The sequence below is a fragment of the Pseudarthrobacter sp. 01T43 genome (assembly GCF_056398665.1).
The window spans coordinates 1-57,420 of record NZ_JBFTPV010000017.1; the positions used below are offsets into that span (position 1 = coordinate 1).

At 66.1% G+C, this 57,420-nt stretch carries 48 protein-coding genes (1 of these 48 only partly in view); 18 read left to right on the top strand and 30 right to left on the bottom strand.

Annotated elements, in window-relative coordinates; translation table 11 throughout:
• Positions 1 to 245 precede the first annotated feature (245 nt).
• The 4 genes from AC1DIM_RS14620 to AC1DIM_RS14635 all read right to left on the bottom strand — a co-directional run bounded on the left by AC1DIM_RS14620 (position 246) and on the right by AC1DIM_RS14635 (position 4,631).
• A complete protein-coding gene (locus AC1DIM_RS14620) occupies positions 246 to 1,040 on the bottom strand; it encodes a hypothetical protein (RefSeq protein ID WP_477711222.1) in 795 nt (264 codons plus the stop codon).
• 248 nt (positions 1,041 to 1,288) lie between these two features.
• Complete coding sequence (locus tag AC1DIM_RS14625) at positions 1,289 to 2,569, bottom strand: ABC transporter substrate-binding protein (RefSeq protein ID WP_477711223.1); 1,281 nt, start codon at positions 2,567 to 2,569, stop codon at positions 1,289 to 1,291.
• Positions 2,570 to 2,746: 177 nt separating this feature from the next.
• Positions 2,747 to 3,697, bottom strand: coding sequence for a carbohydrate ABC transporter permease (locus AC1DIM_RS14630; protein WP_477711224.1), 951 nt, complete (start codon positions 3,695 to 3,697; stop codon positions 2,747 to 2,749).
• Positions 3,687 to 4,631, bottom strand: coding sequence for a carbohydrate ABC transporter permease (locus AC1DIM_RS14635; protein WP_477711225.1), 945 nt, complete (start codon positions 4,629 to 4,631; stop codon positions 3,687 to 3,689). Before AC1DIM_RS14635 ends, AC1DIM_RS14630 begins: the two co-directional genes overlap by 11 nt.
• Before the next feature lie 650 nt (positions 4,632 to 5,281).
• Here AC1DIM_RS14635 and AC1DIM_RS14640 point away from each other — a divergent pair.
• Together AC1DIM_RS14640 and AC1DIM_RS14645 are read left to right on the top strand one after the other, a co-directional pair.
• Complete coding sequence (locus AC1DIM_RS14640) at positions 5,282 to 7,330, top strand: DUF6807 family protein (protein ID WP_477711226.1); 2,049 nt, start codon at positions 5,282 to 5,284, stop codon at positions 7,328 to 7,330.
• A 23-nt stretch (positions 7,331 to 7,353) separates the two neighbouring features.
• The gene (locus AC1DIM_RS14645; RefSeq protein ID WP_477711227.1) at positions 7,354 to 8,517 is read left to right on the top strand and encodes a M24 family metallopeptidase; all 1,164 of its coding nucleotides are present in this window, start codon (positions 7,354 to 7,356) and stop codon (positions 8,515 to 8,517) included.
• Positions 8,518 to 8,693: 176 nt separating this feature from the next.
• On the opposite strand, the gene AC1DIM_RS14650 is transcribed toward AC1DIM_RS14645, so the two are convergent.
• The 4 genes from AC1DIM_RS14650 to AC1DIM_RS14665 are packed head-to-tail and all read right to left on the bottom strand — an operon-like array spanning position 8,694 to position 13,169.
• The gene (locus tag AC1DIM_RS14650; protein WP_477711228.1) at positions 8,694 to 9,821 is read right to left on the bottom strand and encodes a mandelate racemase/muconate lactonizing enzyme family protein; all 1,128 of its coding nucleotides are present in this window, start codon (positions 9,819 to 9,821) and stop codon (positions 8,694 to 8,696) included.
• A complete protein-coding gene (locus AC1DIM_RS14655; RefSeq protein WP_477711229.1) occupies positions 9,821 to 10,726 on the bottom strand; it encodes a 5-dehydro-4-deoxyglucarate dehydratase in 906 nt (301 codons plus the stop codon). The genes AC1DIM_RS14650 and AC1DIM_RS14655 overlap by 1 nt, the downstream gene beginning before the upstream one ends.
• Positions 10,723 to 11,691, bottom strand: coding sequence for an NAD-dependent epimerase/dehydratase family protein (locus tag AC1DIM_RS14660; RefSeq protein ID WP_477711230.1), 969 nt, complete (start codon positions 11,689 to 11,691; stop codon positions 10,723 to 10,725). The genes AC1DIM_RS14655 and AC1DIM_RS14660 overlap by 4 nt, the downstream gene beginning before the upstream one ends.
• A gap of 44 nt (positions 11,692 to 11,735) precedes the next feature.
• Entirely contained in the window at positions 11,736 to 13,169 is a 1,434-nt protein-coding gene (locus tag AC1DIM_RS14665; protein WP_477711231.1) for a Gfo/Idh/MocA family protein, read from the bottom strand.
• Positions 13,170 to 13,543: 374 nt separating this feature from the next.
• Between AC1DIM_RS14665 and AC1DIM_RS14670 the strand changes: the two genes are divergently transcribed.
• The gene (locus AC1DIM_RS14670; RefSeq protein ID WP_477711232.1) at positions 13,544 to 14,602 is read left to right on the top strand and encodes a LacI family DNA-binding transcriptional regulator; all 1,059 of its coding nucleotides are present in this window, start codon (positions 13,544 to 13,546) and stop codon (positions 14,600 to 14,602) included.
• 220 nt (positions 14,603 to 14,822) lie between these two features.
• On the top strand, positions 14,823 to 16,160 hold the full coding sequence (locus AC1DIM_RS14675; protein WP_477711233.1) for an alpha-hydroxy acid oxidase: 1,338 nt from the start codon (positions 14,823 to 14,825) through the stop codon (positions 16,158 to 16,160).
• A 74-nt stretch (positions 16,161 to 16,234) separates the two neighbouring features.
• Here AC1DIM_RS14675 and AC1DIM_RS14680 read toward each other — a convergent pair whose 3' ends face one another.
• Positions 16,235 to 16,780, bottom strand: coding sequence for an ArsR/SmtB family transcription factor (locus AC1DIM_RS14680; RefSeq protein ID WP_477711234.1), 546 nt, complete (start codon positions 16,778 to 16,780; stop codon positions 16,235 to 16,237).
• Between the two features lie 92 nt (positions 16,781 to 16,872).
• Between AC1DIM_RS14680 and AC1DIM_RS14685 the strand changes: the two genes are divergently transcribed.
• Positions 16,873 to 18,114, top strand: coding sequence for an NAD(P)/FAD-dependent oxidoreductase (locus AC1DIM_RS14685; protein WP_477711235.1), 1,242 nt, complete (start codon positions 16,873 to 16,875; stop codon positions 18,112 to 18,114).
• Between the two features lie 65 nt (positions 18,115 to 18,179).
• On the opposite strand, the gene AC1DIM_RS14690 is transcribed toward AC1DIM_RS14685, so the two are convergent.
• Positions 18,180 to 19,391 carry an acetoin utilization protein AcuC gene (locus AC1DIM_RS14690; protein WP_477711236.1) on the bottom strand — a complete coding sequence of 404 codons (1,212 nt, stop codon included), beginning with the start codon at positions 19,389 to 19,391 and terminating at the stop codon, positions 18,180 to 18,182.
• A gap of 103 nt (positions 19,392 to 19,494) precedes the next feature.
• Here AC1DIM_RS14690 and AC1DIM_RS14695 point away from each other — a divergent pair, with 103 nt between their 5' ends.
• The gene (locus AC1DIM_RS14695; protein WP_477711237.1) at positions 19,495 to 20,928 is read left to right on the top strand and encodes a TrkH family potassium uptake protein; all 1,434 of its coding nucleotides are present in this window, start codon (positions 19,495 to 19,497) and stop codon (positions 20,926 to 20,928) included.
• Positions 20,929 to 20,968: 40 nt separating this feature from the next.
• The gene (locus tag AC1DIM_RS14700; protein ID WP_477711281.1) at positions 20,969 to 21,607 is read left to right on the top strand and encodes a potassium channel family protein; all 639 of its coding nucleotides are present in this window, start codon (positions 20,969 to 20,971) and stop codon (positions 21,605 to 21,607) included.
• 38 nt (positions 21,608 to 21,645) lie between these two features.
• On the opposite strand, the gene proC is transcribed toward AC1DIM_RS14700, so the two are convergent.
• The 6 genes from proC to AC1DIM_RS14730 form a co-directional block, all read right to left on the bottom strand.
• Positions 21,646 to 22,479 carry a pyrroline-5-carboxylate reductase gene (gene proC, locus AC1DIM_RS14705; RefSeq protein ID WP_477711238.1) on the bottom strand — a complete coding sequence of 278 codons (834 nt, stop codon included), beginning with the start codon at positions 22,477 to 22,479 and terminating at the stop codon, positions 21,646 to 21,648.
• 303 nt (positions 22,480 to 22,782) lie between these two features.
• Positions 22,783 to 23,799 (bottom strand): Ppx/GppA phosphatase family protein, encoded by a 1,017-nt coding sequence (locus AC1DIM_RS14710; RefSeq protein WP_477711239.1) that lies wholly within the window; start codon positions 23,797 to 23,799, stop codon positions 22,783 to 22,785.
• A gap of 49 nt (positions 23,800 to 23,848) precedes the next feature.
• On the bottom strand, positions 23,849 to 24,301 hold the full coding sequence (locus AC1DIM_RS14715; protein WP_477711240.1) for an SseB family protein: 453 nt from the start codon (positions 24,299 to 24,301) through the stop codon (positions 23,849 to 23,851).
• Positions 24,302 to 24,440: 139 nt separating this feature from the next.
• Positions 24,441 to 27,170: a type I DNA topoisomerase gene (gene topA / locus AC1DIM_RS14720; protein ID WP_477711241.1), complete on the bottom strand. Its 2,730-nt coding sequence runs from the start codon at positions 27,168 to 27,170 to the stop codon at positions 24,441 to 24,443.
• 160 nt (positions 27,171 to 27,330) lie between these two features.
• On the bottom strand, positions 27,331 to 29,004 hold the full coding sequence (locus tag AC1DIM_RS14725) for a DUF7059 domain-containing protein (protein ID WP_477711242.1): 1,674 nt from the start codon (positions 29,002 to 29,004) through the stop codon (positions 27,331 to 27,333).
• A 37-nt stretch (positions 29,005 to 29,041) separates the two neighbouring features.
• Positions 29,042 to 29,845 (bottom strand): MerR family transcriptional regulator, encoded by an 804-nt coding sequence (locus AC1DIM_RS14730; protein ID WP_477711243.1) that lies wholly within the window; start codon positions 29,843 to 29,845, stop codon positions 29,042 to 29,044.
• A gap of 201 nt (positions 29,846 to 30,046) precedes the next feature.
• Here AC1DIM_RS14730 and AC1DIM_RS14735 point away from each other — a divergent pair, with 201 nt between their 5' ends.
• Positions 30,047 to 30,484 carry a DUF6023 family protein gene (locus AC1DIM_RS14735; protein WP_477711244.1) on the top strand — a complete coding sequence of 146 codons (438 nt, stop codon included), beginning with the start codon at positions 30,047 to 30,049 and terminating at the stop codon, positions 30,482 to 30,484.
• Positions 30,485 to 30,588: 104 nt separating this feature from the next.
• On the opposite strand, the gene trhO is transcribed toward AC1DIM_RS14735, so the two are convergent.
• Positions 30,589 to 31,482, bottom strand: coding sequence for an oxygen-dependent tRNA uridine(34) hydroxylase TrhO (gene trhO / locus AC1DIM_RS14740; RefSeq protein WP_477711245.1), 894 nt, complete (start codon positions 31,480 to 31,482; stop codon positions 30,589 to 30,591).
• 215 nt (positions 31,483 to 31,697) lie between these two features.
• Here trhO and AC1DIM_RS14745 point away from each other — a divergent pair, with 215 nt between their 5' ends.
• Positions 31,698 to 32,390, top strand: a complete 693-nt coding sequence (locus tag AC1DIM_RS14745; protein ID WP_477711246.1) for a GNAT family N-acetyltransferase — start codon at positions 31,698 to 31,700, stop codon at positions 32,388 to 32,390.
• Between the two features lie 27 nt (positions 32,391 to 32,417).
• A complete protein-coding gene (locus tag AC1DIM_RS14750) occupies positions 32,418 to 34,850 on the top strand; it encodes a DEAD/DEAH box helicase (protein WP_477711247.1) in 2,433 nt (810 codons plus the stop codon).
• Here the strand turns inward: AC1DIM_RS14750 and AC1DIM_RS14755 are convergent.
• From AC1DIM_RS14755 to AC1DIM_RS14790, 8 genes are all read right to left on the bottom strand, one after another.
• Entirely contained in the window at positions 34,823 to 35,182 is a 360-nt protein-coding gene (locus AC1DIM_RS14755) for an Rv3654c family TadE-like protein (protein WP_477711248.1), read from the bottom strand. The genes AC1DIM_RS14750 and AC1DIM_RS14755 overlap by 28 nt on opposite strands.
• On the bottom strand, positions 35,179 to 35,694 hold the full coding sequence (locus AC1DIM_RS14760) for a TadE family type IV pilus minor pilin (protein ID WP_477711249.1): 516 nt from the start codon (positions 35,692 to 35,694) through the stop codon (positions 35,179 to 35,181). The genes AC1DIM_RS14755 and AC1DIM_RS14760 overlap by 4 nt, the downstream gene beginning before the upstream one ends.
• 194 nt (positions 35,695 to 35,888) lie before the next feature.
• A complete protein-coding gene (locus AC1DIM_RS14765) occupies positions 35,889 to 36,251 on the bottom strand; it encodes a DUF4244 domain-containing protein (protein ID WP_477711250.1) in 363 nt (120 codons plus the stop codon).
• 205 nt (positions 36,252 to 36,456) lie between these two features.
• Positions 36,457 to 37,080 (bottom strand): type II secretion system F family protein, encoded by a 624-nt coding sequence (locus tag AC1DIM_RS14770; protein WP_477711251.1) that lies wholly within the window; start codon positions 37,078 to 37,080, stop codon positions 36,457 to 36,459.
• The gene (locus AC1DIM_RS14775) at positions 37,077 to 37,961 is read right to left on the bottom strand and encodes a type II secretion system F family protein (RefSeq protein ID WP_477711252.1); all 885 of its coding nucleotides are present in this window, start codon (positions 37,959 to 37,961) and stop codon (positions 37,077 to 37,079) included. The genes AC1DIM_RS14770 and AC1DIM_RS14775 overlap by 4 nt, the downstream gene beginning before the upstream one ends.
• Complete coding sequence (locus AC1DIM_RS14780; RefSeq protein ID WP_477711253.1) at positions 37,958 to 39,202, bottom strand: TadA family conjugal transfer-associated ATPase; 1,245 nt, start codon at positions 39,200 to 39,202, stop codon at positions 37,958 to 37,960. Before AC1DIM_RS14780 ends, AC1DIM_RS14775 begins: the two co-directional genes overlap by 4 nt.
• Positions 39,203 to 39,234: 32 nt before the next feature.
• Positions 39,235 to 40,446 (bottom strand): septum site-determining protein Ssd, encoded by a 1,212-nt coding sequence (gene ssd / locus AC1DIM_RS14785; RefSeq protein WP_477711254.1) that lies wholly within the window; start codon positions 40,444 to 40,446, stop codon positions 39,235 to 39,237.
• A gap of 245 nt (positions 40,447 to 40,691) precedes the next feature.
• The gene (locus AC1DIM_RS14790; protein WP_441872582.1) at positions 40,692 to 40,907 is read right to left on the bottom strand and encodes an AsnC family protein; all 216 of its coding nucleotides are present in this window, start codon (positions 40,905 to 40,907) and stop codon (positions 40,692 to 40,694) included.
• Between the two features lie 109 nt (positions 40,908 to 41,016).
• Here AC1DIM_RS14790 and AC1DIM_RS14795 point away from each other — a divergent pair, with 109 nt between their 5' ends.
• Entirely contained in the window at positions 41,017 to 42,729 is a 1,713-nt protein-coding gene (locus AC1DIM_RS14795) for a bifunctional 3'-5' exonuclease/DNA polymerase (protein ID WP_477711255.1), read from the top strand.
• A gap of 121 nt (positions 42,730 to 42,850) precedes the next feature.
• Positions 42,851 to 43,048 (top strand): YegP family protein, encoded by a 198-nt coding sequence (locus AC1DIM_RS14800; RefSeq protein WP_477711256.1) that lies wholly within the window; start codon positions 42,851 to 42,853, stop codon positions 43,046 to 43,048.
• An 8-nt stretch (positions 43,049 to 43,056) separates the two neighbouring features.
• Here the strand turns inward: AC1DIM_RS14800 and AC1DIM_RS14805 are convergent, their stop codons facing one another.
• From AC1DIM_RS14805 to AC1DIM_RS14815, 3 genes are read right to left on the bottom strand one after another with little or no spacing between them, the layout of a single operon-like run.
• Positions 43,057 to 43,734 (bottom strand): NUDIX hydrolase, encoded by a 678-nt coding sequence (locus tag AC1DIM_RS14805; protein ID WP_477711257.1) that lies wholly within the window; start codon positions 43,732 to 43,734, stop codon positions 43,057 to 43,059.
• Entirely contained in the window at positions 43,731 to 44,570 is an 840-nt protein-coding gene (gene nth, locus AC1DIM_RS14810; protein ID WP_477711258.1) for an endonuclease III, read from the bottom strand. Before nth ends, AC1DIM_RS14805 begins: the two co-directional genes overlap by 4 nt.
• An 8-nt stretch (positions 44,571 to 44,578) precedes the next feature.
• A complete protein-coding gene (locus tag AC1DIM_RS14815) occupies positions 44,579 to 45,934 on the bottom strand; it encodes a hypothetical protein (RefSeq protein ID WP_477711259.1) in 1,356 nt (451 codons plus the stop codon).
• Between the two features lie 407 nt (positions 45,935 to 46,341).
• On the opposite strand from AC1DIM_RS14815, the gene acs reads away from it, so the two are divergent.
• Both acs and AC1DIM_RS14825 read left to right on the top strand, forming a co-directional pair.
• Positions 46,342 to 48,363 (top strand): acetate--CoA ligase, encoded by a 2,022-nt coding sequence (acs, locus tag AC1DIM_RS14820; RefSeq protein ID WP_477711282.1) that lies wholly within the window; start codon positions 46,342 to 46,344, stop codon positions 48,361 to 48,363.
• A gap of 202 nt (positions 48,364 to 48,565) precedes the next feature.
• Positions 48,566 to 49,348 carry a DeoR/GlpR family DNA-binding transcription regulator gene (locus tag AC1DIM_RS14825; RefSeq protein WP_477711260.1) on the top strand — a complete coding sequence of 261 codons (783 nt, stop codon included), beginning with the start codon at positions 48,566 to 48,568 and terminating at the stop codon, positions 49,346 to 49,348.
• A 16-nt stretch (positions 49,349 to 49,364) separates the two neighbouring features.
• On the opposite strand, the gene AC1DIM_RS14830 is transcribed toward AC1DIM_RS14825, so the two are convergent.
• Both AC1DIM_RS14830 and AC1DIM_RS14835 read right to left on the bottom strand, forming a co-directional pair.
• Positions 49,365 to 50,384, bottom strand: a complete 1,020-nt coding sequence (locus AC1DIM_RS14830) for a LacI family DNA-binding transcriptional regulator (protein ID WP_477711261.1) — start codon at positions 50,382 to 50,384, stop codon at positions 49,365 to 49,367.
• A 17-nt stretch (positions 50,385 to 50,401) separates the two neighbouring features.
• Positions 50,402 to 51,601: a Gfo/Idh/MocA family protein gene (locus AC1DIM_RS14835; RefSeq protein ID WP_477711262.1), complete on the bottom strand. Its 1,200-nt coding sequence runs from the start codon at positions 51,599 to 51,601 to the stop codon at positions 50,402 to 50,404.
• A gap of 213 nt (positions 51,602 to 51,814) precedes the next feature.
• Here AC1DIM_RS14835 and AC1DIM_RS14840 point away from each other — a divergent pair, with 213 nt between their 5' ends.
• From AC1DIM_RS14840 to AC1DIM_RS14855, 4 genes are all read left to right on the top strand, one after another.
• A complete protein-coding gene (locus tag AC1DIM_RS14840) occupies positions 51,815 to 52,756 on the top strand; it encodes a carbohydrate ABC transporter permease (RefSeq protein WP_477711263.1) in 942 nt (313 codons plus the stop codon).
• A 10-nt stretch (positions 52,757 to 52,766) separates the two neighbouring features.
• Entirely contained in the window at positions 52,767 to 53,693 is a 927-nt protein-coding gene (locus AC1DIM_RS14845; RefSeq protein WP_477711264.1) for a carbohydrate ABC transporter permease, read from the top strand.
• Positions 53,694 to 53,743: 50 nt separating this feature from the next.
• Positions 53,744 to 55,084 (top strand): ABC transporter substrate-binding protein, encoded by a 1,341-nt coding sequence (locus AC1DIM_RS14850; RefSeq protein WP_477711265.1) that lies wholly within the window; start codon positions 53,744 to 53,746, stop codon positions 55,082 to 55,084.
• A gap of 90 nt (positions 55,085 to 55,174) precedes the next feature.
• On the top strand, positions 55,175 to 57,420 hold the 5' portion of the coding sequence (locus AC1DIM_RS14855; protein ID WP_477711266.1) for an alpha-galactosidase. 31 nt of this gene lie beyond the right edge of the window; only the first 2,246 of its 2,277 coding nucleotides appear in the window; the start codon lies at positions 55,175 to 55,177; its stop codon lies off the right edge, out of view.

Below are 57,420 nucleotides of genomic sequence, written 5' to 3' on the forward strand. Positions count from 1 at the left end.
TCCACAAAGAACAATGGACCATCCACACCCGAAACAACATCCCCTGGTTCACACCCCCACGCCACATCGACCCCACCCAAAAACCCCAACAAAACCACTACTTCAAACCACCCCCACCACCCCAACGCGAATAAACACCAAGGCAGCGCCAAAGAAAGCAACTGGAATGAGGCAGCCCGTCAAGGGCAACGACACTGCACCGCGCGGAATCCGGACGACACCATGAATTCGGGGAGGCAGTCCGACTACTTGACGGCGGCCAGGACAGGACCCGCCCGATCCCCCATGGCACCGTCGGCCGTAAAGCCCAAGACCTCAATCCGGACGTCCTTTTCGCGGTGCACCTCCGTAACGTTCGCGGATCGGGCCGACCCTTCGACCATGCCGGCCGGGAAGCCATCAATAGTCACCCCCCACCTGTAGACCGCCGGATCAGCAGACTCCCAACTCAATTTGACCTCACTGATCCGCCCCACCGTGGAGAGAACCTCGACGCGAACATTTGAAGGAGCCGCCAACCGCGGCTGCGACGGCGCAGTGCTGATGCGAACCGGCGTCTCCAACGTGTCAGTGCCACCGGCGATGCCGGTGACGCGCAGAATCACCACTCCCTCAAACGTCTTAACGTAAGTGTGCTTGAGTATCGGATCATTGGTGGTCCGGTCGTAGCGTCCGTCCCCGTCCACGTCCCATTCATACTTCACAACAACGCCGAGGGACCCTGATGCGTCGTAGGTAATTTCCATACCCGGCCGTGCGAAGTATCCGTTGATCGGCAATCTCGCCTCGACATCGTCAGTCTGTTTGCCCAACGGAATGGTGATCACCTGCACCGGCGCCCCCGACGCCTGCCCCGACGGCGAAGTGGCGTCTGCATGGGCCGACGCCACTTGAGTCTCGGCAGGAGCTGAAAGGACCCAGGTCTGAGGCGTCGCAGTTCCTCCCGGTACGCCCTCTGCGCAACCCGTCGCCAGGAGCGCCAGCGCCAAAAGTATTGACAGCGCCGCGGCGCGTCCGCCCGGGCGGTTGAATGCCTTCACGTTCTCCCCCCATGAATTGAACTGCTCCCAGTGGACCACAAGGACCGGCACCGGTCTACAGATGGCCGCCGGGAAAGCCGCACCTAGTCCACGCACCTTGAGCACCCCAGCCTTGGCCCTTAAATGCCGAAGTCCCGGCTGGAACAAAGGGTTCCAGCCGGGACTGTGGTGACCACTCGCCGTCGTACGCTCCTGCGAGAGGACCGGGTCCCCTCAAGGGGGACCGGACGGATGCATCGGTGTGCTGTCTAGCTGATGGCGGACTTCATCTCGTCCACGGCCTTCTTGCCGGCGTCGTCCGTTGACAGGCGGTTGAAGAGGACCTCGGAGGTGTAGCGCTTGACGATTTCCTGGATCGCGCCCGCGCCCTTCGGCGGCGGAGCCGGAGCCTCGCCGAGCTCATCCTTGATCTGATCAATAAACTTGACCACCTTGATGTCAGCGGGGGTCAGCTTGGGCTCAATGGCTGCCCGGACGTCGGAGTTCGGGTACACGCCGCGGTCCGCCAGCAGTGCCGCGCCGGCCTTTTCGCTGTTGGTCAGGAAGTTGATGAACTTGGCGGTTTCCTCAGGGTGCTTGGTGCGGGACGAAGCGGACCAGAACTGGGACGCCTTGTACCAGAGCTTGGCGTCGGCGGCCTTGCCTGTGGTGGACGGGAACCGGAGGATCTGCAGCTCCGAGCCGGCGGCCTTCTCCAGGGCCGGCAGTTGGTTGGACCACCAGAACGCGAGCCCGTTCTTGCCGGTGGCCAGGCCACTCTGGTCAAGCGGTGCAGCCTCAGCTTCGACTACCTCCGAGGCCGTAGGCACAGCCTTCTTCTCACTAAGGGCCTTCAGGTTAGCCCACCACTCGGCGATGTCGCGCGGCTCGAAGCCCAGCTTGCCGTCGTTGGTGTAGAGGGTTTTGCCATTCTGCCGGAGCCACACTCCCAGCGACGCCTCGTCGGTGCCATAGGCGGCGGCGCCATACGTGCCCTTCGGCGATTTGGCCGTCACCTCGGCAGCGATGCGACCGAAGTCGTCCCAGGTCCAGGTCTTGTCGTCCGGAAGCGCGACTCCGGCGGCTTTGAACACGGCAGGGTTTGCCAGAATCGTGGCGGCATTGATGCCKGCAGCGATACCGGTCAGGCCCTTCTGGCCCTTGCCGGCGTTAAGGGCCGCCTCGTCCAGCTTGGAGGTGTCGATGTTGTACTTCGAAAGATCCAGCAGCGCACCGCGCGTTGAGTACTCGGTGATGTATTTCTCGTCCATCTGGATGATGTCCGGGGCATCATTGGCTGCGACCTGGGTGGCGAGCTTGTCCCAGTATCCGCTCCAGTCGCCGTACTCCGGCTTGATTTTGATGTTGKGGTTCTCAGCTTCAAATGCGGCGATCGCGGCCTGCGTCACCTGCGCCCGCTTATCGCTTCCCCACCAGGAGAAGCGCAGTTCAACGGGTCCGCCGTCGCTCTTAGCGGTGGCTCCCCCACCGCAGGCGCCGAGGGCCATCACGACGGCGGCTGCCGCGGCAATTACACCTGCCTTACGCATGCGGGGCCTTGGGCGGGAGGATGAATCAGCTGCCGAACCGTTCGTGCCAGCAGCGTTAGAGCGAGGGAAAAGCGGCACTGGGTACTCCGATCTTCTTTGATCTATTAAGGGAGGAATTACGTGAGAAAGCGTTTTCTGAACTTAATACTACAAGTCCACTACTTGTATGACAAGGGGTTATTTGATGCCCGTGGTGGCGATGCCCTTGATCAGGAACCGCTGCCCAAAAAGGAACACCAGGAACACCGGAAGCAGCGACACGATAGACATGGCGAACAGCGATCCCCAACTGGTGGCGGACTGCGAATCCACGAAGGCGCGCAGTGCCACCGGAACGGTGAACATGTCCGGGTCCGTCAGGTAAATAAGTGCGCCGAAGAAATCGTTCCAGGTCCAGATGAAGGTGAAAATGGTGGTAGTGGCAAGGGCCGGCACCATGAGCGGCAGGATGACCCGCAGGAAGATGCGCGGGTGGCCGGCGCCGTCGATCCTCGCCGCCTCATCCAGATCCTTGGGGATGCCGCGGATGAACTGGACCATCAGGAAAACAAAGAACGCGTCTGTCGCCAGGAGCTTGGGCACGATGAGCGGCCAGAACGTATTAACCCAGCCGATCTGCGAAAACAGGATGTACTGCGGCACGATCACCACATGGAACGGAAGCATGATGGTCAGCAGCATGATGCCGAAGAACAGCTTCTTGCCGGAGAACTGCAGCCGGGCAAACGCGTAAGCAGCCATGGAGCAGGAGATGAGATTGCCCAGGATGGACCCAATCACCACGATGGCTGAGTTCAGCATGTAATGGCCAAACGGGTGCGTCAGCGCGGACCAGCCGCCGGTGTAGTTGCTCATTTCCAGAGTGCTCAGCCAGAGCCCGGGGTCCTTGAAAATGAGGTCGTTGGGCCGCAGCGACGAAACCACCATCCACAACAAGGGGTAGATCATCAGTCCGCCGGCCAGGATCAGGATGGCGTGCTTGACCAGCGCCTTGGTGCGGGCGGAGCGGCTGAATGCAAGGGTCCCGCGGGATTCCCGGACCTTTTTGGGCTTGCGGTGGTTCGTGGGCGTACCGGCGCCGGCGTTGTTCTTGTCCGGGGCGGGCAGCGTCTCAAGTTTAGTCGTCATAGAAAACCCAATACTTTGCAGCGATGAAGTTGATGGCGGTGAACACACCGATGATGACCAGCAGGAACCACGCCATGGCGGAGGCGTAGCCCATGTCGAACTGGCCGAAGCCCTTCTGGTACAGGTACAGCGTGAAGAACATCGTGGAGTCCGAGGGGCCGCCGTTGCCGCCGGAAACGATGAACGCCTGCGTGAAGGACTGGAAGGATCCGATGATCTGGAGCACCAGGTTGAAGAAAATGATGGGGCTGAGCATCGGAAGCGTGATCCGCCAGAACTGCTGGAGCGTGCTGGCGCCGTCCACCCTTGCGGCCTCGTAATACATCACCGGAATCTGCCGGAGGCCGGCCAGGAAGATGATCATCGGTGCACCGAACGTCCAGACGTGCAGCAGGATGATTGATCCCAACGCCGTGCTCGGATCGGAAATCCAGCCCGGACCCTCGATGCCGAAAAGGGCCAGTGCCTGATTGACCAGGCCGGTGGTGCCGAAGATCTGCTTCCACAGGATGGCAACAGCCACCGAACCACCCAGCAGGGACGGCAGGTAGAACACGGAGCGGTAGAACGGCAGCCCGCGCAGACCCTTGTCCAGCACCAGTGCGATGAGCAACGCCACACCGAGCTGCAGCGGCACACCAACAAAGACGTAGGTGAACGTCACGCCCAGCGAGTTGTGCAGGCGGGCGTCGCCGAACATCCGGACGAAGTTGTCCAGCCCCGTCCATTCCGGCGGTTGCAGCAGGTTGTAGTCCGTGAAGGACAGATACAGCGACATCAGCATCGGTCCGATGGTGATGGCCACTAGGCCTACCAGCCACGGGAGCAGAAAAATGTACGCGGCCTTGTTATCCCTGCCGTTCGCCTTTTTCTCCGCTGCGGACAGCGGGCCCTTGCGCCGTTTGAGCGTGGTCAGTTCGCCGATGGCGCTCATTCCGGCACCCTGCCGTCGCCCCGGGAGTCTGCTGCGAACGTGCCCTCAGGACAAAGCCCCTCGGGACGGCGCCCCTCTGGACGAAAGTCTTCTGGACGAAAGTCTTCTGGACGGAGTCCTTCCGGACCGAGGTCTTCGAAACAGAGCCCTTCCGGGGGCAGCCCCCTGGGAATGGGATTAGCGGCCATGTGGTCTCCTTTGGTCATCGTGGCCCTCCACGTTATGTGTGATCGCTCCGGCGACGTGCATCAGCCGGCATGGATGAGTGCGCAGTCCAGGTGGGCCCGCACATCGGTTGACCGCATAACTGGGCAATCACCCGATGCGATCCAGTGCCATACCGCTTTCGGTGGCAGGCTCAGCCCGGATATGGCTAGTACTCCGACTCCGGATCCGGCCTCCCTCCCGCGGTTGTCGGGAAAGCGGTTACCTACCAAAGTAAACGGTTTCTTGACTGCTGTACAGGCCTTTGCTAATTTTTGAGAAAGCGTTTTCTGTCGAGGCATTCCGAAGACCCTCCCAGGCTCACTTCGCACTCCCTCGCGGGGTTGCTCCGCACTAAATTTGCACTTTGGAGTACACAAGAAAGGAACGCACGACGGCGTCCCCTCCTCCCAGCCCCGCTCACCGCCCAGCCACCAAGGACACTGATGACCCAGCAAACGGCCAGCCCGGCCAGCCGCATCGCCCCGGCGCCCGGCATCCCGGCCACAACGGCCCTCCCCCGCGTCGCGCTGGTAGGCGTGCACGGCTTCGGTGAGCGGCATCTGGCCAACCTTGCGCGCCTCACGGAGGACGGCGTCGTCGAGCTTGTGGCAGTTGCCGACCCCAACCCACCACAGGACGGTGCGCTCGGCGGATCCGTGGCGGTCTTCAGCAGCCTGGAGGAGTTGCTGGCGGCGGGCTCGGCACCTGACGTGGTCATTCTGGCCACGCCCATCCAGACCCACTCACCACTGGCGCTGGCCGCGCTGGCCGCCGGATCCGATGTGTACGTTGAAAAGCCTCCGGTGTCGTCCATGGCGCAGTTCCGTGACCTGCTGGCAGCCGCCGACGCGTCGGGGCGGCTGGTGCAGGTCGGATTCCAGAGCCTTGGATCACACGCGCTGCCCGCGATCCGCAACGCCGTCGAGTCCGGTGAGATCGGCGAGGTCCTCGGCCTCAGCGCCCAAGGAATGTGGGTTCGGTCCAAGGGATACTTCAAACGCTCACGCTGGGCGGGCAAACGCAGCATTGATGGCACCGACGTGGTGGACGGCGTGGCCACCAACGCGCTTGCCCATGCGGTTGCCACCGGGCTGCACGTGGCTGGCGCGCACACCGTGGCCGACGTCGCCTCGGTTGACACCGACCTTTACCGCGCCCACAACACCCAGAGCGACGATACCTCCGTGATCCGCGTCCGCACCGCCGCCGGGCAGACCCTGCTCTGCGCCCTCACATTGTGCGCACCGGAACAGCGGAGCCCCTCCGTGACGGTCCACGGCACCCTGGGCGAGATAAGGTTTTTCTACACCGAGGACGAGGTCGTCACCACCACACCGGACGGCGAGCGCCGTGAAGTCTTCGGCCGGACTGACCTGCTGGAGAACCTGCTCGCGGCACGGCATTCCCGCGCCCGGTTGCTGAGTTCCCTGGCCGATACCGGCGCGTTCACCTCGGTGCTGGAAGCCATCCGCACCGCGCAGGATCCGCAGGAAATCAGTTCCGAGCACGTCACCTGGGAGGGCAGCGGCGACGATGCGCACCCCGTCGTCCACGGCATCCCGGAGCTGATGGACCGCGCAGCCAAGGCGCAGGCCACCTTCGCGGAACTGGGCGTCCCCTGGGCCTCCAGTTTGCCGCCGGCCCGGACGTTCACCGTCGACGGCCGGCCCGTAGCTGAATACCAGGACGGCAGCCGTGTCCGCGCGGCCTCCTCGCCCCGCCCCTATCTCCACCCGGTCCGCACCCTGGCCGGGACAGTTATCACGGACCACCAGCCCCTCGATCACGTCTGGCACCTGGGCGTCGGAGTGGCCCTGCAGGATGTGGACGGCGTCAACTTTTGGGGCGGCCGCACGTACACGCGGGCCGCGGGCGAATACGTCTGGCGGCACGACCACGGCAGCATTGTCCGTACGGGGGAACAGACCGAGCGAGAGGGTCTCCTGGCGGAAACCCTCTCGTGGAACGGGCCCGACGGCGCCCCCGTCCTCACCGAACAGCGCACCTGGACCTGGGCATCAGCAGGCCCCTCCGCCTGGCGTCTCTCACTGGACTTCGCACTTTCGCCCGCTGGCGACCGGCCTGTCAGTTTGGGCAGCCCGGGTTCCAATGGCCGCGCGGGAGGCGGATACGGCGGCTTCTTCTGGCGCCTGCCTGCATGCGCCGAGGCCTCTGTCCGGGCACCCGGCGGGACCGGAGGCGCTCTTCGAGGCGAGTTGGCCGTGCACGGGCAAGTGACCCCGTGGCTCGCCTGGTCCGGCAAGTTCAACGCGAGTGAAAGTCCCGCCACGCTGGTGTTCGTCGCGGCGGAAGGTTCCACGGACCCGTGGTTTGTCCGGGTGGACGGCTACCCAGGTGTTGGCCAGTCGCTGGCGTGGGATGCGCCGGTCGCTGCTGAACCTGCCAAGCCGGTGCGGCGGAGCGTCACGGTGTATATCGCCGACGGATTTTTGAGCACCGAAGACATCCAGACCTTGATAACGAAGCTTTGACCAGACCATTGGGGAACCAGCTTATGAGCCAGACAACAACCGTAGCCACCACTCCGTCGTCGCAGCTGAACGCAGCCGCGGGCCCGGCAGGCAGCACGCGCCGCACGGCGCCCGCCTCCGCCGCGGACCGGGCCATCAAACGGCGAAGGGTCCTGGACATCCTTGACGCCAAGGGCGAGGACTCGTTGCTCCTGACCACGCACACGGCGCTGACCTGGTACCTCGACGGCAGCCGGGTGCACATCAGCCTCGCGGGCGATCCCATTGCCGCGCTGCTTGTGGACCGGGATGGCGACCACCTGGTGACGTTCAACAACGAGGCCGGCAGGGTGGCCGCCGAGGAGCTCCCCGCTGGAGTCTCCCTCCATTCCGTGCCCTGGTACGGGAACCTGCACGAGGCCGCTGCCGCCGTCGGGCGTTCCTCGGTTGCTGGTTCGGGCGTCCCGCTGGCCGAGGCCGCAGTGGCAACCGAACTGAGGGCCGCCCGTCAGCAGCTGCTTCCGGCCGAGAGCGCACGCTACGCCCGCCTCGGTGCGGAACTTGCAGGCATGCTGACCGACGTCCTGTCCAACGCACGGCCGGACACCACCGAATTCGAGCTCGTGTCCGCGCTGGCGGGCAGAGTTGTGGCCGCGGGCGCTGAGCCACTGGTGCTGTTGTGCAACGGCAGCTCCCGCAGCGAGTTCCGCCACCCGCTGGCCACGCACGCTCCGCTGGGCCGCCGCGCCATGGCGGTGGTGTGCGCGCGCCGGGACGGCCTGGTTGCCAACATCACCCGCTGGGTAAGGTTCGACGGCGGGACCCCCGGAGAGCGCGACGCGGAGTCCCGGATCGCTGCCGTTGAGGCGGACATCTTCGACGCGACGGTGCCGGGCGTCCGGCTGGACCACATCTTCGGTGAGCTCAAGGCAGCCTACGTCCGCCACGGTTTCGGCGCGGAACAGTGGGAGCAGCACCACCAGGGCGGGCCTGCCGGCTATGCGGGCCGTGATCCCCGGGTCACCGCAGCGGTCACCGATACCGTGGTGCTGAACCAGCCGTTCACGTGGAACCCGTCGGGCCCCGGGGTGAAGATCGAGGACACGGTGCAGCTCACCGAGTCGGGCGTGAAAGCCCTGACCGTGGACGAGCGCTGGCCGGTCTCGGCCGTGAACGGCCTGCAGCGGCCGGTGACGCTTCAGCTGTAGCTCATCCCTCTACCTGCAGGGGACCTCGGCGAACCCCCACTCACTACCTGCACACCGGGACCAGTGGCCGGGCTTCAACGGGAGCCGAACACGAAGCGCTCCCGCAGTCTGTGACTGCGGGAGCGCTTTTTCGTTGAAGCGGCATCGACTGCGAGAGCGTTTGGCGTACATCGACATTATGTGCGAGAGGGTTTATCCGGGTGGTCGGTAAACCGGAAGCCCAGTCCCGGCTGGTTGGTGACGGTGAGGCGGCTGTTGCTGAAACGGACCGGCGACGGCCCGGCAAGGATGCCGAGTTGTTCGAAGGAGGCATCCTCGACGTCCTCCACCAGGGTGGGCTCGGCCAGGGTGAGCGCCAGCTGGCCGGAAAGCTCCGGCAGCAAATGCGGCATGACCCGGATGCTGTTGGTCCGCGCCAGCTCCACGATCCGCCGGAACGGCGTAATGCCGCCGACCCGGATGATGTTGGGCTGGATGATGTCCACCGCCTCCGCGTCAATGAAATCGCGGAAGCGGTAGATGGTGTGCAGGTTTTCGCCGAGGGCGATGGGCACCGGCGAATGCTTCCGCAACCTGCGGTATGCCCAGAGGTCGTCCGCCCGGATGGGCTCTTCGAGCCACTCCAGTCCGTACTCCCCGAGCACGTCCAGCGCCCTGAAAGTGGTGGGCAGGTCCCAACGCTGGTTGGCGTCGATCATAAGCTTGCCGTCCGGGCCGAGCACTGACCTGACAGCTGCCACCCGCTCCGCGTCCTCGCGGATGTCGGGCCTGCCCACCTTGATCTTGACGGCCCGGTGTCCGGCGACAACCCAGCGTTCGGTCTGGGCCACCAGTTCCGCAAGGGTGTAATGCAGGTTCACACCGGACCCGTACACCTCGGCGGACTCCTGGCGTTGACCCAGCAGGCCGGTGACTGACGTGCCGGCCAGGCGTGCCTGGAGATCCCAGAGGGCCAGGTCGACGCCGGCCATCGCGATGGTGGTCAGTCCCCCGCCGCCGGCCTCATGCAGGCGTTTCCACAACGCATCCCACACCACCTCGGGGTTGGCGGGCAGCCCCATGATGAAAGGTGCGATGTCGTAGTCGAGGAGGGCCTTGACTGCCTGCGGGCCGATGGTGGGCGTCCAGGAAAAACCATGCCCCGCGCCGCCGTCGTCCGTTCTTACCTCCGTGACGAGCACATGGTTTTCCGGTGCCTCCACTCCCCAACTGCGCCGCAGCGGGACGGTCAGCAGCCGGGTGGACAAGCCTGCAATCAGCGGGGCAGTCCGGACGGCTTCCGTGACGGCGACGGGCGCACTCATCAGCGGCCGGCCAGCTCGTAGCCCCTGGCCAGGATGGACTTCAGCTGGACCATCTGGTCATCCGTGGGGTCCGTCAGCGGCGGCCGGACCGAACCAACAGGGAGTCCGCTGAGCCGCAGGCCGGCCTTGACCAGGGAGACGCCGAAGCCCGGCGTCTGGTCGCGCAGCCGCACCAGGGGTGCGTAGAAGCCTTCCAGCAGGGCGTTGCGGCGGTCCTCATCACCGGCGATGTAGGCGTCGTAGTACGCCTTGGCAATTTCCGGGGCCATCGCGAACGCGGCCGAGGAGTAGAGCGGGATGCCCAGTCCACGGTAGGCGCCCTGGGTCAGTTCGGCAGTCAACAGTCCGTTGAAGAAGGCGAAGTCCTCGCGGCCCGTAGCCCGGACAGCGGAGACAATCTCCTGGGCCAGGCCTACATCGCCCAGCCCGTCCTTGAAGCCCACCACCTTGGGGTTTCCGGCGAGCCGGGCCATGGCGGCGGCAGTGAACTTGGCGTTGCCGCGGTGGTACACAATCACCGGGAGGCTGCTGGCGTCCGCCACCGCTTCAACGTAGGCAACCAAACCGTCAGTGGGCCCGGTGACCAGGTACGGCGGCAGGACCAGGAGTGCGTCGGCACCGGCTTCCTCAGCCACCCGGGCGGCAGCGAGCGCGTGGCCCAACGGCCCGCCGGCTCCGGCGACAACCGGCACCGAACCAGCCACAACTTCGACGGCGGCGCTCACGACGGTGCGCACCTCGTCGATGCTGAGGGCGTGGAACTCGCCGGTACCGCAGGCGGGAAACACGCCGCCCGGCCCGAACGGGAGCCTGGAGCTGATGTGCTCCTTGAGGAGCTGCACGTCAACTGCACCTTCCGGCGTGAAAGGGGTGACGGGGAAGAATAAAACGCCGTGGAATTTCATGATGTCTCCTTGGATCCGGCCCCCGCTGTGACCAGCGTGACGGACGTCTCGTCGTTGAGGTTGGTGCCTGTTTTGAGTTCGGTCCGCCAGCTGCGCTGGGGCTCCCAGCCCAGCAGCTCGCGGGCCTTGGCAATCGAGAAGGCGGGGCTGGTGCCGGTCAGGCCGGCGGCCAAGGCTTCGCTTCCGGGCAGGAATTGTGGCATCAGTTCGGCCAAGGGCGCCGTGGCCAGCGCATCCGCCGCCCCGACGAAGAAGGTCTCGCCGTTGGGGATGGAGTCCATCTTCTGCAGGAGCAGGTCCAGGAAGTCGGCCACGTCGCGGGCATCCACGTAATTGAACAGCGCAGGGGCGGACAGTGCGGGGTCGGCCAGGCGTTCGGCGAGGGTATGGCCCTGCTGCGTGGGGGCGCCGTCCCATTCCTCGGGCGAAATGACATAGCAGGGCCGGAACGCGGCGTAGCGGATCTTCCCACCTTGCGATGCGGCGAACATCTGCACGGTCTGCTCGGCGATGAGTTTGGACAGTGCGTAGGCGTTCCAGGGCCTGGGCGTGGTGGACTCATCCAGCGGGAAACTGTCCGGCAGCCAGCCGGCCGGCGAACCGTAACCCAGGACCGTGGGGCTGCTGGCGGTCACGATCTTGCCGATCCCCAGTTCCGTGGCCGCGCTGATGACCGCGTAGGCGAGGCGCGTGTTCGTGGCGAAGATGACCTCCTCCGGCGCGCTGAACGGTACGGCGATCGCGGCGAGGTGGATGACGGCGTCGGGCGCGGTTTTCCGGAGGAGGCGCAGCGCCTCCCCCGGCGCCAGCAGGTCCCCGGTTTCCTGCACCACGCCGGCAGGCAGCTGGTCCGCGGGAAGGGCATCGCGGTCCACCGAAATTACTTCGTGGCCCGCGTCCGCGAGGCCTGCCACAACGCTGCGGCCGAGGCGGCCGGAGCCGCCGGTGACGAATATTTTGCTCATGCTTGGTTTCCTTCAGGTTTTTGGGCGTGCAGCTTTTCGGCGCGCTAAGCCCGGCGGAGGTCCGCGCCGAGGTCCAGGTCCTCGATGCGGACCGGGAGGGAAGATTCGAGCGAGCGGTTGCCGGCAATGCCCACGGACACGGAACGGAGGCCGTCGAGGTAGCCGGACGGGCGGCCCAGCGGGTCCTTGCCCGGCCCGTTGAAGAGGTCGGAGAGGAGCAGCTCGTCGCCGCCGCCGTGGCCGCCTTCACCGTTCACGATGGGAACCTCGTAGGCAGCTTCCCAGTGGCGCTGGACCACCAGCCGTTCGCCGTTCCGGCGCACGGCGTCGTCCTCCTCGATGGGAGTGGCGCTCGGGTCCACAACGGTCTTCTTGTCGGTGCTGCTGACCACGGCGGAGCGTTCCACCACGTCCAGTTCAGCCCGGCCCTCGGTGCCGTTGACGGACACGCGGTAGCCCTCCCACGGGCTGTGGGCGTTCAGGGAGTAGCTCAGCCGCGGACCGCCCTGGTACTCCACCACAAGGGCCAGGTTGTCTTCGATGGTGATGCCGCCGGTGAAGACATCCTGGTCGCGCCGGTAGCCGTCGTAGTGCTCGTTGTCCAGGAACAGGGCTTTGAGCCGCTCATCGTCGCGGAGGTCCAGCGCGAAGGGGTCCTTTTCGGCTGCGTTGTCCCGGGCACCCGGGCTTCCGGCGTCGGGCGTTCCACGCTCCGGACGCGGACCCAGGCCGCGCTCGGCGGCGTTTTTGTCGCCGTAAAACTTCAGCCCGCCCGAGGCGAAGACGCGCTCGGGAACATCGTCGATCCACCAGTTGACCAGATCGAAGTGGTGCGACGCCTTGTGGATCAGCAGGCCGCCGGAGTTCTTCTTGTCGCGGTGCCAGCGGCGGAAGTAGTCGGCGCCGTGGACAGTGTCCAGGACCCAGCTGAAGTCGATGGAGGTCACCTTGCCGATGACGCCACTCTCAATGATCTCTTTGAGGGCGCTGTTGCGGGGTGAGTAACGGTAATTGAAGGTGACCACCACGTTGCGGCCGGTCTCGGCCACGGCTTGGGTGATGCGACGGCAGCCTTCGGCATCGATGGTGAGCGGTTTTTCAACCACAACGTCGGCACCCGCGTTGAGAGCCTCCACGATGTAGTCGGCGTGGGTGTAGTCCGGCGTGGTCACCACCACGCGGTCGATGTCGTTCGCCTGGATGAACGCGGTGAGGTCGGCGGGGTCAAACGAAGCAACGGGAGCCTGCGCCCCGAGTTCCTGGATGAGCTTCTGGTAGTAGCCCACCCGGCCGGGGTTGACGTCAGAGAACGCCACGAGTTCAGCCGTGTCCGCGTGCTTTCCGTAAATCGCGCGGATGTACATTTCGGAGCGTCCACCGGTGCCGATGAGGGCGAAGCGGGCTTTGCTTTCGGCTGCGTTGCCGGTCAGCGGACCGGAGACGGCGATGGCGGTGCTCGATTCGGCTGTGTTGACCATGGGGGGTCCCTTTCGAAAGCTCAATACCGACCGTTGAGCGGCCGTTTGTGGTGGCTCGGTGGACTGCCGTTCGCCAGTGGCTGGAGTCCTTAGTGAGAAAGCGTTTTCTCGGTTCGCTACAGAATTTCTATCAATAGACGCATAGTCCCGTCAACCCTTATCCTTTCTGGGAGAAAACGTTTTCTTTCACTCGGCCGGGTACGGGCACAAGGAAACCCGTTGCGGGCTGAGCGCACGAGTGGAAATCGGTTTCTGAGAGCGATATATGCTGTCTCTCAGCAGGGGCTCCGGACAATGCCTCCGTCACGGGAGCTCACGACACCGGAACTTACGGCACCGGAACTTACGGCACTGGAACTTACGAAAGGCAGGCCATGGTCAGGAGATCGGCAACGGGCAGGATCGGCATCGCGGATGTTGCCGTCAAGGCCGGGGTTTCGCACGCCACGGTCTCGCGCGTGATGAACGGGAACTACACAGTGGACCGGGACATCGCCGCGCGAGTTCGGGCCGCCGCCGCCGAGCTCAAATACCAGCCCAACCCCGTGGGACGCAGCCTCGCCCTGGGAAAGACAGACACCATCGGCATTGTGGTGCCGGATCTGGCCAACCCCACGTTCCAGGCAATCCTCCGCGGCCTGAGCCGGGCCGCCGCCCAGGACGGCTACCGGGTCCTGATCGCCGATTCCTTCGAAGTCTCCAGCGAGGAGGCCATCCTGGCTGGCGAGGCCCGCCGGCGCTGCGACGGACTGGTTCTCTGCGCGCCGCGCATGAGCGACGCCGAGCTTGAGGACATTGCGCCCTCCCTCCACCCGCTGGTGCTGATCAACCGCACGACGACGGCGCCTGGCATTCCCAGCCTGGTGGTGGACTATGGGCAGGGGGTCGAGGCCCTCGCCGAGCACCTTGCGGGGCTCGGCCACACCCGGCTGGCGTTCCTTGCCGGTCCGGCGGGCAGCGCCTCCAACGGCCTTCGGCTCCAAGGACTGGCAGCCTTCAAGGCCAGCCACCAGCAGGTGGAAGTCACCATGCTCGACGGCGGCTCAGACTTTGACACCGGGCATGAGGCCGTGGACGCGGTCCTGGCCAGCGGCGCCACCGGCATCCTCGCCTTCAACGACCTCGTAGCCATGGGCCTGATGAGCGGACTGCACGAACGCGGCGTCAACGTGCCGGGCGACATCTCCGTCACCGGCTTCGACGACATCCCCTTCGCCCGGTACACGACGCCCACCCTGACCACCGCTGCCGTGCCCATTGCCGAACTCGGCGCGAAGGCCTGGCAGCAACTGCGGGCCCTGATCCGCCACGAAGACCACGAAACTCCGGGCAGCCGGTACCAGCCGCGCCTCGAAATCCGGGCCAGCAGCGGCCCCGCCCCCTCGAACCCCGCCCCCGCCCCCTCGAACCCCGCCCCCGCCAGCGCGAGATGACACGCGGCGGCAGCGTTCTTCGCCGGCACCGCCGCCAACTGCAATCCCGACGCACTGTCACCTCGCCGTCGGAGAGCTGCTTTTCGATCCACGCCAGGACACGTTGGTCCGTACGCATACCGCCATAGTGGTTGATGTGGTCGGACCACATAGATTACAGTGTGGTTAGACCACAGGGTGACCTGTGTCCGGCCCAGCCGGCCCATCGACGGAGGAAGCCATGACCCACACGATTCAGCCGAACAATCCCGAGACCACCCCGGCTCCGGATGCCACAGACGTTCCCGCCGCCGAGGCAGCTCCCCGACCCTCGCCGTCGTCGGCTGTACCTGCGGCCCTCAAACGCCGCCTGCCCAAATATTCGGATCTCGCCCCGCTGATGCAGTTCAAGAAGCCGGAGTTCAGCCGCGCCGCCAAGCTCAAGCGGGCCAGCACCATCTGGGAACTGCGCGACATGGCCAAGCGCCGCACACCCCAGGCGCCGTTCGACTACACCGACGGCGCCGCGGAGGAAGAAATCACCCTGCGCCGTGCCCGGGAAGCCTTCCTGGACATCGAGTTCCGGCCCGGCATCCTGCGCAACGTGTCCAAGATCGATCTGGGCACCGAGATCCTCGGCAAGCCCTCCCGGCTGCCCGTGGGCATCGCCCCCACCGGCTTCACCCGGATGATGCAGTCCGAGGGCGAATACGCGGGCTCGCAGGCAGCCGAAGCCGCAGGCATCCCCTACACCCTCTCCACGATGGGGACGGCCTCCATCGAGGACGTGGCCGCGGCCGCGCCCAGCGGCCGCAACTGGTTCCAGCTCTACCTGTGGACGGACCGCGATCGTTCGCTGGAGCTCATTGAGCGTGCAGCCAAGGCCGGCAACGACACCCTGATGGTTACCGTGGACACGGCCGTGGCAGGCGCCCGCCTCCGCGACGTCCGCAACGGCATGACCATCCCGCCGGCGCTGACCATCAAGACCGTGCTGGATGCCTCCTACCGTCCGGCGTGGTGGTTTAACTTCCTCACGCACGAGCCGCTGACGTTCGCCTCGCTCTCGCGCTACACCGGAACCGTGGCCGACCTCATCAACTCCATGTTCGACCCCACTCTCACCTTCGAGGACCTCGATTGGCTGCGTGAAACCTGGAAGGGCAAGCTGGTGGTCAAGGGCATCCAGACCGTGGACGACGCCCGCAAGGTGGTGGACCACGGCGCCGACGGCATTGTGCTCTCCAACCACGGCGGCCGCCAGCTGGACCGCGCGCCCATCCCGTTCCACCTGCTTCCCGAGGTTTCCGCAGCCCTGAAGGCGGACAACTCGGACGCCGCGATCATCCTGGACACCGGCATCATGAGCGGCGCGGACATTGTTGCCGCACTGGCCCTGGGCGCCGATTTTACCCTGGTCGGCCGCGCGTACCTGTACGGCCTCATGGCCGGCGGCCGCGCCGGCGTGGACCGGGCCATCGAGATCCTGGAAAAGGACATGGCCCGCACCATGGCTCTCCTCGGCGTCAGCAGGATCTCTGAACTCACCCCGGACCACGTCCGCCTGCTCAGCAAGTAGCCCCGCCCCCAACCAGGTAGCAGCACATGTCATTTTGAGCGCTCATAACGACATGTGCTGCTACCTAGTTGGGGCTACTTTTTGCGGCCGAATTTGGGGAGGTTGGGCAGGTTCGCCAGCAGATCGGCGGCCTTCGTCGCGGCGCGGCCAACAGTCCGGCCGATCTGCTGCGGCACGGTGTCGTCACTGAGCGGGGCTGCGGTGCCGCCAGGAATGACGACGGCGGGGCTCAGCTCAGCGTCCTCGCGTGCCAGTACGGCGGCCACATCTGCGTCACCAGGGACGTGAATGCCGACGGCACCCCCGCTCCCGGGCTCCTCCGCGGGCACCTCAGGTGACTTGGCGACGGAAGCTGCCGGGCCGACGTCGAACGGTTCCAGCCAACTGACAATGCCCTCCAGCGGTTTGGGGTTCAGGGCGTAATAGCGCTTCTGGCCCTGGGCACGCATGCTGACCAACTGCGCCTCGCGGAGGACTTTCAGGTGCTTGGAGATGGTGGGCTGGCTGGCTGACAACTCCTCTACGAGTTCCCCCACTGCTTTGTCCCCTGCGCGAAGGGATACCAAAATGTCGCGTCGGGTTGCTTCCGCAATGACGGCAAATACGTCGTCTGTCACCATGCCTCCCACCCTAGCGACATATACGCCGCAAGGCATCAACTATTTCCTCCGGGGCCCTGTCGCACCGACCGTAGGAGGAGTAGGTTGCTCGGATGGATGATACATATCAGGTCGTGGTGGTCGGTGCCGGGTTCGCAGGCCTGACAGCCGCCAGGGAACTGGGCCGCAAAGGCATTCGTGTACTGCTGATCGATTCCAACAACTATCACCAGTTCCAGCCGCTCCTGTACCAAGTGGCGACCTCACAGATAGGGGTCTCGGCCATCGCCCGCCCGTTGAGGTCCGTTTTCCGCCGGATCAGGCAGGTGCGGGTGCTCACCGCGCACGTGGCCTCGGTGGATGCAGCCAACCGCACGGTCACCACCACCGACGGCGACACCTTCCGGGCGCAGGTGCTGGTCATCGCGGTGGGCGCCACGCCGAACTATTTCAACACGCCCGGCGCGGAGGAACATGCCTTCCCCTTGTACTCGGTTGTTGATGCGACCCGGCTGGGCGCCCGCTTGACCAGCCTGCTGGATCAGGCCGACCGGGAAGCCGCGGGTTCCGTTGACGTGGTGGTGGTCGGCGGTGGCCCTACGGGTGTGGAGACGGCCGGCGCCATGGCAGAAAACGTCAAGTTCGTGGTGCCGAAGTACTTTTCGCCGGAACTGGCGGCCCGGTGCCGGGTCCATCTGGTGGATATGCTCCCGACAGTGCTGAACGCCTTTTCGGAAAAATCCCAGGACTACACGAAGCAACGCCTCACGAAGATCGGCGTCCAGGTGCACTTGGGTGTGGGCGTCGCCGAGGTCCGCGAAGACGGCGTCACGCTGGTGGACGGAACCACCATCCCCAGCCGGGTCGTGGTGTGGGCCGGAGGCCTGAAAGCAGGCGACATCATTACCGCATCCGGACTGGCGCAGGGCCGGGGAGGGCGGATCGATGTCCACCCTGACCTGACAGCCCAGGATGCCGAGGGCGTGTATGTCCTGGGTGATGCGGCCAACATCACTGACTCCACGGGCGCAAAACTGCCGCAGCTGGGCTCAGTCGCGCAGCAGGCAGGGAAGTGGGCGGCCCGCAATATCCACGCCGACCTCACCGGCGGCACGCGCCAGCCCTTCAAATACGTGGACAAGGGCTACATGGCGATGATCGGCCGGGGCGCGGCGGTGGCCGAGATCGGCCGGCAGCGCATCCAGCTGCAGGGGTCGCTGGCCTTTGTGTCCTGGCTCCTGGTGCACCTTGCCCTGCTGTCGGGATTCCAGCAGAAAGTCCGCGCACTCTTCTCCTGGCTCAACGGATACATCATCCACAGCCCGGCCCAGGTGGTGGTCGGCCGGCCGGAGTGACGGCGGCGGGCTGGAGCGTCGGTCAGCTGGCACCGACTCGTGGCGGGCACCTGTAGCACGCCGGCCTAGTCGAACCAGGGGTCCAGGCCGTGGAAGGGGAAAACAGCTTTGCGGGTGGCCATCACGGTCCGGTCCACGGCGTCGTTGGGGTCGAATCCCACTTCCCAGGACCGCCACCAGAGTTCAACGTCATCGCCCATCAGCTCAGGCGCGTCCCGACCGAATTTCGCGAGCACGTAGGCGCGCCAGTCATTCGGCACCTCGGTGCGCAGCGGGACAGGACGCCCGGCGGCGATGGCGATGAGGTGGCTCCAGGAGCGCGGCACAACGTCCGTGACGCTGTACCCACCACCGCCCGTTGCAATCCACCGTCCCCCGCAGTGCCGGGCGGCAAGATTCCCGACGGCGGTGGCAGCCTCGCGCTGGCCGTCCACACTGATGTTCAGGTGGGCCAGCGGGTCGTGGCGGTGCGAATCGCAGCCGTGCTGACTGACGATGACTTCGGGCTGGAACGCACCCATGAGCTGCGGCACCACGGCGTGAAAGGCACGCAGCCAGCCAGCGTCTCCCGTGCCGGACGGCAAGGCCACGTTGACGGCGCTGCCCTCGGCCTTTGGGCCGCCGGTCTCATTCGCAAAGCCGGTCCCCGGGAAAAGCGTGAGTCCGCTTTCGTGCAGCGAGACGGTGAGCACCCGCGGGTCATCCCAGAAGATGCTCTCCGTTCCGTCCCCGTGGTGGGCGTCGACGTCGATATACGCCACGCGGGCGATGCCGCCGTCGAGCAGTCTCTGGATGGCAACCGCCGAATCGTTGTAGATGCAGAAGCCGCTGGCCCGTTCGCGGGCCGCGTGGTGCATGCCGCCACCGAAGTTCACCGCGTGGAGCGCTGAACCGTCCAAGATGGCGTTGGCTGCGAGAAGCGAGCCGCCCGCCAGCCTCGCGGCGGCCTCGTGCATGCCGGCGAAGGCCGGGTCATCCTCGGTTCCAAGGCCGCGGGCCTCATCGGGCGACGCCGGGTCCTCGCTCACCCGGCGGACCGCCGCCACGAACTCGGGCGAGTGCACAGTCTCCAGTTCGGCGTCCGTGGCCACCTCCGGAGCGGCGACGGAAACGTGTGCCAGGTCCAGCAGGCCGAGGCTCCTGGCGAGCCGGGCCGTCAGGTCCATGCGTTCGGGAGCCATGGGATGGCCGGGACCAAAGTTGTAGGCAGTCATGGCAGGACTCCACACCACCATCGTTGGCGGTGCGGGCTGGCTGAGACCGGGCAGATATGTCATCAATCACAGGCTACCGGAGGTCGCCACCGCTCCGGCCCGGTCATTACGCAGTCATTAGTGGTTTACTACTGAAGGAAACAGTTTCGACCAAGGAAAGCCACCGATGACGGATCGCCAGTCGAGGCCCCGGAACCCGGCCAGCTGGCACCCAGCCGACCCGGCGCGCGAAGGCCTCTGGATTTTCACCCGCCTGCGCGACTTTGTTGACGACATCGCCAATACTTCGCCGGCCCGGCTGGCGCTGACCGCGTTCGCCGTGGTCTGCCTGGTGTTCACCTTCCTCCTCTCGCTGCCTGTCTCGTCCGCGACCGGGACGGTCACCCCCATCCACCAGGCACTGTTCACCGCGGTTTCGGCCGTGTGCGTCACCGGCCTCACAGTCGTTTCGACGGCGGCGTACTGGTCCTTCTTCGGGCAGCTGGTCATCCTGGTGGGCATCTTCGTGGGTGGCTTGGGAACACTGACGCTCGCATCGCTGCTGGCGCTGATGGTAAGCAAGAAACTTGGCGTTCGCGGCAAGCTGATCGCCCAGGAGGCTATGAACAACGCAGGCCGCCTGGGCGAGGTGGGCACACTCCTGCGGATCGTCATCGCCACCTCAGTGGTGATTGAGGGCACCCTGGCGCTGGCGCTGATCCCCCGTTTTATGATCCTCGGGGAACCTTTCTGGCAGTCGGTGTGGCACGGGGTCTTCTACTCGATTTCGTCCTTCAACAACGCCGGGTTCACCCCCCATTCCGACGGCATCGTGCCCTACGAGACCGATCTGTGGATCCTGATCCCGCTGATGCTGGGCGTTTTCCTCGGCAGCCTGGGCTTCCCCGTGGTGATGGTGCTGCAGCAGAACGGGCTCAACTGGAAAAAGTGGAACCTGCACACCAAGCTGACCATCCAGGTGTCCTTCATCCTGCTGGCCGCCGGAGCCGTGCTGTGGGGCCTGATGGAGTGGGACAACGTGCGCACCATCGGGCCCATGGACGTGGGTGACAAGATCACGCACTCCCTGTTTGCCTCCGTCATGACCAGGTCCGGGGGCTTCAACCTGGTGGAGCAAAATCACATGGAGTCCACCACCATGCTGCTCTCGGATGCCCTCATGTTCGCCGGCGGCGGCTCAGCCTCCACGGCCGGCGGCATCAAGGTGACCACCATTGCCGTGATGTTCCTGGCCATCGTGGCCGAGGCCCGCGGCGACGCCGACGTCAAGGTGTACGGCCGCACCATCCCACAGGGCGCCATGCGGGTCGCCATCTCCGTGATCGTGGCCGGCGCCACCCTGGTCTCGGTTTCCGCGTTCCTGCTCCTACAGATCAGCGGTGCGTCCCTGGACCGTGTGCTGTTTGAAACCATCTCAGCCTTCGCTACCGTCGGACTGAGCACCAACCTCAGTGCCGAGCTGCCGCCGGCGGGCGTCTACGTCCTGACCGCGCTGATGTTCGCGGGCCGTGTTGGCACTGTTACCCTTGCGGCCGGGCTGGCCCTGCGCCAGCGGAGCCAGCTTTACCACTACCCGGAAGAGAGGCCCATCATTGGCTAATTCCTCAGGCGTACCCAACCGCCCCGCCCACAACGCGCCAGTGCTGGTGATCGGGTTGGGCCGCTTCGGCTCGTCCACGGCGGAGCAGCTCGTGAAACAGGGCCGGGAAGTGCTGGCGATCGAACGCGACCGGGTGCTGGTGCAGAAGTGGGCGCCGCTCCTAACCCATGTGGTGGAAGCGGACGCCACGAACATCGAAGCGCTGCGCCAGCTCGGCGCGCAGGAGTTCAGCTCAGCCGTGGTGGGAGTGGGAACATCCATCGAGTCCTCGGTGCTGATCACCGTCAATCTGGTGGACCTCGGCATCGAGCACCTCTGGGTCAAGGCCATCACGCCCTCGCACGGCAAGATCCTCACCCGCATCGGCGCCAACCACGTGATCTACCCCGAGGCCGACGCCGGCGTTCGCGCGGCGCACCTGGTCTCCGGCCGCATGCTGGACTTCATCGAGTTCGACGACGACTTCGCGATTGTGAAAATGTACCCGCCCCGCGAAACGGTGGGCTTCACGCTGGATGAATCCCAGGTCCGGTCCAAGTACGGCGTGACGATTGTGGGCGTGAAGTCCCCCGGCGAGGACTTCACGTACGCCCGCCCCGAAACCAAGGTGTCAGCCCGCGACATGCTGATCGTCTCGGGCCACGTGGACCTGCTGGAACGGTTCGCGGCCCGGCCATAGGAGCGGTGGGACTTGCGAGGTTAGGGGGCGGGTGGGGTTTAGCCGAGCTGCCGGGATATCTCCGCTGCGCGGTCGGCTGCGGCACGGGCACCGGCAGCGATGATGGCCGGCAGCCCCCGTTCATCGAATGTTGCGATGGCGCGTTCCGTGGTGCCGTTGGGGCTGCTGACGCTGATACGCAGGGCTGAGGGGTCCGCGCCGGGCTCTGCAAGCATAAAGCCCGCCCCCGCTACGGTCTCCCTGGCCAGGAGGATCGCCAGGTCATGATCCAGGCCCAGCTCGACGCCTGCCGCCGCCATGGCCTCGGCCAGGTAGAACGCGTAAGCCGGGCCCGAGCCGCTGATGGCAGAGACAGCGTCCACCTGCTCCTCCGGCACCTCCACCACGGTGCCCGCTGCCTTGAAGATGTCCTTCGCCTGCTGCAGCTGCTCGGGCGAGCAGTGGGTACCCGGCGATACCGAGACGACGCCGCGCCCCAGCTTGGCCGGCGTGTTGGGCATGGTCCGGATCACCGGCTGGCCGGCCGGCAACGCGGCTTCAAGCTGCGCCAGCGACACGGCGGCGGCCACACTGACAACGATGGTCTTCGGCGACAGTGAGCCACTGATTTCACGCGCCAAATCCGCGATACCGACAGGCTTTACGCCGAGAATCACGATGCTGGATCCCTTCGCTGCCTGCTTGTTGTTGTCCGGCTCCTCGTCACCGGCGATGGCCGTAATACCGTGATGGCGCTCGGCCAGCTCCGCAGCGTGTTCTATCCGCCTGACGGTGGCCACGACGTCGGCGGGGTCGGTTCCAGCCTCGAGGAGGCCGGAAAGGATGGCTTCGTTCATGGATCCACAGCCCAGGAAGGCGATTCGGTTGCTCATGGACCCATCATTGCAGTTCGGCCGGACGGCTGCAGAAATGAACTAATCAGCCCTGGCGGGAACTCGCTGATTTCGACTCCCAGCGGACTCCCATGTTGGCTGCAGCTTGCTCACAAGTTGCCGCCCTATCGTAGTTATTACCTCATTGAGGGTGCGAGTGATGCGGCAAGCATGGGGATGTTTGCCCGAGGCGCCGGTGGTCTGCAGCAGGTTTCCCCCCATTTTCCTGCTGCGGACCCCGGCGCTTTCGTGTTAACCGGGCAGCCCTCTACCAAGGTAGCCGTCGCGGAAAAAGTTGGCGGGTCAGCTGGCGCTGGGGAGCGCCGCCTGGGGCGCCTGCAGTACCTCTCGGGCGGCCACACCCACGTGTGGTGCCGGATCCAGCGGACCCGCGAACACCAGCTGATCCAGGCGCCGAAGGATGAGTCCCTCGCGCAGCGCCCAGGGGCAGATTCTCATTTTCTTGAACTTGAACATTTCCAGCGCGGCTTCAGCCACCAATGCCCCCGCGAGCAATTGATGGGCACGCGCATCTGACACCCCGGGCAGGAAGAGCCGGTCCTCGACTTTCATGGCGGAAATCCGCTGGGCCCAGACTCCCAAATCCGTCCCGTTCAGCTCCCGCTTGACGTAGGGGCCGGCCGCGCTCGGTGCTGCCCCGGCTATCCGCGCAAGTGAACGGAAAGTCTTGGAGGTCCCCGCCACCAAGTTGGGACGGCCCATGCCCTCGAACTTGCTCACCGCTGGGGCGAGCGTGCTCCGGATGTACCGGCGGAGCTCTTTGACGCTTTTGGCCGACGGCGGATCCTCGGCGAGCCAGTCTCTGGTGAGGCGGCTCGCTCCGAGGGGAACGGAGGTGGCAACTTCCGGCAGCTCATCCTGGCCGAACGCCATTTCGAAGGAGCCGCCGCCGATGTCAAGGTTCAGGACCGGCCCGGCTCCCCAGCCGTACCAGCGGCGCACGGCAAAGAAGGTCATGGACGCTTCTTCGCTGCCTGTCAGTTCCTGCAGCGTCACTGTGGTTTCATGCTTGACCCGCGCCAGTACCGCTGCGCCGTTGGTTGCTTCACGGATGGCCGATGTACAAAAGGCCAGCAGGTCATCGGCCTTGTGCCGTGCGGCAAACTCCCAGGCCTCGAGGACGAATTCAGTCAGCTCATGCTGCCCGGCATCGGTGATGTTGCCGTCACCGTCCAGGTACTGCACCAGGGACAGCGGCCGTTTGTGGGAGGCGAAAGGAACCGGGCGCGCGCCAGGGTGTGCGTCCACCAAAAGTAGGTGGACAGTGTTGGACCCGATATCGAGGACGCCTAGCCGCATCCTGCCATTATTCCCCCGGCCGGCCCTTCACTCACAACCGGTCCAAATGTCAGTTGGCAGCAGGATCCTCTGGGGCGCCATCGGGAAGCTCATCGGCGCGCTTGAAATCGCGCTTGATGTTGGCGACGCCCTCCGGGTTGATCTCGAAGCCGTACGCGGCTCCGGGGTTGATCACCATGCCCAGTTCCTCGCCGATGTTCGCGATGATGGCTGCGCCTTGCGTCCCCAGGACGTTAGGGGCCGCCTCCAGGTACTGCTGGTCCACCCGGCTGGGGTGGGAGAACACCGCCAGGACGGGCTCGCCGTCAGCGTTGGCCAGGACCAGCGGCTCCACTTGGGAATCTTCGCCGTCGATGCCGTCGGTGCTGATGACGTAGACCTCGCTGTTCAGGAACGACAGGATGACGTCCACCGGGCTGCCCTCGGGCTGTCCGCCCAGGGCGAGCTTCTCCTCGAGTTCGTTGAGCGGCTGGAGATCCGTGTGCGCAGGCTGTTCAGTCATGTATCTACTCGACCACGTTTACTCACAACACCGCAATTCCGAAGATGACACACGGATCGGGATGGGAGGAATCCGGCAGCGTGCGTCCAAGCGAGGAACGAGCGAGCACGCCGAGGATTTCTGCCATCCCGGTCCGGAGTTACTTCTTGGCTGCAGCCTTCTTCTTTGCCGGCGCCTTGCGGGCCGTTGTGGTGCGTTTGACCGGGCCTTTGGCCCGCTTCTCGGCCAGGAGTTCCACGGCCTGTTCCCGGGTGAGCTCTTCCAGGGAGGTGGCGCGGGGAACGGTGATGTTGGTGATGCCGTCAGTGATGTACGGGCCGAAGCGGCCTTCCTTCACCACGATGTTCTTCTCCGAGACGGGGTCCGGACCGAACTCGGCCAGCGGCGGCACCGCGGCACGGGCGCCGCGCTGCTTCGGCTGGGAGTAGATCTCCAACGCCTGCTCCAGCGTGATGGTGAAGATTTCCTCTTCCGTGCCGATCGAGCGGGAGTCCGTGCCCTTCTTCAGGTACGGCCCAAAGCGGCCGTTCTGAACCGTGATGAGGTTGCCTTCCGCGTCCTCTCCAAGTGCGCGGGGCAGGCTCATCAGCTGGAGTGCCTCGTCCAGGGTGACCGAGTCAACCGTCATTGACTGGAACAGCGAACCGGTGCGCGGCTTGGCTTTGACGGGCTTCTTCGGCGGCTTGGGCTTGCCGTTCTTGTAGTACTCAACAGGCTGGTTGGCGATCTGTTCCTCAGTCATCTCCGGGATGACTTCGGTGACGTAGGCGCCGTAGCGGCCGTTCTTCGCAACTACCGTGTGGCCGGTGTGCGGGTCCGCACCCAGGACGCGCTCTTCCGGCGCAGCCGTTTCCATCAGCTCGACGGCCTTCGCAGCGGTGAGTTCGTCCGGCGCCAGGTCCTCGGGCACGTTGGCGCGCGAGTTCTCCACAATTTCGCCGGTTTTCGGGTCAACCGTGGCCGCGGAGCTTTCCAGGTACGGGCCGAACTTGCCCACCCGCAGCGTGATCTCATCCGTGATGGGAATGGAGTTGATTTCCCGGGCATCGATCTCGCCGAGGTTGTTCACGATGCTGAGCAGGCCGGGGTCGGCCTCTTCACCGAAGTAGAAATGGCGCAGCCACGCTGACCCCACGGCCTGCCCGTTGGCGATCTTGTCCAGGTCGCCTTCCATGTCCGCGGTGAACTCGTAGTCCACGTAGTCGGTGAAGTGCTGCTCGAGCAGCCGGATCACCGAGAACGCGATCCAGCTCGGCACCAGCGCGGAACCCTGCTTCCGGACGTAGCCGCGGTCCTGGATGGTGGAGATGGTGGAGGCATACGTCGACGGACGCCCGATGCCCTTCTTTTCCAACTCGGCGGTCAGCGACGCTTCGGTGAAGCGCGGCGGCGGTGACGTTTCGTGGCCCACAGCCACAACGTCCGACGCCGTGAGGGCGTCGCCCTTGGCCACGTTCGGCAGCCTGCGGGCCTCGTCGGAGTCGTCGTCGCCGCGGCTCTCGTCTTTGCCTTCCTCATAGGCGGCCAGGAAGCCGGGGAAAGTGATGACGGTGCCGGAGGCGGAGAACTCAGCGTCCCGGCCGTCTGCAGCAACCGCGCCGAGGCGGATAGTGGCTGTGGAGCCCTTGGCGTCGCCCATCTGGGATGCGACGGTACGCTTCCAGATCAGCTCGTACAGGCGGAACTCGTCCCCGGAAAGCAATTTGGCCACTTGGGCCGGGGTGCGGAACGAGTCACCGGCGGGGCGGACGGCCTCGTGGGCTTCCTGCGCGTTGGCGGCTTTGTTGGAGTAGACGCGCGGCGAGGCGGGGATGTACTCCGGGCCATACAGCTCGGAGGCCTGGCGGCGGGCGGCCGTGACGGCTTCGTCGCTCAGGGCCGAGGAGTCGGTACGCATATAGGTGATGTAGCCGTTTTCATACAGGCGCTGGGCGATCTGCATGGTGCTCTTGGAGGTGAAGCGCAGCTTGCGGCCAGCCTCCTGCTGCAGCGTTGAGGTGGTGAAAGGCGCTGCGGGGCGGCGGGTGTACGGCTTGGTGTCCACGGAGCGGACGCGGAAGTCCGCATCCTGGAGGCCGGCTGCCAAGGACGTGGCCAGTTCCTCGTTCAGATGGACGGAATTGCGGCCGGTGAGTTCGCCGGCGTCGTTGAAGTCGCGTCCGCTGGCCACCTTGGCACCGTCAACGGCGGCAAGTTTCGCCTTGAAGGATGCCGATCCGGCGCCGAACTGGCCCGTCAGGTCCCAGTAGGACGCGGCTTTGAAGGCCATGCGCTCGCGTTCGCGGTCCACCACCATGCGGGTGACCACTGACTGCACGCGGCCGGCGGACAGGCCCCGGGCTACCTTGCGCCAGAGCACTGGGGAGATCTCGTAGCCGTAGAGACGGTCCAGGACGCGGCGGGTTTCCTGCGCATCCACCAAAGCCGTATCAACATCGCGCAGGTTATCCATGGCGCGGTGGATGGCTTCCTTGGTGATTTCGCCGAACGTCATCCGGTACACCGGGACCTTGGGCTTGAGCACTTCCAGCAGGTGCCACGCGATGGCCTCGCCCTCGCGGTCCCCATCGGTTGCGAGATAGAGGGCGTCTGCATCCTTGAGCGCGGCCTTCAGCTCGGTGACCTTTTTCCGTTTGTCCGCAGAGACCACGTAGTAGGGCTTGAAGTCGTTTTCGATGTCGACGGCGAACTTGCCCACGGAGGTTTTCTTCAGTTCCGCGGGGAGCTCAGACGGCTGCGGCAAGTCCCGGATATGGCCGATGGAGGCCTCCACGATGAAGCCCTCGCCGAGGTATTTGGCGATGGTCTTGCTCTTGGCCGGGGACTCCACGATCACGAGTTTTTTACCGGTTTTGGCCTTGCTTGGCACGGTGCTCCTACAGAAAAAGGTTGCTCGGGCAGATGAGCCCATATTCGCCTAGTTCACCATATTTTGGCCGAGGATGCGCATTTATGTGGAAAACGTCAGGGTGTGCGGTGCAGTTTTTGGGCACTCATTTCCCGTTATCCGCGGCCGCCCGGGCGCCGTGTCACTGGGCCGGAAGCAGGAAACCGTCGCGGACCAGATTCCCCACTTCGGTGAGCAGCCCGGCGCGGAATGCGTCGCCGTCGAACCAGTCCTCCCCGGCGAGACTGGCACCCAAAAGCGCGGCCAAGGCGCCGATGATCTGCCCAACGGAAAGGTCGCCGTCGCACGCCGAAACGAAACCGGCCAGTTCGGTGCTCAGAAGGTTGGTCCGCCGCAGCCCGGCACCCTGCCGGAGCAGGATCACACCGGGGTGCTCGGCGCCGGGCCGCTGATGGCGTTCCTCGGTGACGTCGTCCGCCACGAGGAGGTGCGTGTCCGCCAGATTGTTCGAGGCCAGCCAGTCGGAACGTTCGACGGCGGCACCCAGGTGGGGCCCCACGGGCTGTTCGATGGGGTAGGTGATTTCCTCGAACCGGCTGATGACGGCGGCGTGTCCGGCGGCAGGCCGCCGGAGCCAGATCATCCCGAAGCCGATCCCCGCGACGTTGCGGGAGGCGAAGTCCGCAAGGTAGGCGGCGTACGCGTCCCGGTAGTGTAGCCGGTCGCGGGATTCGGAGGCGTCCTGCAGCCATGTTTCGGCGTACTGCTCCGGACTTACCTGCTCCCGCTGGATGAACCAGGCGTCCGCGTCCGGACTGGCCCAGCTTTGCGGCCGTTCGGCCCAGGCTGCGCCCGCCGGGATCTCCCAGTTGCCTAATAGCTGGGCTGTGCCGGCGGGGGCCAGGACGCCGGGCAGCGCGGCCACCAGCGAGGAGACAATTTCGTCCCCGGGCAGGCCGCCGTCGCGGTAGGTGAACTGGCCGGATGCCTGTTCTCCGGATGTCCGCGGCGTAATCACAAACGGCGGGTTGGACACCACCAGCTCGAATTCCTCGCCGGCCACCGGGTCCAGGAGCGAGCCCAGCCGCAGGCTCACCCGGTCCTCGAGGTGCTCGGGGTCCAGATGCAGCGCGGCGGAGTTGAGGAGAAGGTTGAACCGCGTGAACGCCAGGGCACGTTCGGAGATGTCCGTTGCGGTGACGTGCTCGGCATGGTGCAGCAGGTGGAAGGACTGGATTCCGCAGCCCGTCCCCAGGTCCAACGCCTTGGCCACATGCCTTCGGACGGTGGTCTGCACCAATGTGGTGGACGCCTGCCCGATGCCCAAGACATGGTCGTGCCGCAGCACACCGGCCTGCTGGTGCGCGGCGAGGTCGCTGGCCACCCAGAGCTCGGCGCCGCCGGTGCCATCCTCATTGGCATCCCAGCCATACGGCCGCAGATCCGCCTTGGCCTGCATCAGCCCGGCACCTCCCGCGACAGATCCGGGCACGGGCTCAAGCAGCCCCAACTCCACCAGCCCCTCCGCCCGGATCCCCGGCAGGGCGGCGTCGAGCGTTGCCCGCGTCTGCGGTTCCGCCAAGAGCCACAGACGTACGACGGCGGCGAGCGCGGCCGTCGTTGTCCCGCCGCTGGCGGGATGAGCCTGGGCGGCACTTTCGGTGGCCAGCAGGGCCGGGATGATCTGGTCCCGGTTGAGCGCGTTGTAGGCCGACTCTCCGAGCAGCCCGGCCACGCCGTCGAGCGTGTAGTCCACCGCCCGCAGGTCCGCGGCGAGCGCCGCCAGCAGCCCGGGGAGGTCGCTGCGCGGGGCGTCGGGGGTGTTGCCGGCCAGGAAGAGCGTGGAATCAGTCACGGCCCAAGTCTATTGGCGGGCATGCCCGGGCTGGCGGCTACAGGTTCTCCTCGGCGTAGATCTTCAGGGCGTCCCGGACGAAGGCGGCCCCGTCCGCGCCACCGTAGTTCTTGGCGAACCTGGGATCCGCGACGTACATCTCGCCGAGGCCGGAGACGTACCCCTTGACGTCGCGCCCGACGCCCTCAGCCGTGCCGCGGGCGTCCGACGCCGGCGTGCCAGGGGCGCCCGATGCCGGCGTTCCGGGGATGCCGGTCAGCCACTCGACGTGCCGCTTCGCGAGGGCCTGGGCTTCGGCACTGCCGGGCGCGGTGCCGGCTGTGGCTGCCGCCTTCCAGTCCTCACCCAACCTCTGCGAGCGCTGCTTCCATACCGCTTTCTCGTCGGCGCTCATCGCGCGCCACCACGAATCCCCCTTCGCATAGGCGTCCTTGCCCCAGCGTTCCTCAACCTCGTCCTTGTACTGCGTGTGGTCGAATCCGTTGAACATGTCTTCCGCCATGATGACGCCGCCTCCTTGCATTGCATTGATTGTTTGTGTGACTGATGCGATCTGCCGCGCCAGCCTGTCTCGTTCCTGCTTGAGCCATTCCAGATGGCCGGTGAGGGCCTTCGCGGCGTTCGTTTCGTCGTCGAGCACCTGGCCGATCGCCGGCAGGCCCAGCCCGAGTCCGCGCAGGAGCAGGACGCGTTGGAGCCGCACCAGGGCCGCCTGGTTGTAGTACCGGTACCCGTTGGGGCCGGTACGGCTCGGTTTAAGCAGTCCGATGTCGTCGTAGTGTCGCAGCGTCCTGCTCGTGGTACCGGCGATCCGGGCGATGTCCTGGATGGACCAGTCCATGTGTCCTCCTGCCTGGGCTCTTGCTGCGGCTTGCCCTGTGTGGGTGGGCCTTTGTCGGCTCGAATCGCGTTGGCTTCGGGCCTGCGCCCCGGGGCCGTCCGCGGGCACTTCCTGCGGATGTTTCAACGATAGATGTTGACGTAACGTCAAGGTCAAGAGCCCGGATCACGGAACGCCCGGCGCTCCGGGTAAGTTTGAAGCATGGCTCTCTTTCCCACCTCCATGCCGCGCGCCCTGATGGCAGTGGCCGCGGCCGCCGTCGTTCTGGGCACTTCCGGCTGCGCCCAGCAGCTCTCTGTGGAGAACGCCGATGTGCCGGCCTGGAAAGCCACGGCGCTGCCTTCCGCCGGTGGCATTGTGGCTGCGGACTCCGGCCGGATCCTCAATGCCCGCCCGGTGGACCATACGGAAAACCTGCCCGCAGGCACCTATACCTTGACGCTGGTCTGCGACGGTGGTGGCAAGGCCTTTCTCGCCGTGCGGTCCGCGGGCCAGGAGCTCGTGGACCTCGGCGCGGCATGCTATGGAACCCGGGAAACCACGAAAATCACCGTGGCTAAAGCCGGAGAACTGGACCTCAGCGTCTCCAGTGTGGACGCGCCGACGCTTTACGCCTACCAGCTCGTGCCGGCCGGCTAAAGCCCGTCGACCCCTGGCGCCTTGCGGTGGCCGGCGGGATGCTGGCAGGGGCGTCGCTGGGCGGGTGCCAATCACGCTGGCTCTGCGGCGGTGCCTCGGTATACCTAGGCTGCGCAGCCTTCCGGGCAGCGCAGCGTCTCCGGGCTGGCAGCGCACTCGGCGCAGTACAGCGTGAGCGTGCGGCAGCTGAGGTTGGAGCAGTTCTCGAACTTGCTGGTGGGCGCGGCGCAGCGGACACATTCTCCGATGGTCTTCGCATCCTCGCTGAACTCAAGGTGCATGCGCTTGTCGAAGACGTAGAGCGAACCTTCCCACAGGCCCTGGTCCTTGAAGGTTTCGCCGTAGCGGACGATGCCGCCGTCGAGCTGGTAGACCTGCTTAAAGCCGCGGTTCACCATCAGGCTGGAGAGCACCTCACAGCGGATGCCGCCGGTGCAGTACGTGACCACGGGTTTGTCCTTGAGGGCGTCGTACTTGCCGGAATCGAGGTCCTTGATGAAGTCGTGCGTGGTGGCTACGTCGGGGACGATGGCGTCCTTGAACTTGCCGATCCGGGCCTCAAAGGCGTTGCGGCCGTCAAAGAACACCACGTCCTCCCCCGCCTGTTTGCTGGCATCCACCAGCTCGTGTAGTTCCTCGGGTTTGAGGTGCGTGCCGCCACCCACAACGCCGTTCGCATCGACCTTGAGTTCGCCGGGAGCGCCGAAGGAGACGATCTCGTCCCGGACCTTAACGCTCAGCCGCGGGAAGTCCTCCGCCCCGCCGTCGGACCATTTCACGTCGATGCCGTGGAAGCCCCTGTATTCGCGCGTGGTCTTGACGTATTGCTTGACCGCGCCGATCTCGCCGCCCACCGTGGAGTTGATGCCGTCCTTGGAGATGAGGATGCGTCCGGTCAGCCCCAATTTCTCGCACAGGGCACGCTGCCAGAGCCGGACCGCGTCCGGATCAGCGATGGGGGTAAAGCCGTAAAAGAGCACAATTCTGTTCAAAGCCACGTATTTAAGGGTACTGGGTTTGCCCGGCCCGGGCCTGCCGGTGCCTCACGCCTGGCCGCACTGGGCTGCCAGGGCAGCGTCGCACCTGTTCAGAGCCGCGCCGAGTAATTCGTAGCCGCATTCCGCCGGTCTGGTCTGGTCACGATTGCATAAGCAAGGCAGTTCGGGGTACGCAACCCCTGTTGCTTGTGACGGGGCTGGAATACCCTCATCACATGAGTCCGGACGCCTTGGTTGAAGACATTACAAACCTTCTTGAAGTCTGGGTAACTGGTTGGGCCGGTTGCCGCGGGTACCAGACATCAACAGAAGGCCGCTTCCCCGCTGTACTGCGGGCCGACACCACCGGGGAATGGGAGTACTTCTCCCACGACCCCTCCGACGACGAGTTCGCGGCTTTGGTCGCCAGGACCACGGAAGCTCCTACGCGGGTTCTGACCGTCCTGACCAACGATGTCCTCCGCTATACCCAACTGGCCGAGAAACACGGGCTAAACATCACGTCCGCGTCGCAGGCCATGATGATCGTGGATATGGAAACCCAGGACACCGAGGATCCCTGGCTCTCGGATGACGATTTGAACCTGGTCACGTCCAAACTAGACGGCGTCCACCACGCCGTTGTCCGCTCCGGTGATGATGTTGCAGCCAGCGGCAGCGTGTTTGTGGTGGATGGGACGGCGGTGTTCGACATGATTGTGGTCCAGCCCGCGTTCCAGCGCCGCGGCCTGGGCAGTTTCATCATGAAGGCCCTCGCAGCGCAGGCCATCGGGCCGGACGTGGAAAACGGCCTGTTGCTGGCTTCGCTTGATGGCCAGAAACTGTATTCACACCTGGGCTGGTCCGTTGTGTGTCGTGTGCTGATGCTGTCCACCTCCGACGAGGGTGCAGACCTGTCCGTGGGCTGATTTTTCCGCGGGTGAAAGAATGTTGGGGTGAACCCCCATGACTCCCTGATCCCGTTGCTGGGCCGCGGCCCGGACCCGGAGCAGCTCCGTCATGTCCACACCATCCCCGCACGCCAGGCTGTCCACGAGCCGTGGCCGGGTTGGGCCCACCCCGATCTGGTGGCCGCCTACGGCTCCCTGGGCATCCACGAGCCGTACCGGCATCAGATCCAGGCCGCTGACCTCGCCCACAGCGGTGAGCACGTGGTGATTGCCACCGGCACCGCCTCCGGAAAGTCCCTCGCCTACCAACTGCCGGCGCTGGATGCCATCCACCGTTCCGAGCTGCGGGTGGTGTCTGAACCCGGGAAAATCCACGACGACGGCGCGGTCACGCTCTACCTCTCCCCCACTAAGGCGCTCGCCGCCGACCAGCTCGCCGCCATTCGTTCCTTGAAACTGCCCACCGTGCGGGCCGAGACGTACGACGGCGACACCGACCCCGCGTCCCGCCGCTGGATCCGGGACCATGCCAACTTCATCCTGGCGAATCCGGACATGCTGCACTTCGGAATTCTCCCAAACCACGCCTGGTGGGCCAGCTTCTTCCGCCGCCTGCGCTACGTGATTGTGGATGAGGCCCACAGTTACCGCGGTGTGTTCGGTTCACACGTGGCAAACCTGATGCGCCGGCTCCGCCGCATCTGCGCCTACTACGGTGCCGGGACCTCCCACCCCGGCCCGGTGTTCATCGCCGCGTCCGCGACCGCATCGGAACCGGGTGCGTCGTTTGGGCGGCTGATCGGGGCGCCGGTCCGGGCCGTTGCCGAGGACTGCTCACCGCATGGTTCCACCACTGTTGCGTTCTGGGAGCCCGCGCTGACGGAGCTGAAGGGCGAAAACGGGGCCAAGGAGCGCCGCACAGCCGTTGCCGAGACGGCTGACCTGCTGGCCAACCTGGTCTCCTCCAGGATCCGGACGATTGCTTTCATCAAGTCCCGGCGCGGCGCGGAGACCATCGCTTCGATCACCAAGCGGCTCCTGGACGAAGTGGACCCAAGCCTGCCGCAACGCGTGGCCGCTTACCGCTCCGGCTACCTGCCGGAGGAACGCCGCGCCTTGGAGAAGGCCCTCCGCTCCGGTGAGCTCCTGGGTGTCTCCAGCACCTCGGCCCTGGAACTGGGGATCGACATTTCCGGGCTGGACGCCGTGCTGGTGGCCGGGTGGCCCGGAACCCGCGCGTCGCTGTTCCAACAGATCGGGCGGGCTGGCCGCGCGGGCCAGGATGCCATTGCTGCGTTCGTTGCCAGCGACGACCCCTTGGACACCTACCTCGTCAACCATCCCGAGGCGATCTTCGACGTCTCGGTTGAAGCGACTGTGTTCGATCCCTCCAATCCGTATGTCTTGGGGCCGCATCTTTGCGCCGCCGCCGCGGAACTCCCGCTTGGCGTGGCCGAACTGGATCTCTTCGGCAGCACGTCCGAAAAGCTGCTGGGGCAGCTTGTTGCCCAGGGCTACCTGCGCCGCCGGCCGGCGGGCTGGTTCTGGACCCACTCCCAGAGCGCTGCCGCCATGGTCAACCTTCGGGCCGACGGCGGCGGACCGGTGAGCATCGTGGACGCGGACACCGGCTCCCTGCTGGGGACCATGGACTCGCCCCAGACGCACTACCAGGCCCACACAGGTGCTGTATACGTGCATCAGGGCGACAGCTACGTGGTGGAGGACCTGAACGAAGACGACCACTGCGTGGTGGTCCGCCGCGCCAATCCCGACTACTACACCACCGCCCGGGACGTCACCCAGATCGAGGTGCTCGAAACCCAGCGGACCGCGCAGTGGGGTGATGTTTCCGTGCACTTCGGCGACGTCAAGGTAACAACCCAGGTGGTCTCCTTCCAGCGGAAAGCCCTGATCTCCAACGAAATCCTGGGCGAGGAACCTCTGGAGTTGGGTGCCAGGGACCTGTTCACCAAGGCCGTCTGGTTTGTGGTGGAGAACCGTTCGCTGACCGGCGCGGGGTTGATCGAGGCACAGTTTCCCGGAGCCCTTCATGCCGCCGAGCACGCAGCGATCGGACTGCTGCCGCTGGTGGCCTCGAGTGACCGCTGGGACATCGGTGGCGTCTCTACGGCCATCCACGCCGACACCGGGGTGCCCACCATCTTTGTGTACGACGGGCACCCCGGCGGCGCGGGCTTCGCCGAGCGTGGCTTCGACAAGGCCAAGGTCTGGCTTTCGGCCACGCGGGACGCCATCAAGGCCTGTGAATGTGAGTCCGGCTGCCCGTCCTGCGTCCAGTCCCCCAAATGCGGGAACAAGAACAATCCCCTGGACAAGGCTGCGGCCATCACGCTGATCGATGTTCTCCTCAAGGACTCGAGCGAAGCCCCTCCCCGGGACCCGGAACTTCCGCCGCATCCGGAGCGCGACCTCGACCCGGCCGCGGCTCAGGGCGGCGGTCCGGCCCGCGCATGACCGCTGGCGGCACCCAGCATGCTCCGGGCGTTGAGCATGGTCCGGACCTCCACTGTCTGTCCCGCCCCTTCCGAGCAGCTCGTGAGAACGGCATCGTGCCGTGCTGCCACCTCCGCGGCCACAACACATGGCTCCCCCGAGGTGATGCCGCGCAGGGCGTCGGCGCCGGCGAGGGCACCAAGGTCGGCCGCTGCGGCTGCCCTGCTCGCCATCACCGCTGACTGCGCCAGGAGCAGCATCAGGGTCGTAGCCATGATGATCACCAGAGCCAGTCCCGCCGCCAGGACTGTCCCCGATCCACGCTCGGGGTGATCCCGAAAGTTGGCGTTCATGCCACGACTACGGTGAGTGGGATCAGCTGTTCTGGCGGCACCAAGGCTGGTGGCAGTCGTGGCGAAGCAACGGCCGGCGACTCCCGGCGTGGCAGAACTTGCGTCGGCGGCACCGGGTGGAAGGCCATGCCAGGCAGGGCCATGCTAGGCAGGGCCATGCTTGACGCTGCCGGTGTTTCGCTCCGTGCCGTTGCCCGTGCGGTCAGGGTCCACGGCACCGTGGCCCCCATGGGACCGCCAACCCTGTCAGCAACGCTGACGCTCAGCCACTCGCCGTCGACCGTCACGGACGCCGTGGCCGACGCTCCCGCCATCGTCCGGACGATTCCCTCGACAGCCGCCTGGTCCTCGCCGCGTGCCAGTGCCCTGGCGCCGGCGTGCGCCGCCTCCTCGAGCCTGAGCTGGGTCACGCCGGCGGCGGCCCCTGACAGCAGCAGGGCGAGCAGCAGCAGGACAGCCGGCAGCGCCACGGCGAATTCGGCCGTCACGGCGCCCGCCATGGTGCCGGTCACGACGCCCTGAGCAGGGCCCGGTCCCAGATCGCCAGGACCGACAGGACCGGCAGGACCGCCCCGACCGACGCGACGGAGTGAGGCTGGCTCCCTGTTCCTGTCCCGCTCACTGTTCCTGTCCCGCTCAGTACGCCTGTCCCGCTCACTGTTCCTGTCCCGCTTCCTGTCCGGATGCAGCACTGCCGGCGCCCTGCTCATGGCAAGGCCAGCGCCGTGCGGATCAGGGTCAGCAGGAACCCGCGTACTTCGTCGCTGCGGAGAATAAAGACGAGGAGTCCGGCGAAGCCCACCGCCGCCAACGTGGCTATTGCATATTCGGCAGTGGCCATTCCGGCTTCCGAGGCAGTGAGCAGTTGCGGGCGCTCCTTCGCCACGCGACCAAGGGGGTAAAGCTGCACAACGTTGCCCGCGGGTTCCGGGTCCTCCTGTCGTTGGCACGTACACACGTCCCATCCTGCATCGGCCCCGGCTGTGGAGTCCCATGCTGGGGCACCGGCAATTCCCGTGCTGACCTCAGGTGCAGGGGCGGCTGAAAGACTGTCTTGGGTGATGGTCATGGTTATGGTTTCCCTTCTGGGCTCCGGCCGAGTTGCCGGCTGCTTCGACTCTTCCGGGCTTAGAACCGGGCGGTAAGAGCTAACCTGTCCCAAGTGGAAAAGTTGGCCTTTTCCACTGCTGTGGAGGAAAGGACGGAGATCCGGCGATGCAGAAGTCATTCCCTGCTCGTCGCCCCCGGCGGACACCTGGACCACGGACGGGACCTCAGGATCCGGAGGGCACCAGGGCCAGGAGAACCGGGACTACGCCCAGGCAGATGAAGGCGGGCAGGGAGCACAGGCCGAGTGGGATGACCAGCTTCACGCCCAGGGAGGCCGCCCGTTTTTCCGCAGCACGGAACCTTTCCCGTCGCAGCCTGGCCGCCTGCGCATACAGGATGGCCGACGACGGCGCTCCGGTCAGTGCGGCAAACCCGAGGGCGTCACGCAGCTCCAGGATCTCAGGAAGCCGGACTTCGGAGCTGCGCCAGGCCGTCTCCCAATCGGCGCCGATGGCCAGTGCAGAGACCACGGGGCGCAACGCCTTGCCGTAGTCCTTGGACGCGGAAGCCGCCACAAGTTGCAGGGACCGGCCAATCCCCGACCCCGCGTCCAACATCGCAGCCACAAGCTCGAGCATCATGGCGGTGTCGCGTAGTCCGTCCGCAGAGTCTTGGCCGCTACCCCGGCCCGGGGCGTCGCCGGCGCCCGGGCCTCCCGGCTGGTTGGCCGGCCCCATGCATGACCTCAGCAGCCGCTGCCGGACGCGGCCCGGCTGTGAGAAGGCCAGATACGAGACGAGGATCAGGAGAACTGCGAGTGCCACGCCGGGCACAAGTGGAGCCGTCATGGCGCCGCCCCTGCGGCGGCGTGCACCAGACGGGCGGACCAGATTCTCCCGGCTATGGTCAGCGCCACTCCTGCCGCGAGCGCCGCCATTCCCAGTGGCGTTCCGAACAGCATCGCCAGCGGATCCACGCCCAGCGCCATTCCCAGGCCCAGCCCCATCGCTGGAAGCCACGTCAAGAGACTCACCGTGGCCTTTGGCCCCGCCAGGGCTGTCTGTCTGGCAGCGTCGGCATCATCCTCCACCTCCAGTTGGGCCGCAAACCGCGCCAGGACGTCAGCCAGCGGACAGCCGCTGGCTTCGGCAATGTCAAAGCAGGCGGCCAGCTCCAGCCAGATCCGCGGCTCCCTGCCGGCGGCGCGCGGAAATACCGCCGGAGCAGCCCGCCTAATCGCTTCGGATACCGGCAGGCCGCGGAATGCCGCCGCCCTGACGGCACCCAGCATCGTCAGGGAGCCCGTGCTCAGGCGCGGACCATTCCGGCCCGCCGCTGACATCGTGGCTGGATTCGGCTGTCCGGCAAGGCCCTCCGGCGGATGTGGACCTGCTTCCGGGCCGCCATGGTGGACCAGCCATAGTTCGTCCCACAGCCGCGACGGAGTGCGGCCGCCCTTCAGCAACGCTGCCAGTTGTTGCACCAGCAGCGTCAGGGAAAGTTTCCCCTGCCCGCTTCCAGCGCTATGCGTCTTACGCGATGGGATGTTGGGTCTGAATCGCGGCCCCGAACGGCGCACCCTGGCATCACCCGGCACAGCCCCGCTAACGGCCGCCCGGTCCTGCCCTGCCGGTCCTGCGGCCCGACGAAAGCGGCCCACCGGGCCGCCTGGGGGTCTCAACAGCAGGATGGCGGCCACCATCAGGATCCCGGCCAGCAGGAACGTCACGCCGCAGCACCCACTTCCGAAGACAGCCCCAGCCGCCCGCTCAGCGTCTCCCAGGCGGGGCCGATTGAGGTTCGGCCGCCCTTGTCCTCCAGCGCCGGCACCACGGCAAGTCCGCCGGGACCATCCTGTACCACTCCCACGCAGGCTATCCGGCGCCCCTGGCGGGACCGCTCCACATGGATCACCGCGTCGAGGGCACTGGCCGCCTGCAGCCGGACGGCATCCTGGCCCAGGCCTGCCAGGGCGCCGAGAGCGGTCAAGCGTGCGGGGACAGCAGTGGCAGCGTTCGCGTGGATGGTCCCTCCACCGCCGGTGTGGCCGGTATTCATTGCCGTCAGGAGTTCCCGAACCTCGGCACCCCGGCACTCCCCCACCACCAGCCGGTCCGGGCGCATCCTAAGTGCTTGCCGGACGAGTTCGCCCAGATCCACCTCGCCGCCACCTTCCAGGTTTCCGTGCCGGGACTCAAGCGAAACAATGTGCGGATGGACGGGGTTCAGTTCAGAGGCGTCCTCAATCAGGACCAGCCGTTCCGCCGGAGAACACAGCCCCAACAGGGTGGAGAGCAAAGTGGTCTTCCCCGAACCTGTGGCTCCGCTGATGAGGAAGCTCAGCCGATACTCCACCATGCGTTCCAAAACCTCGCGCACCAAGCTGCCGAACATCCCTCCGGACCGGAGCTCGTCCATGGTGAAGACCTGCTCGCGCCGGATCCTGACACTGAGCAGGGTGCCTGCCGTGGAAATCGGCGGCAGGACGGCGTGCACGCGGTAGCCGCCGTCGAGCCTGACATCAACACACGGCGAACCATCGTCCAGCCGCCTTCCGCCGGCCGCAACGAGCCGGGAGGCAAGGGCGCGCACCTGCGTCTCACTGCCAAACGACACCCCCGCAGGCTCAATGCCCCTCCCCCGGTCGACCCAGACCGCGTCCGGGGCGTTTACGAATATGTCAGTGACCTGGACATCCCGGGTCAGCTCCTGGAGAGGCCCGAGACCGTTCAGTTCCGCACTGATCCGCTCGACGGCGGCAAGAGAGCCGGCAGTCCCCAACAGCCGCCCCGTGGCCTGCACTGCCGCAGCAACGCGCGAGGCGGTGACCGGCCCGGAGTCTGCCATGACTGATTCGCGCACCGTTTCCAGCAGCGCCTGGTCAACCCCTCGCGGGTCCAGCACCCGCGCCTGACGGCGACGCGCGCCGGCCAGCTTTCCCGACGACGACGGCGGGACAGGCTGCGGCATGATGGGCTGCGACGGGACAGGCCGCCCCGCACTCACGGCACGTCTCCGACGGGGATTTCGCCGTCCAGCAAATCAAGCACTGACGCGGCGAAGTGCCTGATACTGCGCCGTTTGCCCAGGTCAAGGAGCCGCCCGCTCTCACCGGCGGCGGTGACTCCGCGCAGCTCCGGGACCCGGCCTTGGACGGGCAACCCGACGGCGTCGGCAATCAGTCCGCCGTCGAGCGCCGCTCCAGCCTTGCCCCGGACCAGCAGGGCTGCTTCAACCGGCGGAAGCTCATGAAGCAGCCTGGCAGTTGCCACCGCGGCCTTCAGCTGTGCCGGCACCACCACGAGGAGCCGATCGCAGTCCCAGGCGAACAATTGCACCGGCTCGGCACCACGGCCAATGTCCACCACCACCAGTTCATAGCCCCGCCGGGCAGCATCCAGGACCCCGCCGGCGGTGGTGGCGTCCACCGGTGCGGTCCGATCCCGGCTGCCGGGCCACGACAGGAAAGAAAACCCTCCGACGATCGGCAGGGAATCAGCGAGCTGCTCCGGATCGATGCTGCCGCTCGCACCGCACAGGTCAGGCCAGCGCAGACCGGGCATTTCTTCGGCCGCCAGGGCAAGTTCCAAACCGCCACCCCAGGGATCCCCGTCAACCAGCAAGACCCGGACTCCCAGCCCAGCTGCCGCTTGGGCGATCCAAATGGCGGCGGTGGTGGCGCCAGCCCCGCCGCAGCCCCCGGTAATCCCCAGGACCAGACCGCCGGCCTCCGGCGAGCGCGACCTGCTCAAGTACTCGGCCAGCCATGCCGCGGCATCCGGAAGCACGGCCACGCGCTCCGCCCCGAGGGCCGCCGCAAGATGCCAGAGACTGTCCCCCTCCCCATTCAGGCCCACCAGCACCGCGGGCGCACGGCGCCGCGGCGGCAACTCCCGGACATCGCTTCCCACCAGCACAGCGGCCGCGGACTCCCAGTATTTGGCCGCCTCCGCGACGTCCGCCACCACCCGCAGCTGGCCCCCGGCCGCAGCCACAATCTGTTCCACTTCACCCTGCAGAAAGTCGTAGCCGGTCACCAGCAGCACCTCGGCCACAGCGGAATCCGGCAGCCACGCCTTCCCGGCCCGGCTTGAACCCGGCACACCGGAGGAAGCCGTGCCGGCTGCAGCTCCACGCGCAGGGGACGGCCGGGCCCGCGACAGGCGGGACGAGGGCTGCTCGGAAGGGGACGGCGATAACTGGTGCCTGCTCATGGAGCAACTCTCCATCGCAGTAAGTCCCGGAAACAGTGGCATGCCGCGCTATGTGGACAACTAACCACTCAAGGGCTGGAGGGCCGCGAGCGTCTAGGCGGGTGGTGTGCCTACCGCGGACGCGAGCGTCTAGGCGGGTGGTGTGCTACCGCGGACGCGAGACCGCGCTCGATCCGATCCATTGTCCCCGCGTATGCCACAAATGGCGGCAGCTGCCAAAAGATGAGCCGCTCCAACTGAACCGGCTACTGCTTACCGTATTTGCGGTGGACAGCCTGTTTACTGACCCCCAGGCACAGAGCGATCGCCTCCCAGGACAGGCCAGCCTGCCGGGCCTTGCGTACCAGGGACGCTTCTGCGCGTCCCACTTCCTTCTGCAGTTCAGCCACTGCATACAGCGCTTCAGCGGGGCCTTTCCCGTCCATCGATGCCACCAGCGTTTTCATCCGGTCCACCTCCATGCGTCAACATTAGTTGACGTGCAACCCATCGTCAACATAGGTTGACGATGGGTTGAGTCACAGCGATTGCCGTCCGTCAACACCCCCGCCACAAGGCAGAATTGAACCCATGTACCTGCTGCTCGCCGCCCACTCCCACGGCGCTGCCCTCCAGCAGGTCACCCAGGCGGGCGATCCCCACCCGGACCGCCCCGAACCGCGGCTGATCAGCGCAAGCGAGCTGCCCGGCGTCGTGCGCCACTTCGAAACCCGGCCACGGGAGGCGGCTCCCCGCTGGATCTGGCACCGCACCCAGGACTGGTATCCCGCGCTGCTGGCCGCCGGGGTGGAAGTGGAGCGCTGCTACGACCTCAACCTCTGTGGCACCATCCTGTCGTATTCGCAGTTCACCGCCCACACCGAATACGCGCAGCAGGCGGAGAAGACTCCGCTGGACGATCCCCAGGAGCCGCCCCGCGCCCTCCAGCCGCCGCCCCCGCCGGCCGATCAGGGCGCACTGTTTGAGGATGTCCGGCAGCGGGCTCCGCGCCACACCCTGGCGGAGTTGCGCGCGGAGTATGCCGCACAGCAGGCGGCGCTGGCCGACGCAAACCCGGAAGAGAACAAACGGAAGCGGCTGCAATTGCTGCTTGCCGCCGAATCCGCCGGTGCCATGATCGCTGCGGAGATGCAGCACGCCGGTGTTCCGTGGCGGGAAGACCTGCATGAGCAGATCCTGACCGACTATCTGGGGCCCCGCCCGCAGCCGGGCCACCGGCCGGCGAAGCTTGAAGCCCTGAACTGCGAACTGCGGGACCTCCTCAACTCCCCCGCGCTGAACCCGGATTCGCCGCAGGAACTGATGCGCGCCCTGCATCGCAACGGCATCGAGGTCAAAAGCACGCGGCAGTGGGAGCTGATGGAGTCCAGCCATCCCGCCATCGAGCCGCTCCTCGCCTACAAAAAGTTGTCCCGCCTGCACAGCGCCAATGGATGGGCCTGGCTGGACGCGTGGGTGACCAACGGCCGCTTCCAGCCCGAATACGTGGTGGGCGGCGTGGTGTCCGGGCGCTGGGCTTCGCGCGGCGGGGGCGCCCTGCAGATTCCGCGCCAGATCCGCGGGGCTGTTCATGCCGAGCCCGGCCACAAACTCATCGTCGCCGACGCGTCCCAGCTGGAACCCCGGGTGCTGGTGGCTCTCGCGCAGGACTCGAAAATGGCCGCGGCCGCGCGCGACAAGGACCTGTACGCGGGCATCGCCGCCCAAGGTTTCGGCGGCGACCGCGCCAAGGCCAAGATGGCCCTCCTGGGCGCCATTTACGGTGCCACCACGGGAGAATCCGGACGCCTGATGCCGCAGCTGGCACGGACCTATCCGCACGCCGTTGGCTTTGTGGAGCAGGCTGCCCGCGACGGCGAGGCCGGCGGCACCGTGACGACGCGGTTGGGCCGCAGCAGCCCGCCACCGTCGGAACTCTGGTTCCGGAGCCAGCAGTCGGCCACGGCAGAGGAGCAGCGCCGTGCGGAATCGATCGCCCGTTCCCGCGGCCGCTTCACGCGCAACTTTGTGGTGCAGGGATCCGCCGCCGATTGGGCGGCGTGCTGGCTCGCGGAATTACGACGGCGGCTGCGGGCCCTGCGTGCCGACGGCTCCGTTCAGGCGGAACTGGTCTTCTTCCTGCACGACGAAGTGATGGTCCACGCCCCCGAGGCTGGCGTCGCCGCCTGCATCCGCGCGATCGAGGAAGCAGCAGCTGCCGCGAAAGAGCTGCTGTTCGGACCCATCCCGGTGGAATTCCCTGTCAGCGTGGCCGTGGTGGACTCCTATGACAACGCAAAGTAGCCCCAAGTAACCTACCCGGGAGTAGCTGGCCAGATCCCCGAGGCCGCGTTACAGTCAGTGGTTCCGGACGCCGAGCGTCCGGAAACTCATGCAATGGCGCATACCAAGGGGGTTCCGGATCATGGCCGGAAGATTTGAAATACATCGAGCAGGCGACGAGGCATATCGGTTCAGGCTCACTGACAAGGCCGGCAATGTTGTGGCCGTGTCGCCCGACTTCAAGCACATGAGCGCGCTGAAGGACGGCATCAAGGCGTTGCGTGAAAACGCGGCGACCGGCGTTATTGTGGACCTGCGCCACAAACCGCAGACCGGCTAGGCCGGCGTCTAGAACGCCACCTCGTGCTCGCGGCTCCGGTCCCACGGAACGGCCCAGCCCAGCTGCTCGAAAAGGCCATCGAGGATGATTCCGGTGAAGCCCCAAACCAGAACGCCGCAAACGGTGAAGGCAGGGCTGCTGAAGGTCCTGCCGCCACGGCTGACTGTTGCCGTGACCCGGTTGACGGGGTCCAGGAGGTCACGGACGGGGACCCGGAAGACCTGGGCGGATTCGCCGTAGTCCACCACGTGCACGGGCGACGGCGAAGCCCACCATCCGAGCACGGGCGTCACCAGGAAGTTGCTGCGGGCGAGTCCAAGCTCCTGCAGGCTCCCCAGGACCTCGACTCCCGCCGAGTCCAGCCCGGTTTCCTCTTCTGCTTCCCTGAGCGCCGCGGCCACCGGGGTTTCGCCGTCGTCGATGCCGCCGCCGGGGAACGCGACCTGGCCCGGGTGTGAGCCCAGGGTGTGCGCGCGTTCGAGCAGCAGCACGTCCAGGTCCGCGGCGGCCAGGGGCTTGCTGGAGGCCGCCGGAATATCGTCCAGCACGCCGAACAGCATTAGGACGGCTGCCTTGCGGGCAATGGCTTCGTCCACGGTCAGCGCGGCCCACGCGGTGTTCGGCGCGGTGACGTCGCCGTTGTCCGATCGCTGCACCAACTCGATCAGGTCCTGGCGTGCGCTCACGGGAGCCGCCTTTGTGATTCCATCCGGATTTCAGCGGCCCGGTGAGTCTCGGCCAACAACTGTTCCAGGAGGGCTTCGCTGCCGGGGGCGAGTTCGTATTTGAGGAGCTTGGCCGCTTTGACCGGGTCGGTCTCGCCGACCCCATAGCTGGGGCACCAGTTGGCTACTGGACAGGCGCCGCAGGCCGGTTTCCGGGAGTGGCACACCCGGCGCCCGTGGAACACCACCCGGTGCGACAGCATGGTCCAGTCCCTCGGCTCGAACAGCTCAGCGACGTCGAACTCGACCTGCACCGGGTCCTCGGAAAGGGTCCAGCCGAAACGCCGAGCCAGCCGGCCGAAGTGCGTGTCAACGGTGATGCCAGGGATACCGAAGGCGTTGCCCAGCACCACATTCGCGGTTTTACGTCCGACGCCGGGAAGGGTCACCAGGTCTTCCAGCCGGCCGGGCACCTCGCCGTTGTACTCGTCCACCAAGCGATTGCTCAGCGCCAGAACATTTCTCGTTTTGGCCCGGAAAAAGCCGGTGGGCTGCAGGATCGCTTCCAGATCGGCAGGCTCGGCTTCGGACATGGCCCGGGCATCCGGGTACCGGGCAAACAGGATTTTGGTGACCTGGTTGACCAGCACGTCAGTGGTCTGCGCGGACAGGACCGTGGCCACAACCAGCTCGAACGGGTTCCGGAAATCAAGCTCGGCGTGGGCGTAGGGGTATTTCTCCGCCAAGGCCCTGTTGATCCGCCGGGCCCGGCGCTTCAACGCCAGCAATGACTCCGCAGCGGCCCCGCGGGGTGCGGCAACCCCGGGGGCGCCGCCGGGCGTACGTGAAGTGGCCACGTGCCCGGCTAGCCGCGCTCGATGTTGCTGAGGTCGTGCAGCACGCCCACCCGTCCGTCGGTGTGCTGGACCAGGAATTCGTGGCCGCGGTCCTCGAGTGCCAGCACCCAACCACCGGGTTCGATCACGAATGCGGGGGCACCGGTCCGCGGGTCGACGGCCGTGCGGTGCTGCGCCACGGCGAACCAGAAGGGCTCGTGCACCGGCTCGTCCGATTCTTCCGGCCGGCTGGCCGGGTCCACTGTTGCACCGATGGGCTCTGCGCTCCGCACCTGCTGGTGGACTGCTGTGGCTGCGGGTTCGGCCGAAGACTGGCGGGCCGGCGCAGGCACCTGCGCGCCGTCGTCGTGCGTTGCTGCCTCGGGAACGGGTGCCGCAGCGGAAGCGGACGCTGCCGCGCGGTCAGCCGGGGCGGCGGCTGCGGCCGGGATGTCAGCCAGCTTGGTCTCCTCGGCGGCGGACGCGGCGTGGTCGTTTGCCGGCGATGCTGTAGGAACGACGTCGGCGGCTTGGGTTGCCGGGGTCGGGTCACCGGCGGCAGTCCATTCCCTGATTTCAGGGGCCGGGGACACCGCTGCGGCCGCCGGAGCTGCGGTACCGGCAGCAGCGCCCGTGGCAGTGGCGGGCGTGGCAGTGGCGGGCGCCGAAGCTTCCGGCGCGGAAGCGGTCTTCGCAGACGCATCGGAATGCTTGGACGGCCAAAGCCCGGCAGGGATTCCGAACCCCCGCTTGGATCCGGAGTCAGCTTCTGCAGCAGGCTTGGGTTCCTTGGGTGTATGCGGCTTGGGCAGCGGGACGGCCGATTCGCGGGCCACAACGTGGGCCGTCGCTTCGTCGCGTCCCAGGAAGTCGCCGGAGAAGAACGGGATGAAGCGGCTCAGCACCGTCGCAGCGAACAGGATCACGGAGCCCACGAGGCCAACCAGGAGGCTCGGGACATAGCCAGCGGCGGCGGAAACAAAGAAGAATGCCAAGGCGAAGGACGCCACCACGGAAGCGAACTGGTCGACGGACAGCGACCCGATGCGGACCTTCGTTCCAGGGGCGAGCCGGCGGGCGACAAAAAGGGCGGTGACGATCAGCGGCAGCACAATGCCCAGGCCGAGGAAGAACAGGCTGCCGGCGTTCCAAAGGTTGAACCGTCCAAAGAAGACCGGAAGCAGCGAGGCGACAAGGAGAACCAGGGTGGCGGCGAAAACGGTCAGGTCCCGGATGGTGAAGGGGCCCAGCACGGCCTGGTTGGTGGTGCCGGGCTTGGCGACCGCCGGCCGCTGCGGATCTTTGGCCGCGCCGCCCCCGTCGGTTGCGTCAGGCCATGCCTCCGTTGCACGGCCAGGTCCCTGGCCGACGATTTGCTGGTTCATTCTGTTCTCCTAAGCGTGGCGGCACGGGACGGTTCCGTCCCAACAACTGTGCCGTCCGGAACGGCGGCAGCCGCCGTTCCGGGGCAGTGATGCACAGGATCGGACAGCTCCGTAGAAAGTCACAATTCAATCTCAGCCTAGTCAACCGCATGGCCGATCACTAGCTGATCGGCGGCGGTGGAAGCGCACCCCGCGCAGTTCCGTAACCATTCACCGCTAAATAAATGCCGTTCGCGGGCTGCACTGTGACAGGTGACACAGCTGGGGCAGGCTCAAGCATTAGGCTTGTTTCCGGAACAGCTGTTTGCGGAACATCCGTGATCTGCCCTGCCCGCGCCGCACACAGCGGACGAGCCCGGCGGGTGGCGGCCAGCCGCAGAAAAGACCGATGAATGATGAGGTTCACCATGTCCCAGGACACTCCCGGCTCCACCGCCACCGCCCCCGCGGCTACCGTACCGAGCGACCAGCACGGCGATCAGCAGGGTGACGCAATTTCAAACCTGCTACACGAGAACCGCACTTTTGCCCCCAGCCCGGAGTTTGTTGCCGACGCCGTTGTCACCGCAGCCGATTACGCAGAGGCCGACGCCGACCGTCCGGCTTTCTGGGCCAGGCAGGCCCGGGAGCTGCTCACCTGGTCCAAGGACTTCGACCAGGCGCTGGACTGGTCCAACCCGCCGTTCGCGAAGTGGTTCGTGGGCGGTGAGGTCAACGCGGCCTACAACGCGCTGGACCGGCACGTGGAGAACGGTCTCGGCGACCGGGTGGCCATCTACTTTGAGGGCGAACCCGGCGACACCCGCACCTACACCTACGCCCAGCTCACCGACGAGGTGAAGAAGGCCGCCAACGCGTTTGAGTCCCTCGGCGTGGAAAAGGGCGACCGCGTGGCCGTCTACCTGCCGATGATCCCCGAAGCCGTGATTACGCTGCTGGCCTGCGCCCGCATCGGCGCCGTGCATTCGGTGGTGTTCGGCGGGTTCTCCGCCGAGGCCCTGCGGTCCCGGATCGAGGACGCCGAAGCCAAACTCGTGGTCACCGCCGACGGCACCTACCGGCGCGGCAAGCCCAGCCCCTTGAAGACCGCCGTCGACGACGCCCTCGCCGCCGACGGGCACACCGTCCAGAACGTCGTGGTGGTCAAGCGCAACGGCCAGGACGTGGACTGGCACGAGGGCCGGGACCACTGGTGGGCGGACACCGTCGGGGCCGCCTCCAACGAGCACACCGCCGTCGGGCATGACTCCGAGCACCCGCTCTTCATCCTCTACACCTCCGGCACCACCGGCAAGCCCAAGGGCATCCTGCACACCACCGGCGGCTACCTCACCCAGGGCGCCTACACGCACCGGGCCGTGTTCGACCTGCACCCCGAAACCGACGTGTACTGGTGCACGGCCGACGTCGGCTGGGTCACCGGCCACTCCTACGTCGCCTACGCCCCGCTCATCAACGGCGCCACGCAGGTCATGTACGAGGGCACCCCGGACTCCCCGCACCAGGGCCGCTGGTGGGAGATCATCGAAAAGTACAAGGTCTCCATCCTCTACACCGCCCCCACCGCCATCCGGACGTTCATGAAGTGGGGCCGGGACATCCCGGACAAGTACGATCTGTCCTCCCTCCGCCTGCTCGGCTCGGTAGGCGAATCCATCAACCCCGAAGCCTGGATGTGGTACCGGGACGTCATCGGCGCCAACAAAACACCCATTGTTGACACCTGGTGGCAGACCGAAACCGGTGCGCAGATGATCGCCCCGCTGCCCGGCGTGACCGCCACCAAGCCAGGCTCCGCGCAGGTCCCGCTGCCCGGCATCGCCGTGGACGTGGTGGACGAGATGGGCGAATCGGTCCCCAACGGCCATGGCGGTTTCCTGGTGATCCGCGAGCCGTGGCCTGCGATGCTCCGCGGGATCTGGGGCGACCCCGAACGGTTCAAGGACACTTACTGGTCCCGGTTCGAGGACATGTACTTCGCCGGCGACGGCGCCAAGAAGGATGAAGACGGGGACATCTGGCTCCTTGGTCGCGTGGACGATGTTATGAACGTCTCCGGGCACCGCCTCTCCACCACCGAGATCGAATCGGCCCTGGTGTCCCACCCCGCCGTGGCCGAAGCCGCCGTCGTGGGCGCCGCGGACGAAACCACCGGCCAGGCCGTCGTCGCGTTCGTCATCCTCCGCGGCGACGCCGTGGACTCCGGCGACGCCATTGTCCAGGAACTCCGCAACCACGTCGGCAAGGAAATCGGCCCCATCGCCAAACCCAAAACCATCCTCGTGGTCCCGGAACTGCCCAAGACCCGCTCCGGCAAAATCATGCGCCGCCTGCTCAAGGACGTGGCTGAAGGACGCGAAGTAGGGGACGCCACCACCCTCGCCGACAACACAGTCATGCAACAGATCGCGGCCTCCCTCAGGAAATAAAAGGAGGGGCAGCTATCCGGGTGGGAGCCAGCCAGCAAAGTGGCTGGGTCCCACCCACCACGGCGAGCTGACACGTGGGAGTTATCCGGAAGCGTGCGTCAGAGCGAGGTACGAGCAGCACGCGGAGGATGACTTCCACGCGTCAGCGTGGTGCGCCATAGACTGGACCCAGCCCCGTCGCCTACCTGAAGGAACCGCCCCGATGCTCGCTGCTGCCCGTCACCAGGCCATTGTTGACGCTGTTCAGCGGGAGCGGGTTGTTCGGGTTTCGGACTTGGCTCAGCAGTTGGGGGTTTCGCTGATGACCGTGCGGCGGGATATTGAGTTGTTGGAGGAAGGCGGCCGGCTGGAGCGCATCCACGGCGGCGCCAAGCTTCCCGGTGATGTCAGCACCCACGAACCCGGCTTCGAGCTCAAGTCCACGCAACTCACAGCTGAGAAACGAGCCATTGCCTTGGAGGCGGCCGGCTTGGTCCACGAGGGCATGGCTGTGGGTTTCAGCGCGGGTACCACCACGTGGGCCCTTGCCAAGGAACTGGTCAACGGTCCACGGATCACCGTGGTCACCAACTCCGTGCGCATCGCCGACCTTTTCCACCACGCGTCCCCCGGCCCGGCCCGCTTCGCCTCGACCGTGATCCTCATCGGCGGCGAACGCACGCCGTCGGACGCTTTGGTGGGACCACTTGCGACGGCGGCGCTGAAGCAGCTGCATCTGGACGTGCTCTTCCTCGGCGTGCACGGCATGGACGCTGACGCCGGCTTCACCACGCCAAATCTCCTGGAAGCCGAGACGGACCGCGCGTTCGTGGCGGCGGCGCGGAAAGTGGTGGTTTTGGCCGACCACACCAAATGGGGTCTCCAGGGCATCAGCACCATCGCGGCCCTGGACGACGCGGACGAAGTCATCAGCGACGCAGGCCTGGGCACGGACGCCCAACGGATCCTCGGCGAGCGCGTCGGCAAGGTCCGGATCGCGGGCTAGGACCCCGAGGCCTGCCTCACGGGCAGCCGCAGGACTGGCGGATCTGTAACTCGGCAGGAAAGATGAGGTGTTCCGATTCGTGGCCGCGATGGGCTCCGATCAGGGCGCTGACAGCGGCCTCCGCCATCGCCTTGGCTGGCTGTTTAACTGTGGTGAGGGGAGGCCAGCTGTACTCCGCTTCAGCCGAGCCGTCGAACGAAGCCAGCGCAATGTCTCCGGGCACCGCGACCCCCGCTTCATGGAGGGCGCGGAGGATTCCGACAGCCTGCAGGTCAGAGGTAGCAAAAATGGCCGTCGGGCGCCCCGCGGAGGCCAGCAGGCGTTTCCCTGCAGCGTAGCCGCCTTCCCGGGTGAAGGCGGTACGGACGACTGGGCCTTCCGGCAGGCCGGCCCCGGCCAGGGCCTGCAGCCAGCCCTCTTCACGGCCGTCATAGTAGTTGCCGGTGTTCGTACCCATGGCGAGGGCGATGCTGGTGTGTCCGTGGCCGATCAGGTGTTCAACGGCCGACTTTGCCCCCGCCACCAGGTCCACGCCCACACTGTTGAATCCGGGCGCGTCGCCACTATGGTTCAGGAGAACAACAGGTATCTCCGCCGATTCGAGGTCCGTCAGGCCCGGTTCCATCAAAACACTGGAAAGTATGACGCCGTCCACCTGGCGTGCCGCAAGGTTCCGGACGTGCCGGAGTTCCTTCGCGAGGTTGCCATCGGAGTTGGTCAGCAGCAGGGCGTACCCCAGTTCGGCGGCAGCATCTTCGACGGCGTGTGCCAGCAGGGAGAAGAAGGGGTTGCTGTTGTCCGGGATGACCAGGCCAATGGTTTCGCTCGACCCCAATTTCAGGGCCCGCGCGGCAGCGTTCGGACGGTACCCCAGCCGTCGGATTGCGTCCTGGACCTTCGCTTCCGTGGCTGGAGCCACTTTCTTGGGCCCGCCGTTAACCACATAACTGACGACGGCGGTGCTGACGCCCGCGTACCGGGCAACGTCCTTGCGCGTCACCGGGCCGCGGGGCGTCTGCACTGTGGGAGTCGTCATGCTGTACATGCTAGCTATCAGATCCCCGGGGCGTCGCCGAAGTCACGGATAGGCAGCCGCTCGCCGCCGCGGAGGGCGGACTCGTGCGCCACGATACCGGGCAGCGTGAACCGGGCGGCTGTCCAGGCGTTGACCGGCGGGAGCGTGCCGGTATTGACCGCTGTCACAAAGTCGTCCACCAGGAAATGGTGGCTTCCCTCGTGGCCGTTCGGTGCGCCGCGGAACTCCTCCGGAAGCCGGTCAGCCTCATGGACCGGCGAGAGTCCGGAGACGAAGGCGTCCCTCAGTTCCGGTGCAACGTTGGCCAGTGACGGGTCATCCAGGGACATGCTGGGCCGTGACTCCAGCTGTTCGGAAATGTCGTGGACATCCTGCTTGTCCTGCCAGACCGAGACGTTTGCAAGCTGCTCAAAGCTGGCCTCCGTCCCGAAGAACCGGAACCGGGACTCCCTGATATGTGAGGGGTAGCCCACGCGGCGCATCTCATTGGTTCGCATAACGCCGCCGTCGTTGAGTTCAAAGAGGGCCGTGGCGTTCGAGAAGTCGTTGCCGAACATGCTGACCTCCTTGTCGAAGACCCCGTCGTTGCGGTCGTCCTTGACCCCGACGCAGCTGACACTGACGGCATGGGCGGGGACGGCGCCGAGAACTCCCCCGACCGCGTGCGTGGGGTACAGCATCGGCGGGTAACTGGCGGTTTCCTTCCAGCGCTCACCGCCGCTGTACCGGTAGGCGTCATAGAAGCCCAGGTCCATGTCGTGGACGTAGTCGCCCTCAGCGTAGAAGATCCGCCCGAACCTGCCGGCCGCATGTTGCTTGCGGGCATAGACGGTGGCCGGGTTGTAGTAGCTGGTCTCCCCCATCATGTAGACAAGGCCGGTGTCGCGGACCGCGGCGATGATCCTGGCGATTTCCTGCTCGGAAATGGCCATGGGGACGGCTGAGTAGACGTGCTTGCCGGCGCGGAGCGCCTGCTCCACCAGCGGACCGTGCGTCCAGCGCTGGGTGAAGATGGCGACGGCGTCGACGTCGGAGGCGAGGAGATCCTCGAAGCTTGCTTTCGACCCCGCCAGGTGGTGGCGGTCTACGGCCTCAGCCGCCCGTTCCGGAAACTCATCCACTACATGGACGGCGCTGACGCCGGGGTGGAGGTTGAAGAGGTGCGCGAACTGGCCGCCGAACTGGCCAACTCCTACTACGCCGATTGAAAACGTCATTGTCTGCCTTCCTTGGTGTCGTGAACGAGCCGCGGGCAAGCGCTGTCCATCAGGACCCCCAGTGTTCCACCACAATCTACTCGAGTCAATGGCATCTTTGTTGGATAAAACCCTTTATATCTAAGCAAAATATAGACACTTGCCAGCATGAATCTACTCGTGTAGATTTCTCCGCAGTTGTTATCCACATCACAGTCCAGGAAAGGGTCGACGATGACCACCCTTGCCAAACCCGCACGAACCGCCCGGCCGCAGACCGGAGCTCCGTTGCCCCGCGGCGGCTACCGCCGGCTCGGCGACCTTAAGATCGCTCTCTTCTTCATCGCCCCGGCCATGATCGGCTTCATCTTCTTCTACGTGGTTCCCACCATCCGCGGCGTGTACCTGAGCTTCACGGAGTACAACATCCTCGGTGACCCGGAATGGGTGGGGGTGGACAACTACACGGCCATCGCCAAGGATCCGCTGTTCTGGAATTCCCTGGCCGTCACCGGCCAGTACGTGTTCCTCAACATCGTCCTCCAAACGGCACTGGCGCTGGGACTGGCCCTCCTGATGCATCAGGTGGCGAAGTCCACGTTGATCCGCGGCGCCCTGCTCCTGCCGTACCTGATGTCCAACGTCATCGCGGCGCTGCTCTGGTTCTGGATGCTCGACTATCAGATCGGCGTAGTGAACCAGTTCATCGAATGGGTCGGCCTCCCCCGCGTCGCCTTCTTCGGAAGCGAGGAGTGGGCCATCCCCACGCAGGCGGTGATCAACACCTGGCGCCACATGGGCTACACCGCGCTGCTCATCTTCGCCGGCCTCCAGGCGATTCCCGGCCACCTCTATGAAGTCGCCAAACTGGACGGCGCCTCAGCGTTCCAGACGTTCCGCAAGATCACCATCCCGCTGCTGCGCCCGGTCCTGGTACTGGTCCTCGTGGTCACCGTGATCGGTTCCTTCCAGGTCTTCGACACGGTGGCAGTCACCACCCAGGGCGGACCGGTCAACGCCACGCGGGTCATCCAGTACTACATCTACCAGCGCGCCTTCACCGAGTCGGACTTCGGCTACGGGTCCGCCATCGCCGTCATTCTCTTCCTCATCCTCGCCCTGGTGGCCTTCATCCAGATGAAGTTCCTCAAGGGCAACGAGTCGGACCTGGACTAAGGAGTCCCGCATGAGCACCACCATCAGCCGCACGGCAGCGACCGTCCCAGCCCGCCGCCGTCGCCCGTTCAACGCCCGCCGCACGGGCGCCTGGGCCCTCCTGGTCCTGGCGATCGCCGTCTCCGTGCTCCCGTTCCTGTGGGTACTGCGAACGGCACTGTCCACCAACAGCTCCCTGGCCGCCCAGTCGGCAAGCCTGCTTCCGGCGGACTTCACCTGGGGCGCCTTTATGCGGGTGTTCGGGCTGCAGAGCCCGGCGGAAGCCGTGGCGGAAGGCGGTTCCGGGGCAGCCATCGACTTCTGGCTGTACCTGCGCAACTCCGTGATCTTCTCCTCCATCTCCACCGCCGGCGCCGTGTTCTTCAGCGCGATGGCCGCCTACGCCTTCGCCCGGCTGCGCTGGAAAGGCCGGAACGCCGTCTTCAGCCTGTTCCTGGGCACCATGCTGGTCCCGCCAATCTTCACGGCGCTGCCCAACTTCCTGCTGATCAAGAACCTGGACCTGCTCAACACGATGCTCGGCATGGTCCTCCCGTACGCCTTTATGACCCCGTTCGCCATCTTCTTCCTCCGCCAGTTCTTCCTGAACATGTCCCGCGAGGTTGAAGAAGCGGCAATGCTCGACGGCGCCAAGCACCTGCGCATCTTCTTCCAGATTGTGCTGCCCAACGCCGCAGCCCCCATCGCCACCCTGGCCCTGCTCACCTTCATCGGCCAGTGGAACGAGTACTTCTGGCCGCTGCTGGTGGGTTCCCAGGACGACGTTCGGGTCCTGCAGGTGGGCCTGGGTGTCTTCAAGTCCCAGGCCCCGCAGGGATCCCCTGACTGGTCCGGCCTGATGGCAGCCACCCTCATTTCGGCGCTTCCCGTCCTCATCCTCTTCGCCGCCTTCGGCAAGAAGATCGTCAATTCCATCGGCTTCTCCGGCATCAAATAAGCACCCCAACCATTTCCCCTCCCGCACCCCCACGAACGGAAACAGAAACCATGAAGAAATCCCTCGGCGCCGTCGCGGTCGCCGCCGCCATCGCGCTCTCCCTGTCCGCCTGTGGCGGCGGCTCATCCTCAGCTGAATCGGCCAAGGGCGAGATCAACTACTGGCTGTGGGACGCCAACCAGCTTCCCGCCTACCAGCAGTGTGCCACCGACTTCCATAAGGCCAACCCGGACATCTCCGTCAAGATCACCCAGCGGGGCTGGGACGACTACTGGAGCACCCTGACCAACGGTTTTGTGGGCGGCACCGCGCCGGACGTCTTCACCAACCACCTGGGACGCTACGGCGAACTCGCCAAGAACAAACAACTGCTGGCCCTCGACGATGCCGTGAAGAAGGACAACGTAGATGTGTCCAAGTACAACGAGGGCCTCGCAGACCTCTGGGTGGGCCAGGACGGCAAGCGCTACGGCCTGCCGAAGGACTGGGACACCATCGGCCTTTTCTACAACAAGGCCATGCTCGCCAGCGCCGGCGTCACGGAGGACCAGATGAAGACCCTCACCTGGAACCCGGAAGACGGCGGCACTTACGAAAAGGTCATCGCCCACCTGTCCGTGGACAAAAACGGCAAGCGCGGCGACGAGCCCGGCTTCGACAAGAACAACGTCGCTGTCTACGGCCTTGGCCTCAACGGCGGCGGCGACTCCTCCGGCCAGACCGAATGGAGCTACCTGACCAACACCACCGGCTGGTCCCACACGGACAAGAACCCGTGGGGCACCCACTACAACTACGACGATCCCAAGTTCCAAAACAGCATGGCCTGGTTCGCGGGGCTGGCTGACAAGGGCTACATGCCCAAACTGGAAACCACGGTCGGCGCGAGCATGGCCGACACCTTCGCAGCAGGAAAGTCCGCCATCAACGCCCACGGCTCCTGGATGACTGGCCAGTACATGGGCTACAAGGGCCTTGAGGTGGGCATCGCACCCACCCCCGTAGGCCCTGAAGGCAAGCGTGCGTCCATGTTCAACGGCCTGGCGGATTCAATCTGGGCCGGGACAAAGAAGAAAGACGCCTCGATCAAGTGGGTTGAGTACCTCGCCTCGGCCGACTGCCAGGACGTGGTCGCTTCGAAGGCAGTTGTCTTCCCCGCGCTGAAGGCCTCTTCCGAGAAGGCTGCGGAGGCCTTCAAGGCAAAGGGCGTGGACGTCACGGCGTTCACCGAGCAGGTCAAGAACAAGACCACGTTCCTGTACCCCATCACGGATAACACGGCCAAGGTAAAGGGCATCATGACGCCCGCCATGGACGCAGTGGTCTCGGGCAAAGCCCCGGCCAGCTCCCTGACCCAGATCAACGAACAGGTCAACGCCCTCTTCAAGTAGGCCCCGGCTTTACCGGCTGCGCGCCGCGGGCACGGTGTCCCGCGGCGCGCAGCCGTCCCACTCAAACCCCTCGCAGAAAGACAGCATTCTATGGACCCCCTCCACCTCCGTGCCGCCGGCACCAGCCTGGTGATGAGCTTCGACAGCGGGGCGGCCGAGGTCATCCACTGGGGCGCGGACCTGGGCAGCGCACTGCCGGACCTCGCCATCCTCGGCGACCCGATCCCCCACTCCGCCACCGATACCCCCGTGCCCGCCGGCCTCCTGCCGCAGGCCGCCTCCGGCTGGCGCGGCCGTCCCGCGCTCCGCGGCCACCGCATTGCCGACGGCGTCGCCGGCCTCGATTTCTCGGTCCGCCTCCGCACGGTGAGCGCCACCGCCGACGGGACGTCCGCTGTCCGCAGTTCCGCGCTTATTGTCCAGTCAGACTCCGACGCCGGCCTCACCGTCTCGTCCTCCCTGACACTGCACGATGGCGGCCTTCTGGAGCTGCGGCACACCGTCATCAACGACGGCACCACCCCCTACCAGCTCGACGAGCTGGCGACCGTCCTCCCGGTGGCGCCGGACGCCGTCGAACTTTTGGACCTGACCGGACGCTGGTGCCGGGAACGCCACCCGCAGCGACGCCCCATCCACCAGGGCACCTGGGTGCGGAGCGGCCGTCACGGCCGCACCGGACACGACTCGTCACTTCTCTTTGCCGCCGGCACGGCAGGCTTTGGCAACCGCCACGGGAAAGTGTGGGCCACCCACCTGGCCTGGAGCGGCAACCACGAGCAGTTCGCGGACAGCATCGGCGACGGCCGCACCATGATCGGCGGCTCCGAACTCCTTGGCCCGGCAGAAGTCATCCTCGCACCCGGCGGAAGCTACACCACGCCGGCACTGTTCGCGGCGTACTCGGAGCGTGGCCTGGACGGCATCAGCGAGGCGTTCTACAGCTGGTTCCGGGCCCGCCCGCACCACGTGCTGCCATCGGCCGCGGCCGGCGCAGGCGCCCGGGCGGGCAAGCCCCGCCCGGTGGTACTGAACACCTGGGAGGCGGTTTACTTCGACCACAATTTGGCCTCGCTGATTGAACTTGCGGACTCCGCGGCGGACCTCGGCGTCGAGCGTTTTGTGCTCGACGACGGCTGGTTCCGCGGGCGCCGCGACGACCACGCCGGCCTGGGCGACTGGTACGTGGATGAATCGCTCTGGCCGGACGGGCTCACGCCGCTGATCGAGGCCGTGACCTCGCGCGGGATGGAGTTCGGGCTCTGGGTGGAACCGGAAATGGTCAACCTTGATTCGGACGTTGCCCGCGCGCATCCGGAGTGGATCGTGGGCCCGTCCGCCCTGTCCCACAAGGACGGCGGGCGCCTGCCGCTCGAGTGGCGGAACCAGCACGTCATCGACCTCGTCAACCCCGACGCCTGGCAGTACATCTTTGACCGCATCGACGCACTGCTGCGCGAAAACAACATCCGCTACCTCAAGTGGGACCAGAACCGGGACCAGGTGGAACACGGCCACGCCGGCCGCGCCTCGGTCCACGAACAAACCCTCGCCGCCTACCGCCTGTTCGACGAGCTCAGGAAGGCGCATCCCGGCGTAGAGATTGAAAGCTGTTCCTCCGGCGGGGCCCGCGTTGACCTGGGGATCCTGGAGCGGACGGACCGGATCTGGGCCTCGGACTGCAACGACGCCTTGGAACGGCAGACCATCCAGCGCTGGACCGGGCTGGTAGTGCCGCCGGAGCTGGTGGGCGGGCACATCGGGCCCTCCACCTCGCACACCACGGCCCGCACGCACGATCTCTCGTTCCGCGCCATCACGGCGTTGTTTGGGCACTTCGGCATGGAGTGGGACGTGCGGCAGGTGGCGGGCGCCGAGCGGGCCGAACTCAAACGCTTCATCGCGCTCTACAAGGAGCACCGCGGCCTGATCCACTCCGGGCGCATGGTCCGCGCGGACGTTGCGGACGCCTCACTGATGCTGCACGGCGTGGTGGCTCCGGTTGCTGCCCCGGCCGGACCGGGCGTTCCACCGGGCACCGTTCCGCTTCCCACTGTTCCACCGTGCACTGTTACACCGGGCACGACGGCCGCGCTGTTCGCCCTGGTCAGCACGGGCACCTCCTTCGCCGAAAAGACCGGCCGGGTCACCATCCCCGGGCTGGAGCCGGACCGTGACTACCGGGTGGAAGCCATCTTCCCGGGGCCTGGCGACGCGGACTACGCCCACACGTTCACACAGGTCCGTCCCTCGGTCTGGCTCGCGGAAGGGGCCGAGGCCAACGGGCGTTTCCTGGCCGAGGTGGGCCTGCCGATGCCCCTCCTCAACCCGGAGCA

Bases quoted from the DNA above. Each gene is read 5' to 3' on its own strand.
- AC1DIM_RS14755 (WP_477711248.1), bottom strand. From the start codon at position 35,182: ATGAACGCCAACTTTCGGGATCACCCCGAGCGTGGATCGGGGACAGTC.
- AC1DIM_RS14815 (WP_477711259.1), bottom strand. From the start codon at position 45,934: ATGAACCAGCAAATCGTCGGCCAGGGACCTGGCCGTGCAACGGAGGCA.
- AC1DIM_RS14735 (WP_477711244.1), top strand. From the start codon at position 30,047: ATGGCTCTCTTTCCCACCTCCATGCCGCGCGCCCTGATGGCAGTGGCC.
- AC1DIM_RS14800 (WP_477711256.1), top strand. From the start codon at position 42,851: ATGGCCGGAAGATTTGAAATACATCGAGCAGGCGACGAGGCATATCGG.
- AC1DIM_RS14730 (WP_477711243.1), bottom strand. From the start codon at position 29,845: ATGGACTGGTCCATCCAGGACATCGCCCGGATCGCCGGTACCACGAGC.
- AC1DIM_RS14630 (WP_477711224.1), bottom strand. From the start codon at position 3,697: ATGACGACTAAACTTGAGACGCTGCCCGCCCCGGACAAGAACAACGCC.
- AC1DIM_RS14830 (WP_477711261.1), bottom strand. From the start codon at position 50,384: ATGACGACTCCCACAGTGCAGACGCCCCGCGGCCCGGTGACGCGCAAG.
- AC1DIM_RS14665 (WP_477711231.1), bottom strand. From the start codon at position 13,169: ATGGTCAACACAGCCGAATCGAGCACCGCCATCGCCGTCTCCGGTCCG.
- AC1DIM_RS14655 (WP_477711229.1), bottom strand. From the start codon at position 10,726: ATGAAATTCCACGGCGTTTTATTCTTCCCCGTCACCCCTTTCACGCCG.
- AC1DIM_RS14715 (WP_477711240.1), bottom strand. From the start codon at position 24,301: ATGACTGAACAGCCTGCGCACACGGATCTCCAGCCGCTCAACGAACTC.
- AC1DIM_RS14835 (WP_477711262.1), bottom strand. From the start codon at position 51,601: ATGACGTTTTCAATCGGCGTAGTAGGAGTTGGCCAGTTCGGCGGCCAG.
- ssd (WP_477711254.1), bottom strand. From the start codon at position 40,446: ATGAGCAGGCACCAGTTATCGCCGTCCCCTTCCGAGCAGCCCTCGTCC.
- AC1DIM_RS14745 (WP_477711246.1), top strand. From the start codon at position 31,698: ATGAGTCCGGACGCCTTGGTTGAAGACATTACAAACCTTCTTGAAGTC.
- AC1DIM_RS14675 (WP_477711233.1), top strand. From the start codon at position 14,823: ATGACCCACACGATTCAGCCGAACAATCCCGAGACCACCCCGGCTCCG.
- proC (WP_477711238.1), bottom strand. From the start codon at position 22,479: ATGAGCAACCGAATCGCCTTCCTGGGCTGTGGATCCATGAACGAAGCC.
- AC1DIM_RS14710 (WP_477711239.1), bottom strand. From the start codon at position 23,799: ATGCGGCTAGGCGTCCTCGATATCGGGTCCAACACTGTCCACCTACTT.
- AC1DIM_RS14850 (WP_477711265.1), top strand. From the start codon at position 53,744: ATGAAGAAATCCCTCGGCGCCGTCGCGGTCGCCGCCGCCATCGCGCTC.
- AC1DIM_RS14765 (WP_477711250.1), bottom strand. From the start codon at position 36,251: ATGACCATCACCCAAGACAGTCTTTCAGCCGCCCCTGCACCTGAGGTC.
- AC1DIM_RS14670 (WP_477711232.1), top strand. From the start codon at position 13,544: ATGGTCAGGAGATCGGCAACGGGCAGGATCGGCATCGCGGATGTTGCC.
- AC1DIM_RS14780 (WP_477711253.1), bottom strand. From the start codon at position 39,202: ATGCCGCAGCCTGTCCCGCCGTCGTCGTCGGGAAAGCTGGCCGGCGCG.
- acs (WP_477711282.1), top strand. From the start codon at position 46,342: ATGTCCCAGGACACTCCCGGCTCCACCGCCACCGCCCCCGCGGCTACC.
- AC1DIM_RS14840 (WP_477711263.1), top strand. From the start codon at position 51,815: ATGACCACCCTTGCCAAACCCGCACGAACCGCCCGGCCGCAGACCGGA.
- AC1DIM_RS14635 (WP_477711225.1), bottom strand. From the start codon at position 4,631: ATGAGCGCCATCGGCGAACTGACCACGCTCAAACGGCGCAAGGGCCCG.
- AC1DIM_RS14790 (WP_441872582.1), bottom strand. From the start codon at position 40,907: ATGGAGGTGGACCGGATGAAAACGCTGGTGGCATCGATGGACGGGAAA.
- AC1DIM_RS14680 (WP_477711234.1), bottom strand. From the start codon at position 16,780: ATGGTGACAGACGACGTATTTGCCGTCATTGCGGAAGCAACCCGACGC.
- AC1DIM_RS14685 (WP_477711235.1), top strand. From the start codon at position 16,873: ATGGATGATACATATCAGGTCGTGGTGGTCGGTGCCGGGTTCGCAGGC.
- AC1DIM_RS14640 (WP_477711226.1), top strand. From the start codon at position 5,282: ATGACCCAGCAAACGGCCAGCCCGGCCAGCCGCATCGCCCCGGCGCCC.
- AC1DIM_RS14645 (WP_477711227.1), top strand. From the start codon at position 7,354: ATGAGCCAGACAACAACCGTAGCCACCACTCCGTCGTCGCAGCTGAAC.
- AC1DIM_RS14650 (WP_477711228.1), bottom strand. From the start codon at position 9,821: ATGAGTGCGCCCGTCGCCGTCACGGAAGCCGTCCGGACTGCCCCGCTG.
- AC1DIM_RS14690 (WP_477711236.1), bottom strand. From the start codon at position 19,391: ATGACATATCTGCCCGGTCTCAGCCAGCCCGCACCGCCAACGATGGTG.
- AC1DIM_RS14845 (WP_477711264.1), top strand. From the start codon at position 52,767: ATGAGCACCACCATCAGCCGCACGGCAGCGACCGTCCCAGCCCGCCGC.
- AC1DIM_RS14795 (WP_477711255.1), top strand. From the start codon at position 41,017: ATGTACCTGCTGCTCGCCGCCCACTCCCACGGCGCTGCCCTCCAGCAG.
- AC1DIM_RS14770 (WP_477711251.1), bottom strand. From the start codon at position 37,080: ATGACGGCTCCACTTGTGCCCGGCGTGGCACTCGCAGTTCTCCTGATC.
- AC1DIM_RS14660 (WP_477711230.1), bottom strand. From the start codon at position 11,691: ATGAGCAAAATATTCGTCACCGGCGGCTCCGGCCGCCTCGGCCGCAGC.
- AC1DIM_RS14695 (WP_477711237.1), top strand. From the start codon at position 19,495: ATGACGGATCGCCAGTCGAGGCCCCGGAACCCGGCCAGCTGGCACCCA.
- AC1DIM_RS14825 (WP_477711260.1), top strand. From the start codon at position 48,566: ATGCTCGCTGCTGCCCGTCACCAGGCCATTGTTGACGCTGTTCAGCGG.